At 51.4% G+C, this 57,671-nt stretch carries 51 protein-coding genes, 1 pseudogene and 2 riboswitches (1 of these 54 running past the window's edge); of the genes and pseudogenes, 45 read left to right on the forward strand and 7 right to left on the reverse strand.

Going from position 1 to position 57,671, the window contains the following annotated elements; genetic code table 11:
• A partial coding sequence (locus GOM71_RS13770; protein WP_173275575.1) for a transposase occupies nt 1–268 on the reverse strand: 268 nt, incomplete at its 3' end.
• A gap of 305 nt (nt 269–573) precedes the next feature.
• On the reverse strand, nt 574–1,218 hold the full coding sequence (locus GOM71_RS24105; RefSeq protein WP_216651752.1) for a hypothetical protein: 645 nt from the start codon (nt 1,216–1,218) through the stop codon (nt 574–576).
• A 207-nt stretch (nt 1,219–1,425) separates the two neighbouring features.
• Between GOM71_RS24105 and GOM71_RS13780 the strand changes: the two genes are divergently transcribed.
• The 6 genes from GOM71_RS13780 to GOM71_RS13805 all read left to right on the forward strand — a co-directional run bounded on the left by GOM71_RS13780 (nt 1,426) and on the right by GOM71_RS13805 (nt 7,526).
• Nucleotides 1,426–2,136, forward strand: coding sequence for a response regulator transcription factor (locus GOM71_RS13780; RefSeq protein ID WP_367649604.1), 711 nt, complete (start codon nt 1,426–1,428; stop codon nt 2,134–2,136).
• Nucleotides 2,133–3,119, forward strand: coding sequence for a sensor histidine kinase (locus GOM71_RS13785; protein WP_156282025.1), 987 nt, complete (start codon nt 2,133–2,135; stop codon nt 3,117–3,119). The genes GOM71_RS13780 and GOM71_RS13785 overlap by 4 nt, the downstream gene beginning before the upstream one ends.
• 123 nt (nt 3,120–3,242) lie before the next feature.
• Nucleotides 3,243–4,016, forward strand: coding sequence for an ABC transporter ATP-binding protein (locus GOM71_RS13790; RefSeq protein WP_156282027.1), 774 nt, complete (start codon nt 3,243–3,245; stop codon nt 4,014–4,016).
• On the forward strand, nt 3,991–5,952 hold the full coding sequence (locus GOM71_RS13795) for an FtsX-like permease family protein (RefSeq protein ID WP_367649605.1): 1,962 nt from the start codon (nt 3,991–3,993) through the stop codon (nt 5,950–5,952). Before GOM71_RS13790 ends, GOM71_RS13795 begins: the two co-directional genes overlap by 26 nt.
• 53 nt (nt 5,953–6,005) lie before the next feature.
• On the forward strand, nt 6,006–6,617 hold the full coding sequence (locus tag GOM71_RS13800; RefSeq protein ID WP_156282029.1) for a DedA family protein: 612 nt from the start codon (nt 6,006–6,008) through the stop codon (nt 6,615–6,617).
• Between the two features lie 36 nt (nt 6,618–6,653).
• A complete protein-coding gene (locus GOM71_RS13805; protein WP_156282031.1) occupies nt 6,654–7,526 on the forward strand; it encodes an undecaprenyl-diphosphate phosphatase in 873 nt (290 codons plus the stop codon).
• On the opposite strand, the gene GOM71_RS13810 is transcribed toward GOM71_RS13805, so the two are convergent.
• The gene (locus tag GOM71_RS13810) at nt 7,501–8,739 is read right to left on the reverse strand and encodes a voltage-gated chloride channel family protein (RefSeq protein ID WP_156282033.1); all 1,239 of its coding nucleotides are present in this window, start codon (nt 8,737–8,739) and stop codon (nt 7,501–7,503) included. The two genes, GOM71_RS13805 and GOM71_RS13810, sit on opposite strands and share 26 nt — an antisense overlap.
• A 137-nt stretch (nt 8,740–8,876) precedes the next feature.
• On the opposite strand from GOM71_RS13810, the gene GOM71_RS13815 reads away from it, so the two are divergent.
• The 5 genes from GOM71_RS13815 (at nt 8,877) to GOM71_RS13835 (ending at nt 12,726) form a co-directional block, all read left to right on the forward strand.
• Complete coding sequence (locus GOM71_RS13815; protein WP_156282035.1) at nt 8,877–9,932, forward strand: M42 family metallopeptidase; 1,056 nt, start codon at nt 8,877–8,879, stop codon at nt 9,930–9,932.
• A gap of 39 nt (nt 9,933–9,971) precedes the next feature.
• A complete protein-coding gene (locus tag GOM71_RS24980) occupies nt 9,972–11,312 on the forward strand; it encodes a sensor histidine kinase (RefSeq protein ID WP_156282037.1) in 1,341 nt (446 codons plus the stop codon).
• Complete coding sequence (locus GOM71_RS13825; protein WP_156282039.1) at nt 11,309–11,929, forward strand: response regulator transcription factor; 621 nt, start codon at nt 11,309–11,311, stop codon at nt 11,927–11,929. Before GOM71_RS24980 ends, GOM71_RS13825 begins: the two co-directional genes overlap by 4 nt.
• A gap of 164 nt (nt 11,930–12,093) precedes the next feature.
• The gene (locus GOM71_RS13830) at nt 12,094–12,546 is read left to right on the forward strand and encodes a thiol-disulfide oxidoreductase DCC family protein (RefSeq protein WP_156282041.1); all 453 of its coding nucleotides are present in this window, start codon (nt 12,094–12,096) and stop codon (nt 12,544–12,546) included.
• A gap of 39 nt (nt 12,547–12,585) precedes the next feature.
• Complete coding sequence (locus GOM71_RS13835; protein WP_173275604.1) at nt 12,586–12,726, forward strand: hypothetical protein; 141 nt, start codon at nt 12,586–12,588, stop codon at nt 12,724–12,726.
• Nucleotides 12,727–12,750: 24 nt separating this feature from the next.
• Here GOM71_RS13835 and GOM71_RS13840 read toward each other — a convergent pair whose 3' ends face one another.
• A complete protein-coding gene (locus GOM71_RS13840) occupies nt 12,751–13,029 on the reverse strand; it encodes a hypothetical protein (RefSeq protein WP_173275607.1) in 279 nt (92 codons plus the stop codon).
• A gap of 214 nt (nt 13,030–13,243) precedes the next feature.
• Here GOM71_RS13840 and GOM71_RS13845 point away from each other — a divergent pair, with 214 nt between their 5' ends.
• The 6 genes from GOM71_RS13845 to GOM71_RS13870 all read left to right on the forward strand — a co-directional run bounded on the left by GOM71_RS13845 (nt 13,244) and on the right by GOM71_RS13870 (nt 19,581).
• Nucleotides 13,244–14,140, forward strand: a complete 897-nt coding sequence (locus tag GOM71_RS13845; protein WP_156282047.1) for a glycerophosphodiester phosphodiesterase — start codon at nt 13,244–13,246, stop codon at nt 14,138–14,140.
• Between the two features lie 74 nt (nt 14,141–14,214).
• Complete coding sequence (locus GOM71_RS13850) at nt 14,215–15,438, forward strand: MFS transporter (protein WP_156282049.1); 1,224 nt, start codon at nt 14,215–14,217, stop codon at nt 15,436–15,438.
• A 119-nt stretch (nt 15,439–15,557) separates the two neighbouring features.
• Nucleotides 15,558–17,015: a spore germination protein gene (locus GOM71_RS13855; protein ID WP_156282051.1), complete on the forward strand. Its 1,458-nt coding sequence runs from the start codon at nt 15,558–15,560 to the stop codon at nt 17,013–17,015.
• Nucleotides 17,012–18,235 carry a Ger(x)C family spore germination protein gene (locus GOM71_RS13860; protein WP_367649606.1) on the forward strand — a complete coding sequence of 408 codons (1,224 nt, stop codon included), beginning with the start codon at nt 17,012–17,014 and terminating at the stop codon, nt 18,233–18,235. Before GOM71_RS13855 ends, GOM71_RS13860 begins: the two co-directional genes overlap by 4 nt.
• On the forward strand, nt 18,232–18,462 hold the full coding sequence (locus tag GOM71_RS13865) for a hypothetical protein (RefSeq protein ID WP_156282053.1): 231 nt from the start codon (nt 18,232–18,234) through the stop codon (nt 18,460–18,462). Before GOM71_RS13860 ends, GOM71_RS13865 begins: the two co-directional genes overlap by 4 nt.
• Before the next feature lie 30 nt (nt 18,463–18,492).
• Nucleotides 18,493–19,581: a GerAB/ArcD/ProY family transporter gene (locus GOM71_RS13870; protein WP_367649612.1), complete on the forward strand. Its 1,089-nt coding sequence runs from the start codon at nt 18,493–18,495 to the stop codon at nt 19,579–19,581.
• Between the two features lie 30 nt (nt 19,582–19,611).
• Here the strand turns inward: GOM71_RS13870 and GOM71_RS13875 are convergent, their stop codons facing one another.
• A complete protein-coding gene (locus GOM71_RS13875) occupies nt 19,612–20,661 on the reverse strand; it encodes a ParB/RepB/Spo0J family partition protein (protein WP_156282057.1) in 1,050 nt (349 codons plus the stop codon).
• A gap of 201 nt (nt 20,662–20,862) precedes the next feature.
• On the opposite strand from GOM71_RS13875, the gene GOM71_RS13880 reads away from it, so the two are divergent.
• The 3 genes from GOM71_RS13880 (at nt 20,863) to GOM71_RS13890 (ending at nt 25,746) form a co-directional block, all read left to right on the forward strand.
• On the forward strand, nt 20,863–22,629 hold the full coding sequence (locus tag GOM71_RS13880; protein ID WP_156282059.1) for a sensor histidine kinase: 1,767 nt from the start codon (nt 20,863–20,865) through the stop codon (nt 22,627–22,629).
• On the forward strand, nt 22,622–24,286 hold the full coding sequence (locus GOM71_RS13885; protein WP_156282061.1) for an extracellular solute-binding protein: 1,665 nt from the start codon (nt 22,622–22,624) through the stop codon (nt 24,284–24,286). Before GOM71_RS13880 ends, GOM71_RS13885 begins: the two co-directional genes overlap by 8 nt.
• A gap of 356 nt (nt 24,287–24,642) precedes the next feature.
• Entirely contained in the window at nt 24,643–25,746 is a 1,104-nt protein-coding gene (locus GOM71_RS13890; RefSeq protein ID WP_156282063.1) for a glucosaminidase domain-containing protein, read from the forward strand.
• Here the strand turns inward: GOM71_RS13890 and GOM71_RS13895 are convergent.
• Nucleotides 25,741–26,643, reverse strand: a pseudogene (locus tag GOM71_RS13895) (bifunctional 3-deoxy-7-phosphoheptulonate synthase/chorismate mutase); the annotation flags it as partial. The gene GOM71_RS13890 and the pseudogene GOM71_RS13895 overlap by 6 nt on opposite strands.
• Nucleotides 26,644–27,287: 644 nt before the next feature.
• Here GOM71_RS13895 and GOM71_RS13900 point away from each other — a divergent pair.
• The 19 genes from GOM71_RS13900 to mobB all read left to right on the forward strand — a co-directional run bounded on the left by GOM71_RS13900 (nt 27,288) and on the right by mobB (nt 48,420).
• Nucleotides 27,288–28,223, forward strand: coding sequence for an EamA family transporter (locus GOM71_RS13900; protein WP_156282065.1), 936 nt, complete (start codon nt 27,288–27,290; stop codon nt 28,221–28,223).
• A gap of 53 nt (nt 28,224–28,276) precedes the next feature.
• A complete protein-coding gene (locus tag GOM71_RS13905; protein WP_173275613.1) occupies nt 28,277–29,128 on the forward strand; it encodes a (2Fe-2S)-binding protein in 852 nt (283 codons plus the stop codon).
• 92 nt (nt 29,129–29,220) lie between these two features.
• Nucleotides 29,221–29,523: a DivIVA domain-containing protein gene (locus GOM71_RS13910; protein WP_156282069.1), complete on the forward strand. Its 303-nt coding sequence runs from the start codon at nt 29,221–29,223 to the stop codon at nt 29,521–29,523.
• 192 nt (nt 29,524–29,715) lie between these two features.
• The gene (locus tag GOM71_RS13915; protein ID WP_156282071.1) at nt 29,716–32,040 is read left to right on the forward strand and encodes a heavy metal translocating P-type ATPase; all 2,325 of its coding nucleotides are present in this window, start codon (nt 29,716–29,718) and stop codon (nt 32,038–32,040) included.
• A gap of 1 nt (nt 32,041) precedes the next feature.
• Nucleotides 32,042–32,278, forward strand: a riboswitch (cobalamin riboswitch).
• Nucleotides 32,279–32,429: 151 nt separating this feature from the next.
• Nucleotides 32,430–33,437 carry an ABC transporter substrate-binding protein gene (locus tag GOM71_RS13920; RefSeq protein ID WP_156282073.1) on the forward strand — a complete coding sequence of 336 codons (1,008 nt, stop codon included), beginning with the start codon at nt 32,430–32,432 and terminating at the stop codon, nt 33,435–33,437.
• Nucleotides 33,438–33,440: 3 nt separating this feature from the next.
• Nucleotides 33,441–34,478, forward strand: a complete 1,038-nt coding sequence (locus GOM71_RS13925) for a FecCD family ABC transporter permease (protein ID WP_156282075.1) — start codon at nt 33,441–33,443, stop codon at nt 34,476–34,478.
• Nucleotides 34,475–35,260: an ABC transporter ATP-binding protein gene (locus tag GOM71_RS13930; protein ID WP_156282077.1), complete on the forward strand. Its 786-nt coding sequence runs from the start codon at nt 34,475–34,477 to the stop codon at nt 35,258–35,260. The genes GOM71_RS13925 and GOM71_RS13930 overlap by 4 nt, the downstream gene beginning before the upstream one ends.
• 27 nt (nt 35,261–35,287) lie before the next feature.
• The gene (gene cobT / locus GOM71_RS13935) at nt 35,288–36,352 is read left to right on the forward strand and encodes a nicotinate-nucleotide--dimethylbenzimidazole phosphoribosyltransferase (protein ID WP_253944841.1); all 1,065 of its coding nucleotides are present in this window, start codon (nt 35,288–35,290) and stop codon (nt 36,350–36,352) included.
• A gap of 9 nt (nt 36,353–36,361) precedes the next feature.
• Entirely contained in the window at nt 36,362–36,970 is a 609-nt protein-coding gene (gene cobU / locus GOM71_RS13940) for a bifunctional adenosylcobinamide kinase/adenosylcobinamide-phosphate guanylyltransferase (protein ID WP_156282079.1), read from the forward strand.
• Nucleotides 36,967–37,953 (forward strand): adenosylcobinamide-phosphate synthase CbiB, encoded by a 987-nt coding sequence (gene cbiB, locus GOM71_RS13945; protein WP_156282081.1) that lies wholly within the window; start codon nt 36,967–36,969, stop codon nt 37,951–37,953. Before cobU ends, cbiB begins: the two co-directional genes overlap by 4 nt.
• Nucleotides 37,935–38,747 carry an adenosylcobinamide-GDP ribazoletransferase gene (gene cobS / locus GOM71_RS13950; protein ID WP_156282083.1) on the forward strand — a complete coding sequence of 271 codons (813 nt, stop codon included), beginning with the start codon at nt 37,935–37,937 and terminating at the stop codon, nt 38,745–38,747. Before cbiB ends, cobS begins: the two co-directional genes overlap by 19 nt.
• 20 nt (nt 38,748–38,767) lie before the next feature.
• Nucleotides 38,768–39,853, forward strand: a complete 1,086-nt coding sequence (gene cobD / locus GOM71_RS13955; RefSeq protein ID WP_156282085.1) for a threonine-phosphate decarboxylase CobD — start codon at nt 38,768–38,770, stop codon at nt 39,851–39,853.
• A gap of 46 nt (nt 39,854–39,899) precedes the next feature.
• Entirely contained in the window at nt 39,900–40,613 is a 714-nt protein-coding gene (locus tag GOM71_RS13960; protein WP_367649608.1) for an adenosylcobinamide amidohydrolase, read from the forward strand.
• Between the two features lie 53 nt (nt 40,614–40,666).
• A riboswitch (ZMP/ZTP riboswitch) is annotated at nt 40,667–40,744 on the forward strand.
• A gap of 52 nt (nt 40,745–40,796) precedes the next feature.
• The gene (locus GOM71_RS13965; protein WP_156282087.1) at nt 40,797–41,384 is read left to right on the forward strand and encodes a DJ-1/PfpI family protein; all 588 of its coding nucleotides are present in this window, start codon (nt 40,797–40,799) and stop codon (nt 41,382–41,384) included.
• A gap of 353 nt (nt 41,385–41,737) precedes the next feature.
• Nucleotides 41,738–43,009, forward strand: coding sequence for a molybdopterin molybdotransferase MoeA (locus tag GOM71_RS13970; protein WP_173275616.1), 1,272 nt, complete (start codon nt 41,738–41,740; stop codon nt 43,007–43,009).
• 39 nt (nt 43,010–43,048) lie between these two features.
• Nucleotides 43,049–45,154 (forward strand): nitrite reductase large subunit NirB, encoded by a 2,106-nt coding sequence (gene nirB, locus GOM71_RS13975; RefSeq protein ID WP_156282091.1) that lies wholly within the window; start codon nt 43,049–43,051, stop codon nt 45,152–45,154.
• Nucleotides 45,154–47,283 (forward strand): assimilatory nitrate reductase catalytic subunit NasC, encoded by a 2,130-nt coding sequence (nasC, locus tag GOM71_RS13980; protein ID WP_253944842.1) that lies wholly within the window; start codon nt 45,154–45,156, stop codon nt 47,281–47,283. Before nirB ends, nasC begins: the two co-directional genes overlap by 1 nt.
• Complete coding sequence (locus GOM71_RS13985) at nt 47,270–47,896, forward strand: molybdenum cofactor guanylyltransferase (protein ID WP_173275618.1); 627 nt, start codon at nt 47,270–47,272, stop codon at nt 47,894–47,896. Before nasC ends, GOM71_RS13985 begins: the two co-directional genes overlap by 14 nt.
• Entirely contained in the window at nt 47,893–48,420 is a 528-nt protein-coding gene (mobB, locus tag GOM71_RS13990; RefSeq protein ID WP_156282095.1) for a molybdopterin-guanine dinucleotide biosynthesis protein B, read from the forward strand. Before GOM71_RS13985 ends, mobB begins: the two co-directional genes overlap by 4 nt.
• A gap of 261 nt (nt 48,421–48,681) precedes the next feature.
• Here the strand turns inward: mobB and gluQRS are convergent, their stop codons facing one another.
• Nucleotides 48,682–49,683 carry a tRNA glutamyl-Q(34) synthetase GluQRS gene (gene gluQRS / locus GOM71_RS13995; RefSeq protein ID WP_156282097.1) on the reverse strand — a complete coding sequence of 334 codons (1,002 nt, stop codon included), beginning with the start codon at nt 49,681–49,683 and terminating at the stop codon, nt 48,682–48,684.
• Nucleotides 49,684–49,827: 144 nt separating this feature from the next.
• Between gluQRS and GOM71_RS14000 the strand changes: the two genes are divergently transcribed.
• The 6 genes from GOM71_RS14000 to GOM71_RS14025 form a co-directional block, all read left to right on the forward strand.
• Complete coding sequence (locus GOM71_RS14000; RefSeq protein ID WP_156282099.1) at nt 49,828–50,781, forward strand: hypothetical protein; 954 nt, start codon at nt 49,828–49,830, stop codon at nt 50,779–50,781.
• A 47-nt stretch (nt 50,782–50,828) separates the two neighbouring features.
• On the forward strand, nt 50,829–51,779 hold the full coding sequence (gene corA / locus GOM71_RS14005) for a magnesium/cobalt transporter CorA (protein WP_156282101.1): 951 nt from the start codon (nt 50,829–50,831) through the stop codon (nt 51,777–51,779).
• Nucleotides 51,780–51,821: 42 nt separating this feature from the next.
• Nucleotides 51,822–52,655 (forward strand): hypothetical protein, encoded by an 834-nt coding sequence (locus GOM71_RS14010; protein WP_156282103.1) that lies wholly within the window; start codon nt 51,822–51,824, stop codon nt 52,653–52,655.
• A gap of 77 nt (nt 52,656–52,732) precedes the next feature.
• On the forward strand, nt 52,733–55,243 hold the full coding sequence (hrpB, locus tag GOM71_RS14015; RefSeq protein ID WP_156282105.1) for an ATP-dependent helicase HrpB: 2,511 nt from the start codon (nt 52,733–52,735) through the stop codon (nt 55,241–55,243).
• Nucleotides 55,244–55,265: 22 nt separating this feature from the next.
• Nucleotides 55,266–55,535: a DUF1294 domain-containing protein gene (locus GOM71_RS14020; protein ID WP_156282107.1), complete on the forward strand. Its 270-nt coding sequence runs from the start codon at nt 55,266–55,268 to the stop codon at nt 55,533–55,535.
• Between the two features lie 147 nt (nt 55,536–55,682).
• Nucleotides 55,683–57,671, forward strand: partial view of a HelD family protein gene (locus GOM71_RS14025; protein WP_156282109.1) — the 5' portion only. It continues 111 nt past the right edge of the window; the window shows 1,989 of its 2,100 coding nt (coding positions 1–1,989); its start codon is at nt 55,683–55,685; its stop codon lies off the right edge, out of view.

Consider the following 57,671-nt stretch of genomic DNA (forward strand, 5'->3'; position numbering starts at 1 on the left):
CAAGCCACATGAACATGATGTTTTCACGAACCGCTTTCGCGATTTGGCGAGAAGAGTAAATGCGCTGTGTGTAGGCATAGATGATGACTTTCATGAGCATCTTGGGGTGATAGCTATCCCGGCCACCCCCGGGATAAGCTTTCGTGAAGAGATTCATATCTAAACGATTGACTGCGTCGTTGATGACGCGAACGAGATGATTTTCGGGGATATCTTCCTGCAAGTCCATTGGCAAGGACAGCTGATCCATGGTATATTCTTTATACATAAGAAGCCTCTCTTTACTTAGAATGGGTGGGTGGTACCTCCATTTTAACAAGGGTTGGCTTCTTTTTGTTTGAGCAATTTATGAACAGGTTAAGGGTAAACGGAGCATTTAAATGATTCTGGAGAAGCGTCAGCGTTCGTTTTTGTGAAGGGATCCCAACCTTACCTCGTTGATTCAAAGGAATCCCTGAGCAATGGCGATCGGAAGAACATTTAAATGTGCAGTTTGCTGTTTTACCCAAATAAAACAGGGGGGGTATCCCATCGTCATTTTAATGACTTATGGGACACCCCCTTTTGGATTTTCTAGCAAAGCGCAAAAATAATTTGGAAATCCGGTATGATGATCGGCGACAAGAACGGGTAGCTGTAGCCGATGACGAAGCCGAACAGATTTGTTACCGGGAAGAAGAGAAAGACGTTGTTGAAAGTGAATGCGAGCGTCCAGCGGTTGTAGCAGAACCCGGGGAGAATGCGGGCATCGGAGTAGCGCAGAGGGCCGGCGCCGCCGAATTGGGCAAATTGAACCGCTTGCTGTAGCGATTGCGGGCGCTGCGTGATGACCATCTGCAGCATGTTTGGATTAGTCCGCAACATGTTGAACAGCGTAATCATTTCGGCAGGAGGCGAACCGACTGGACGCGGATGCTGCGTCAAAATATTCGTTAAATTCGTTCCCGTTAATTGCGGCGGCAATCCGCCAGGACCCCCAGGCATGCCTGGGCCACCAGGGCCGCCGGGAATACCTGGTCCAGGAAAACCAGGAATGCCGGGGCCGCCGGGGAAACCGGGACCAGGAAAGCCTGGTATGCCGGGGCCGCCCGGACCGCCAATAATTGGCGGCAGCACTTGAACGCCGCCGGGACCTCCAAGACCGGGAATTTGGAAGGAGCGATCAGACTGCTGTTCTGGATGAGCGAAACTATAATTCGAATCGTCGTAAACGACCATCTAGCGTGAACACCCTTTCATTGTTTATCGAAAAGCTGTTTATGATTGCTTTATCGAATAGCGAATTCACAATATCATCAATCCGTTCGATTTCTGCTCCATCATATGACGGTATTCGCCTAATCGTGCCGCGTTCACGTCAATTATTTGCGAAGGCCGGTCGATTCGTGAATAATAAATAGAAGAAGGAACGAAAGGAGAGAGCCGGTGTTTAAAGTGCTGATTGTAGAGGATGACCCTATGCTCGTCGCATTGCTGGAGGAGCATTTGAATAAATTCGGATATGAAGTGCGGGCCGTCGGCGATTTCGAGACGGTATTGCGGCAATTTGAGCAATTTTCGCCGCATTTGGTGCTGATGGACGTCAACTTGCCACGCTTTGACGGCTATTATTGGTGCAGGCAGATCCGCAGCGTCTCGACTTGCCCGATTCTTTTTATTTCTGCTAGAGACGGGAAAATGGATCAAGTGATGGCGCTTGATAACGGCGCAGACGACTATATAACAAAGCCATTCGATTACGAGATCGTCACAGCCAAAATCAACAGTCTGCTGCGGCGCGCTTACGGAAGTTATGCAGCTGCGGTAGATGCGGCAGACAACCGTTTGCTTGAAGTCAACGGTCTGATGCTTGACTCCGACAGGCTGCAGCTGTCTTTCCGCGGCGTCGTGACCGAGCTTAGCTTTACTGAAATGAAGATCGCCAATGAGCTGATGAAGCGGGCGGGCAAAGTTGTCAGTCGCGATCGCTTGCTGGAAGCGATCTGGGACGATCAAGCTTTTGTCGACGACAATACGCTGAACGTTTACGTTACCCGTGTGCGCAAAAAGCTGGCGTCGCTTTCGATCGAGCAATCGCTGCAAACGATTCGCGGACAAGGATACAGGCTGCAGCCGGAATGGGGGCAGCCGGATTGAAGCTGTTTTGGCGAGAACAGGCGTTATTGATTTTCATCTACCTCGTTCAAATCGCGATTATTACTCTCGTCTATTGGCTGGACGGCTTTCGAACCGCCAATACGGCTATCTATGCGGCGTTGTTAAGCGGCAGCATTCTGGCGCTATATTTGGCATACCGCTACATCACGAACCGGAGCTTTTACCGCAGGCTGTCTCAGCCGTCAGCATCGCTTGAGCCGTTAAAGTCCGGCGCATCCGAATACGCCATCCAGCATACGCCGCTTGCCGAAGCGCTTCAGGAGCTGGAACGGCATCAATACCGCGCCTATCAAACAGAACTGCTCCGTCACCAGCATAAAAACGAGGAGCATACCCAATTTATGAACCAGTGGGTTCATCAGATGAAAACGCCGATCGCCGTAATGCATTTGCTCATTCAAGACGAGGATGACAGCCGATCGAGCGCGATCGGCGACGAGCTCGACCGGCTGCGTAAAGGGCTGGAGACGGTGCTGTATACATCAAGACTTGAACGGTTCGAGCATGATCTTCATGTGGAAAGCCTCTCGCTCGAGGAGCTCGTCCGCCGCACTGTCTCAAGCCAGAAGAGGCTTTTTATACGAAACAGCGTTTTTCCGGAAATCGCAATCGATGCATCGATCCGAGTCGTTTCGGATGACAAATGGTTAAGCTTCGTGCTCGTTCAGCTCATTACGAATGCGGTGCGCTATTCGGCGGGCAAGGGGCGAAAAATATCGTTTGAAGGATATGAGCTGGAAGGAAAAGCGGTTCTCTCCATACGAGATGAAGGAATCGGCATTCCAAGCAGCGATCTCCCGAAAGTTTTCGACGCCTATTTCACCGGTGAAAACGGTCGAAAGTATGATGAATCGACAGGGATGGGCTTGTATCTCGTGCGTCAAATTTGCGAGAAATTAAACCATCATGCAGAACTGCAATCCGCAGTCGGCGAAGGAACGACGGTGACATTAACGTTTTAGCTTTCGCAGCGATGGCGATGGCGAACCTTACAACGATGTAAGATAACTGTAAGTTTATAAGCTAGTTCGGCGATTGCCGGTTTCGCTATACTGAAATAGCTACGATCGCAAGGAGTGATACAGTTGGCAGCAAGGCTGGAAGTCAATCAGTTGACGAAGATTTATGAAGGCAGGGTAGCCCGCAAAGCGCTTGACCATTTGCACTTCACGGTGGAGGAAGGCGAATTTGTCGGTGTTATGGGACCATCCGGCAGCGGAAAAACGACGCTTCTGAATGTCATCGCCACAATTGACGAGCCTACAGCCGGCATCATTCGTCTCAATGGCAAAGATCCGCATTCTTTAAATAAAGAAGAGATGGCGCTGTTTCGGCGCCGTGAGCTCGGCTTCGTGTTCCAGCAGTTTAATCTGCTCGATACGTTGACGGTTGAGGAAAATGTCGCGCTGCCGCTGCTGTTGGACAGCGTTAATGCCAAGGAGACGAATAGAAGGGTTCAGGCCGTATTGCAAAAGCTTGGCATCGCGGATTGCAGCCAGCAATTTCCGTATGAATTGTCTGGCGGACAGATGCAGCGCACCGCGATTGCAAGGGCGATTATCCATCGTCCGTCGCTGCTGCTAGCCGACGAGCCTACCGGCAACCTGGATTCCAAATCGGCCGGCGATGTGATGGCGCTGCTGAGGGACATGAATGAGCAGGACCGTTCGACGCTGTTAATGGTGACACATGACGCGGTTGCCGCAAGCTACTGCAGCAGAGTTATTTTTGTGCGTGACGGCAAGTTTTACAACGAGATTTACAGGGGAGACAGCCGGCAGCGTTTTTTCCAAAGCATTATCGACATGATGTCACTGCTGGGAGGAGACGCTCGTGACTTATCTGGCGTTCGCCTTTAGAAACGTTCTTCGCAACAAGCGAATCTACGCCGCCTATTTCGCGAGCAGCGCATTTTCGGTCATGATTTTTTTCGTATGCGCGCTGTTTACGAGCCATCCGAGCATTCAAGGCGGTTCAATGGCAGAGTCTGCTGTTAAAGCGATGGTGGCGGCTGAATGGATTATGTTTGTATTCGCTTTTCTATTCGTGCTTTATTCGGTTCAGTCGATATTGAACAGCCGCAGCAAGGAGTTTGGTCTGTACCGGTTAAGCGGAATGACGACCAATCAGCTTGGGAAGATCGTTTTTTGGGAAAATATGCTTATCGGAGCAGCGGCGATCGTGCTTGGCATCGCTTCGGGGCTCGTGTCGGGCAAGCTTTTTCTTATGATTTGCTCCGTCTTTCTCGGCATCTCCGAGCTCGTTTTTGAAGTGCCTTGGAAATCGCTCGTCTGGACAGTAGGCGCGTTTGCCGCACTGTTTGCGGCGATCTCATGGATCACTGCGGCGCTTCTACGCAGGAGCAAGCTTGTCGATCTGTTCCATGCCGGTCTTCGGCCTAAAGAGAACAGGAGGGCTAATGTTTGGCTGGCAGGGGCGGCAGCCATATTGCTCGCGCTAAGTTATGTGCTGGCCGCGACTTCTGAGGTTACTACGATCTACAATCGCATGCTGCCTGTTGCCGCAATGACTGTCGCCGGCACGTATTTGCTCTATACGCAGTTAATCGGCTTTATCGTGCAATCGTTAAGGCGCTGGAAAGCTTTCTATTGGCAAAAAACGAACGTCGTTACGATTGCGAGCCTCGCGCATCGCTTTCGCGGCAATGCGAGAATGTTTTTCATGGTGACGATACTGTCGACCGTTTCCTTTTGCTCCGTTGGCGTGTTTGCTTCCGTTAATACGCTGATGCGATCGTTCCAGGAGGATTATCCGGCAGCGATCGCTTATGTTGCGAAACAGGGAAGCTTGGTCGAACAACAGCATCTGCACGTAATCGAGCAGCAATTGGCGGAACGACGCATCGTCTACAAAAGCTCAACAATGCTGATCAAAAAGGCGCAAGCGCGAGTATTGACTTCACGTGGCCAACTTAGCAAGATGATGCCGATTGTCTCGTATTCAGATTATAGAAACGCAATCGAATTGGCAGGCAGATCGTTCACGGAAGCACCGCTTAGCGGCGGAGACGCGCTCGTCATCCTTACCTCTCAACGGGAAAGAAGCTATATTGCTGTTCGTAAAAAAGCTACTTATTCCTTTATCGGTCAAGAAGGCGAGCCAGTCACGGTTCGCGAAATCGGCTATACCGAGCATGTGCCCATACCGGACTACTTGTCTGCGATTGTTGATATCGAGCAAAATGACGATTTCGGCGGCGTTGTCGTCAGCGACTCGCTGTTTGCTCAAATAGCCGATCCGATTTCAGTTGACCGGTATACCGGTTTTTACACCGCCAATTTTATGGATACGGCAGGGTTGGCAAAAGAGCTTGCGAAAAATGGACTGGTTCGCTACGACGAAAGTTCTTCTTATGCCATGACAGTCAGCGGCACGTTGTATGAGGTGCAAAAGAGCTTGTACAATATGATGCTGCTCGTATCGCTGCTTATCGGCGCCGTATTTTTTATAGCAGCAGGAAGCTTTCTTTATTTTCGGCTTTACTCCGATCTGGAATACGACCGGAGACAGTATGCCGCAATTGCGCACATCGGTTTGACGGATAAGGAGTTAAAGGCGATCGTTACGAGGCAATTAGCCATCTGGTTTTTCGTGCCGATCGGCGTGGCTGTTATTCATGCGATATTCGCTTTCTCCGCTTTGCAAACGATGTTCTATTTATCCGTTGCCGCAGAGCTCGGAATCGTTCTGGCAAGCTTTGTCGCCGCGCAAATCGCCTATTTCTATTTCATCCGCCAACGGTACTTGCGCAATTTGAAAAAACGGATGCGTTAATTCATCCGTATATGCTTAGGCTTTGAAGATAGGGAGGAAGGGAGCACCACATAATGGAGAACGTAATTACGGAGTTTATGGAGAAGTTCGGCTATTGGGGCATCTTTCTGCTCATCGCAATTGAAAATATTTTTCCGCCGATACCTTCGGAAGTGATATTGACGTTCGGCGGTTTTATGACGACCTATTCGGAGTTGACGATCCCAGGCGTTATTGCAGTTGCGACTGCAGGATCGATTGCCGGAGCTATCATTTTATACTATATCGGAACGTTGCTTGACGTGCCTCGATTGGAAAAAATCGTTGAACGGTACGGCAAATGGCTTCGTTTGAAAAAAGAGGATATCCACAAAGCAAATGCCTGGTTTGATAAATACGGCTATTGGACGGTGTTCTTCTGCAGGATGATCCCGCTCATTCGCAGCTTGATCTCCATTCCTGCCGGCATGAACCGGATGAAATTTCCGTTGTTTTTGCTGTTCACGAATATCGGTACGTTGATCTGGAACGTTGCTCTTGTCAGCATAGGAGCGGCTGTCGGCGATTCGTGGGAAAGAATTGTTTCGTTCATGGACGTCTACTCGGATATTGCTTATGCGATAATGGGAGCGGCCGTCATTGCTTTTGTGGTATTATTTATTAGAAAACGGCGCGTGCGCAACTAAATGAGCAGATAACGGGAAAAAGGAGAGCTTGCAGCAATGGAATTTATCGATTTATTAAAAGCGCTTATACTCGGCATGGTCGAGGGCTTAACGGAGTTTGCGCCGGTATCATCTACGGGACATATGATAATTGTCGACGATATGTGGCTGAAATCCGAGGAGTTTCTAACGAAATATGTGTCCAATACGTTTAAAGTCGTCATTCAGCTAGGCTCCATATTGGCGGTGCTTATCGCCTTCCGTCAGCGCTTCATCGACATGCTCGGTTTGAATAAGCTGTTTGGCGGGGCGAAAGGCGCGTCGCAAACGTCCGCGCAAGCGAACGGCAACGGACAAAACCAAAGCCGCTTGAAGCTGTCGCAGGTTATCGTCGGATTGATCCCGGCAGGGGTGCTGGGGGTTTTGTTCGAGGATTATATTGACGAATATTTATTCTCGACGGAAACGGTGCTGATCGGTCTTGTTATTGGCGCATTGTTCATGATCGCCGCCGACTACTACGGATCGAAGAAACCGAAGGTCGATTCCGTTGACCAAATTACGTACAAGCAGGCGTTTGCCATCGGTTTGATTCAATGTTTCTCGTTATGGCCGGGCTTTTCACGTTCAGGATCGACGATATCCGGCGGGGTGCTGCTTGGCCTTAGCCACCGTGCCGCTGCCGATTTTACATTTATTATGGCAGTGCCGATCATGTTCGGCGCAAGCTTGCTGTCGCTCGTGAAAAACTTGGAGTACTTCACAGCAGATGCGCTTCCGTTCTTTATCGTCGGCTTTATCGCCGCATTTGTCGTTGCACTTATTTCGATCCGCTTTTTCTTGAAATTAATTAACCGCATTAAATTAGTGCCGTTCGCCATTTATCGGATCGTGCTGGCCGCTGTTATTTATTTCGTCTTTTTCGTATAATCGCCGACCATGCGGGACGCAGCTGTTGCGAGCTGTAAATGCCTGACCGTCCAGAGCAGCAATAAGCGACAGCGCATCCGATCAGTATACAGAGCGGACCGTAGCCGTGAATGCCGAACAGCTCTAAGCCCAGGACGACGCTTGCAAGCGGCGTGTTAGCCGCAGCGCCGAAAACGGCGATCATGCCAAGACCGGCAAGAAGCGGCACGGAAACTGCGAGCAGATCGCCAAGCGTGCTGCCGAGCGTTGCGCCAATGACGAAGAGCGGCGTAACTTCACCGCCTTGAAAGGCTGCTCCGAGCGTAACAGATGTGAATAGCAATTTGCCTAGAAAGTCGTACGGCGCAGAAGGCTGCTCGAATGCCGCATCCATTAGCGGCAGCCCTAATCCTAAATAACTTCGAGTTCCAAGAAGATAGACGAGCGCAATAAGGATTGCGCCGCCAACGAAGCTTTTAAGAGGAACATTTGGAATCAACCTAGTCAATATAGCCTTCATCTTGTGTGTTAATGCGCTGAACAGCCAAGCTGTCAGCCCGAACAGGATGGAGGCTATCGTAATTTTCAACAGCAAAGTCAGGCTAAAAGCGGGCAGCTGCCCCCAGTTATACGAAGCATGATGCACGCCCCAGGCGAGTACGGTATAATGGCCGACTAGAGCAGCAGCGAGGCAAGGGATGAGGGCTCTCCGGATACGGATGCTTCCGAAAAAGGCGACTTCCAGCGCGAAGACTGTCCCGGCCAGCGGCGTGCCGAATACAGAGCCGAAGCCGCCGCTAATGCCGCATAAAATCAGCAGCTGCCGATCTGCGCTTGTGAGCTTAAATCGCCGGCTGACTGCGTCCGCCAAGCTGCCGCCCATTTGAACTGCGGTTCCTTCTCGGCCTGCCGAGCCGCCGAATAAATGGGTGATGGCCGTGCCAAGCAGAACGAGCGGCGCCATTCGCAGCGGAACTGGCCCTCCATCGCTATCGTAGATTCTCTCTAGCAGCAAATTGTTGCCTTTAGCGGCATCTTTGCCATATCGCGCATAGACCCAGGAAACAAGCGCGCCGCCAACCGGCAGCAGCCACAGCAGCCAGTGATGCGCTGCGCTCTTTGCGGTTGACCAATCTAGCAATAATAGAAAGAATGCTGAGGCTGAGCCGGCGAGAAGTCCGACGATTGCTGCCAGAGCAAGCCGTTTGGTTAGCGATGCTATATTGATATTCATGTAATTTCCTCCAGAGGCGTAAATCGCATTTGAAACAACAATGTATTTTACTCTATATTTTTGCTGCTGCATAGGTTGTGATAAAATGGAAATACAGATGTTTCCCTAAATTCCAGATGTAAAGCGGAGTGAATTCGATGAGCGATCTTATTAATAATCAATTAAACAGGGACTATATACTAGATCTGCTTGCAAGATTGTTAGCAACGCCAAGTCCGAGCGGCTATTGCATGGCAATTATGAAATTGTTGGAGGCCGAAGCGGAGAAGCTCGGCTGGACAATGGAGCGAACCCCTAAAGGCAACGGCATCATTACAATTCCCGGAACGGATATCGACCCCGGCACAATCGGGTTGACCGCGCATGTCGATACGCTTGGCGCAATGGTGCGCTCGATCAAGCCAAACGGTATGCTGCGCTTCACGCCGATCGGCGGCTATGCGATGCACACGGTTGAAGGGGAATATTGCCTTGTGCATACGAGAGACGGAAGGCGATACGAGGGGACGGTTCTGTCGTCTAAAACGTCCGTGCATGTGTTCCCGGATGCAAGGGATTGGAAGCGCGAGGAAGCGAATATGGAAATTCGTCTGGATGAGTCGGTAGATTCGAAGGCGGACACCGAGAAGCTTGGCATCGGACCCGGCGATATCATTTCTTGGGACCCGCGAACGCGGATGCTGCCGAACGGCTGGATTAAATCCCGGCATTTGGATGACAAAGCAAGCGTGGCTGCTTTGTTCGGGCTGCTGGAATGGCTGACTCGCAGAGGCGTCAAGCCTTCGCGTACGTTGAAGCTCATTTTCTCGACGTATGAAGAAGTTGGCCACGGGAACGCTTATATGCCGCCGGACGTGACCGAAGTCATCGCCGTCGACATGGGCGCAATCGGCGACGATCTGACAACGACGGAGCGAGATGTCTCGATCTGCGCGAAAGATTCATCCGGACCTTATGACTACGAGATGACATCCGTGCTCATTGCTTTGGCAAAGAAAGAACATATACGCTATGCGGTTGACATCTATCCGCAATACGGCTCTGACGCGTCCGCTGCGCTGCGCGGCGGGAGCAACGTGAAGGCTGCGCTAATCGGACCCGGTGTGCATGCGTCGCATGGAATGGAACGCACGCATGCCGACGCCATCGTCAACACGTCCGCGCTGCTGATCGCGTACTTGCTAGATCGGTGATTTATGAAAGTATGAGCTTAGCATCAGGACGATTGAGAGGTGGCAACTGCCAGCATGCTCGTATACTTTTTTGCTCTGTTAGCAGCGGCATTCGTGCTGTTGTTCAATAATCCGCGAAGCGAAACGAACCGATGGGCAGTATTGTTTTTGGCAGCGGCATCCATTGGAGGGCTCGCTGACACATTAAGCGTTGCCGGTTTTAATGGAGCTTCAAACACGGTACAGCTGCTTAATCATATTGTAACGCCTTACGCTATCCTTATTTTTGCAATCCTGTATTCGGAAACGGCAGTAAGCAAGCGAGCGAAAATAGCTTTGAAGCTGCTGCTATTGCTTCCGGTGCTGACAACGGCAATAATCGTCTTGCTGTCTTCGTCTGCATTCGCAGTACCATACAAGTTTCTGCTCGCTTGGGCAGCGCCTTACTATTTGGCAACATGTGGATTGCTAATCCGTTCCTTATGGAAAGAAACGGATCGCCGTAATCGGAAGTCCCGCCTTATCGTGACGGTGATCATTGTGCCGACCGTGCTTGCCGTTCTTGTGTTTATTAATATCGCCAACGCATTTATTCCAAACTTTGATTTCTTTCGCTACATATCATTTTTTATTATTTACTCGCTTACGATAGCGTTGCTTGGCAGTTTTGCTTATGGCGTTCTAGGCGTCAAGCTGCGATTTGAGCACGACCCGTTGGAAAGCGCGATGAAGACGGCAAGCTCTGGCACGTCGCTGCTTAATCATTCGATTAAAAATGAAATTGGCAAAATCGCGATCAGCTCAGAAAATTTGAAACAGACGCTTGGGGATCGCGAAGATTCCATGACTCATCTTCAAATTATTGCGAAAGCAAGCGATCATCTGCTCCACATGACGGAACGAATGCACAGTCAGTTAAAAACGCTGACGCTTGTGGAAGAGCCATGCCGTCTCGACCAGCTCATCGAACAATGCTTGCTTCAGCATAAGCCGCTTCTAGAGCAGTCCAACATCTCGGTGTCCGTTCAGTTTTCAGTTAGACCTACGCTGCTGTGCGATCCCGTTCATTTGCAAGAAGCGATCGGCAATGTATTGATGAATGCCAAGGAAGCAATGCCTGACGGCGGGATGCTCGATGTACGGCTGGAACATACGAAGCGAGAAATTCGTTTGACGATTCAGGATACGGGAGAAGGAATTGCCGAAGGCTCGCTTGCTCATGTGTTTGAGCCGTTTTTTAGCACGAAAAATCGTGATGGCAACTTTGGACTTGGACTGTCTTACGTATACAATGTAATGCGTAAAAGCGGCGGCGCGATAGAGCTGGTCAGCGTGCCGCGTGCGGGGACGATCGCAACTTTCCGCTTTCCGGCTAAAAAGGCAGAGGAGGGGTTGTCATGACTGCGATCAAAGTGCTTCTTGTCGAGGACGATCTCGATTGGATCAAAGCAATGACCGTATTTTTAAACAAGGAAGCAGACATTGAAGTTGTTGGCGCCGCAAGCTCCTCCGAGGAAGCGCTTCGAATTGCGGCAGCGCTTGAATTCGATGTCGCATTGCTTGATATTCAGCTAAAAGGCAGCAGACTTAACGGCATACAGCTGGCGGTCGAAATGAACGATGCAAATCGTAAAGCAAAGATTATAATGTTAACGTCATTAAATAATGATTCGGTGATGACGGATGCCTTTACAGCCGGAGCGTTCAACTATATCGAGAAAACGAAGTTTAAGGAGCTTCCGCACGCCATCCGCAGCGCTTGCCATAACCCGGAACCGATGGAAGCGCTCCTTAAAGAGCTTTCGCGATTAAAGCGAGAGGAACAATTAAAAGAGCTTACTGCGGCGGAACGGGAAGTTTTCGAGCTGATCGAGGATGGATATACTCAGCCGCAGATTGAGAAAAAGCTCTACAAGGCGGAAAGCACGCTTAAAAACCAAGTGAACAAAATGTTGAAGAAGCTAGGCGTGAAAAGCAGCAAAGAAGCGATTGAGAAAGTGAAGCGGAAAGGGCTATAGTTTCGGTGTGTGAGTTTTTGGCCGAAACCGAACTTAAACCATTGAGACCGAGGCGCGGGTTTGCGACGGACATGCCGCCAAGCAAGGTACTATGAAAAATGGTACTGCCCTTGCGCAAGCGCGAGTTTTATACTTGAGCTATCAAAGAGAGGAAGCGAAAGCAGATGAGCGCAACAACGAGCGTAATCGATACCAAACAAACAACTGAAACAAACCTTGTGCTAGTAGACGGAGATTGCGCACTCTGCCACGGTTTAACGCGGTTCGTTACAAAAAGAGATCCGAATGCTCATTTTCGCTTCGCGGCGCTTCAATCTGCGGCGGGGCAACGATTGCTTGAAGCCGGCGGATTGTCAACATACGATCTCAAGACGCTGGTTTTGATCGCAAACGGCCGCTATTATACGAAGTCGGGAGCAGCGCTTCGTATTTTTCGAAAGCTGGGCGGAGGCTGGTCATGGTTTTACGGCGCGATTGTCGTACCGCGCATTCTGCGGGATTGGGTATACGATCGCATCGCCGCAAACCGCTACAAGCTGTTCGGAAAAGTAGAGCCGGCTTGTCCGCTGCCTACGGCGGAAATGCGCGAGCGTACGATAAGCGACGAATACGAATAGGGAAGGTTGAGTCGGATGAACACCAGGAAGCCGATTTATGTGGAAACATGGATAGCGGCTAATATGGAAGCGCTTTGGCAGCATACGCAGCACCCGGAGCTGCATCAGCAATGGGATTTGCGCTTCTCGGAGATCACTTATTTGGCTGGAGGAGCATCGGATTTCCGTACAGGTAACTAACCCGATCGTTGGCTTCCTGTTTCGCTATGAAGGCAGTTTCGAGGCGGAGTGGCGAAGCTGTAACCATGTTCCTATCGATGTGATGCCTTTACGAGAAGAAGCCAGAGAATAATGCGTACGCTTCAAGAAGCGAAAGCCGTCGCTAAAACCGAAATTCAACTTTAGCGTCTGGCGAATCAGCATCGGCCCCGCAAAGCTGCCAACCATCGCAGCAACGATAGAATGCGAGGGGATTTTCAATGCATAGTAAATAACGGTGCTGGCAATAAAATCGATCAGCACGAATTTTTTAATTTCGGACATTGGAATGATGATGCAAACATAAGCGGAATCGCTTTTACTCCAGACATTCGAATGTATTGAAAGCGGAATTCTCATAATCGCCTCCCTGACGGTTCATCCTATTCATGTTATTGTATTTGTATATGGTTTTGTCTCATGCTACCGTATTTCTGAAAAACTGCGGTTTTCCCAGCATAGCGAAAGTCAGTACAAACGAATAGGAGGAACTCTTTTTTTGCGCAAAAAACAAATACCGGCCATATACTTTTACGGCATCCATGTTCTGCTTGCGTTAGCTGTCGCGGCAGCCGGTTACTCCATGCTGGACAAACCGATATCCATACAAAGTTTGTTTTCTGCAGAGCTTCAAGTTGCGACAATCGCTCATCGCGGCGCATCCGGCTATGCTCCCGAGCATACGCTTGCAGCTTATGAGCTGGGCATTCGCTCCGGCGCCGATTATATTGAGATTGATCTGCAAATGACGAAGGACGGCGAGTTGATTGCGCTCCATGACGAGACGGTGAGCCGAACGACCAACGGCACCGGCAATGCGGCTGCGATGACGCTCGAGCAAATTAAAGCATTGGATGCCGGTTCCTGGTTCAACGAGCTTCATCCGATGTATGCCCGAGATGAATTCATTGATGCGAAGGTGCCTACGCTTCGCGAAATTTTCGAAACTTTCGGCGACGAAACCAACTATATGCTGGAGACGAAAGCGCCGGAAGCTAATCCTGGACTAGAGGAGAAAATGATTGCGTTGATCGAGGAATATCGGTTGACGGATCATGTCGCGGTGCAGTCGTTTAGCAAAAGCAGCTTGAAAAAGATCCATAAGCTGAATGATGATATCGATCTGTTTCAATTGCTGTGGTACAATACGCCGGCGTTTATTAGCAAAGCGTCGCTCAAAGATATTAGCGCATACGCAGCGGGCATCAGCTTGAATTTTCAACAAATCAATCCCTCGTATATTCAGAAAGTGAAAGCTGCAGGCTTGCTTGTTTATGCGTATACAGTCAATTATCAAGTCAATATGGATAAAGCGGTAAACTGGGGCGTTGACGGCGTCCATACCGATTATCCGGATCGCTTCCATGAAGTGATAGAAGAAATGTCGCAACGGTAGCTTATCGCATATTCACACATAATGAATACTCAGCTCGGGCAAATTATAGCCAAATAAGAGCTGGAGGATTATGTATGAGCAACGGGTCGGCGCTTTCGCTGTTTCGAGATTCAAAACTTCGCAAGCTGCTGCTGAGCACCGGATTGAGCTGGCTGTTCGACGCGATGGACGTAGGGCTCGTATCATTTATAGCCGCTGCGTTAAGCGTGGAATGGGGGCTTGGCGCCCATCAAATCGGGCTTATGGCAGCTGTGAATTCGATTGGAATGGCGGTTGGGGCTGCCGTCGCAGGCTCGCTTGCCGACCGCTATGGCCGCAAGTCGATACTGCTATGGACATTATTGATTTTTTCTGCGGCAAGCGGGTTGTCAGCCTTGGCGACCAGTTTTGCCGTTCTTTGCGTACTGCGGTTTATCGCAGGTTTCGGACTCGGCGGCGAGCTGCCGGTCGCTTCCACGCTCGTTTCCGAATCGGTGCCGAATGAGCAGCGCGGTCGCGCAATCGTCCTGTTGGAAAGCTTTTGGGCCGGAGGATGGATTGCCGCTGCGATTATCGCTTACTTCATTATTCCGCAATACGGATGGCGAATTGCGCTGGTCATTGGAGCCGTGCCGGCTGTTTATGCGCTTTATTTGAGAAAAGCGATCCAAGATTCGCCTCGCTTTATCCAGCATGCCGAACAAAAACTTCCCTTCCGAAATCGGGCGGCCGCCGTATGGTCAAAGCCTTACCGCAAATCAACGATTATGTTGTGGATTCTTTGGTTTGCAGTCGTTTTTTCTTATTACGGCATGTTTCTTTGGCTGCCGACGGTTATGGTGCTGAAAGGCTTTGGATTGCTGAAAAGCTTTCAGTACGTGCTCATCATCACGCTTGCACAGCTGCCGGGATACTTTACAGCCGCCTATTTTATCGAGAAATGGGGCCGCAAGTTCGTGCTAGTCGCTTATTTGTCTCTAACGGCGTTTAGCGCGATCTGGTTTGGGCTGGCGGATTCAGAATCAATGCTCGTAACGGCGGGTATATCGCTTTCGTTTTTTAATCTTGGGGCATGGGGAGCGATGTATGCATATACGCCAGAGCTGTATCCGACGGCTATCCGTTCAACCGGTGTCGGATTAGCGGCAGCATTTGGACGGATTGGAGGCGTAATCGGTCCTTATCTGGTCGGTATACTGGTCGCCGCCGGCACGGCGATTTCCGTTGTATTTATTATTTTTTTCGCAGCAATCGTATTCGGCGTATTGACCGTACTGATCCTTGGTGTCGAAACGAAAGGCACAGATCCGGATTATTGATTCAACAGCCCGTTCGCGCGCAAACAGGGCTTTTAGACGATGCACATCATGCATCGTCTTTTTTTGCACATTTTTTCAAGCCAATTGGGGATGCTAAATCTGGAAATGGAGGGGAAATGATGAACGATCGCAAAGAAACCGAAATTTCACCGATTCTGTCCATGAATATCGAACGGTTGCGAACGCTAATGGGCGGCAGCTCGGATTTCATCATACGCGAGCTTGCATTTTCCAATAAGGCGAGGAGGGGCGCGCTTTTTTTTCTGGACGGTATGGTTGACATGCAAGTGCTGCAGGAAAATGTGATCGCTCCATTGCTCGAACGGACGCCGGAGCATGAGTTCAAAATGAGCTACTTACGCTCGAGCGTGCTGGAAAACGGCGAAATTCAACCTGCGCATCAAATGCAAGAAGCGATAGAGCAAATCTTGTCAGGCAGCGCGTTATTGCTCGTTGACGGCGCGTCGGAAGGCTTGACGATTTCGTTGTCCGGCTGGGAAGATCGCTCCGTTACCGAATCCAAGACACAATCCGTCGTTCGCGGGCCGCAAGACTCGTTTACCGAAACGTTGCGGACGAATACGACGCTAGTGCGGCGGAGAGTAAAAGATACAAGGGTGAGAGTTCTCTCCGTTAAAGTCGGCACATTAACGAAGACCGATGTCGCTATCATGTACCTCGATCAAGTAGCCGATTCCGCACTCGTTCAAACCATCGTGCAACAATTGCAATCCGCTAAACAGGATCGAGTGCTTGAAGGCCAATATTTGGAACAGATTTTGCTGAAAGACAAGCAAAAGACGATATTTCCAACGTTGTACAACAGCGATCGTCCCGATTCGATTGCCGCCGGCATTATGGAAGGCAAAGTGGCCATCATTGTAGACGGCACGCCTTTTGTCCTGCTTGCGCCGTCTTTGTTCGTCGATTTTATTCAATCGGCGGAGGATTACTATCAGGCGGTCTACTACAGCAATTTTATTCGCATGCTTCGATATATCGCATTATGCATATGCATGCTTGCCCCTTCGGTCTATATCGCGCTGACGACTTTCCATCAAGACATGCTTCCAACGCAGTTGCTGCTCAGTCTAGCCGCGCAACGCGAAGGAGTTCCATTTCCTGCGTTTGTTGAAGCCGTGCTGATGGAGTTTACGTTTGAAATATTGCGTGAAGCCGGCATTCGAATGCCGCGTACGATCGGTCAAGCCGTATCGATCGTTGGGACAATCGTAATCGGCCAAGCGGCCGTGGAAGCAAGCATCGTCTCTGCGGCGATGGTCATCATCGTATCGATAACAGCCATATCGAGCTTCGTCATTCCATCCTATTCGATGTCGATCCCGATTCGGTTGATTCGTTTTGTTTTTATGGCGATGGCTGCATCGTTTGGCTTCTATGGCCTGATGATTGGCATTTTTATACTTATAGCCCATTTATGCCAGCTGCAATCGTTCGGCATTCCCTATATGAATCCGACAGCGCCCTATCGGAAAAAAATGCAAAATGATGCAATTCTGCGATTGCCTGGCGTTAATAATCAATCCAATTCATCAGAACGGGGATCACGGTCGTGAACAAAGCTATCCGTTGCATTGCTTCCATAATGACGGCTCTTATGATTGTTTCCGTGTTGTCAGGCTGTTGGAGCCGCAGAGAGCTTAATGCGCTGTCCGTCGTCCTTGCAATGGGTATTGATCGCGTAGGGGATCAATATGAAGTTTCCGTTCAGGTAGCCGATCCTTCGCAAATGTCGCGTTCTCGTACAACGGAGCGTTCGCCGTCTATTTTATTTTCGGAAAAGGCGTCGACCCTTTTTGAAGCGCTTCGAAAATTAACGACAAAAGCGTCCCGCCGCATGTATATTTCGCATCTTCGCATATTGATTATGGACGAGCAGACAGCTCGCGAGGGTATCCGCGATCCGCTCGATTTCTTATTCCGCGATCATGAGATTCGTCCGGATTTTTATATGACTATTGCCCGAGATTGCACGGCAAAAGAGCTGCTCTCCTTAGTTACGCCAATGGAAGTGCTGCCGGCGTTGGATTTCTACAAATCATTAAAAGTTTCGGAGAAAGCGTGGGCGCCAACGTCAGCCGTAAACGTGGTGGAAATTATCCAGAAGTTTTCGAAGGACGGCGTTGATCCGGTACTGACTGGATTGACAATAATCGGCGATAAGGAAAAGGGGATGAAAGCGGATAATGTGAAACAGCCGAAGTCACTGACGGAATATAAATATATAGGTATCGGCGTTTTAAATGACGACAGGCTCATTGGATGGCTTAATGATTCGGAAAGCAGAGGATTCAGCTATATCGCTAACCGTATCACCAATACGGTCAGGAAGGTGAAATGTCCGCAATCGGACGAACTGTTCGTTGTCGAGGTATACCAATCGAAAGCGAATTTTAAACCGTCCATAAAGGATGGCAAGCCAAAGATGGATGTGAAAATAGCAGTTGAAGCCAACATTGGCGAAATGCATTGCCAAGTGGATTTGACCAAAGCCGATCAATTTGAGCAATTGCAAAAAGCGGCGAAGGACAGCTTGAAGCAAAATGTCGTTCGTACCATCGAGAACGTGCAGGAGAAGCAATCGGATGTATTCGGCTTTGGCGAAGAGTTTCACCGAAAATATCCAAAGCTATGGCATCAGTGGAAACAGGATTGGGATCGACGGTTCAAAGAAGACCTCCAAGTGAATGTTCAAATCGATTACCATTTGCGTAAAATCGGCAAAATCATTAGTCCTATTTATAAAAAGCAGGAAGAGAAGGGGCGAAACGAATGATTACAATCGTTGTAGTAGCCGTTTCGCTTATTGTTGCCGGTTATGAATTTCGTTTGCTCATCCAATCAAAAAGTATGCGAGATATAATAGTCGGCTTTAGCTTTCTTGCAGTCGCATTGGCATTGGTTGTATTAAACCTGTTAAACGTAGACATTCCGAGTCCGCTTTCCGCCGTTACCAATTTATTCAAGCCTGTCCATCAAATTTTTGTTCAGCTGCTTTCGTAGGAGGCGTTTCATATTTCCATTCGCGAGAAAATAACGGTCAGGCAAGCGACGATGTGGTTTGTCATGTATCAGCTGGGCAGCGCATTTCTCGTGCTTCCGTCTACACTGGCTACTGTAGCCAAGCAGGATGCATGGTTATCCATCGTTATCGTCATAGGATTGCAGATGTTGATGATCGGTTTATATGCTGCAATCGCGACAAAACTTAACAATCAAAGTCTGCAAGCCTATATGGCCTCGTTGCTGGGAAAATGGTTAGGCAATGCCGTCTTATTTCTTTTTATTGCCTGTTATCCCTTTTTCATCTTTATGTTAGTGCTGCGCGATTTGTCCGATTTTTTGACGACCTCCGTTTTTCCGGAAACGCCCTCAGAAGCGGTTTATGCGCTCATGCTAATCGCAGTCGTCTATATCGTTCGCTGCGGAGTATCGACGATCGGGCGTGCGGCAGAGCTTTTTTTCTTCTTTGTTCTTACTTTATTTGTTCTCGGTTATTTTTCGCTCCTGCCAAGCGCGAATCTTGATAATCTAAAGCCTGTTTTCGAGTTCGGTTGGAAACCGATCGTCCAGGCCTCTTTAACGCTTATTGGTTTTCCTTATGTCGAGAGCGTCATTTTTTTGTTTTTTGGCAATCAGCTCGATAAACCGGGGAAATGGAAAATTGCAGTAAGGAGAGCCTCGCTGATCAGCGGTTCGATGTTTTTAATTATGACTGTAATCGTTATTGCGGTGCTTAACGAAGGAGTGATCAGCAATTTGACCTATCCAAGCTATTTTACGGTTCGAACGATCAACATCGCCGATTTTTACGAACGGTTTGAAGTCATCGTTGCGCTGCTTTGGTACATTACGATTTTTTTCCGGCTTTCTCTGCTGTTGTACGTAAGTTCAACTGGGATTGCTACTATTTTTCGGCTGAAAAATCATTATTCGTTGTTAATCCCGCTTGCCTTGATTGGCTATTCAATGGGCAACGCAATGTGGCCCAATAAAGCAGTCGTTATTTCCGCGTTTCCAATCTGGGCCTATTATTCGATGATTTTCGGGATATTGTTTCCGCTGTTCATTTGGCTCGCGGATAAAGTCAAAGGAGGTTTTGCTTCAAAAACGAATCAATAAGGCTGCCCCTATAAGGAGCAGCCTTATTGATTAGAACGCAGTCATTTCCTTAATTTTATTCCACTCCGCAAGATGGCTGTTTAAGCTGTCAAGCAAACTGTCGATTCGATTAAGCACGGCAGCCCGCTCATCGGCATGAAGCTGTTGAAATTGCAGAATCGATTCGGGCGGCAGCGAGGAATGGGGAGGAAGCGCTGCGAGCAGCTGTTCCAGCACGTTCCCGATCGGCTCGAATGCCGAATCGGATTGGGCCTGCGGTTCGGAAGTAATAATTGCTGGAGCTGTTGGCGATTCAGTTTTTTTCGGTTTAGCCAGCGTTTCCTGTTTTTGTTGCGTTTCTTTGGAAGCGGCAGCCGCTTTCGCTTTTTCCGCCTTATTATGCTGGAGCGTGAACCACGTTTCCAAGAGACCGGGTCCGGTTTTGTAGAGCAGCTTATCTTTCGTGGAAGCGGAAAGATCCGGATCCTTGAACAGCTTAGCGATCTTTTTTACGTCATTTACAGGCATTTCGTCCCGGGCAACGATAAGCGCAAGAGGATCGCGATGCTCCATCGGCAAATCTTTTAATGGCAGCAGCTGGTCTTCGGTAAGCTTGTCCTTGCGGATTTCCGTGCCGCTTACGATGAGCTTCTTGACTGCATTGCTGAATTTGAGCAGCTCGCATTTGTTTTTTATGTATGCCTCGGTTTTGCCGAGCTTGCTTGACAGAAATTTAATCGAGCTGTTGAATTTCGATTCATGGAGCAATTTATGGAACGCTTCTGCTTCCTCAATTGGAGAGAAGCCTTCCCGCGTTAAATTTTCGGCTATTTGCTCCAAATAAATGTCCAGCTCATCGGTCACATGCGAAACGATGCAAGGCAACGTCGTTTTGCCCAGATTTTTGCTTGCTTTATAACGTCTGTTTCCGTAAATGATTTTGTAGCGCCCGCCGTCGATCGCTCTAACTTTGATCGGAGAAAGCAAGCCAATCTCATCAATGCTGTTCATCAACTCCTGGAGCGCTTCTTCGTCAAATTGGTATCTCGGCTGGTCCGTATCTTCATCGATCAGCGTGATTGGGATTTGTACAATATCCATCATAGTCCTCCTGACATCTGAGTAGCCGATTCTGCATGAACCGGCAAATGCGGCTTATCTATTATAGCATGAAAGCGGAATAAGAGAGCATGAGCGGCGGCAAATGATTAACGGCGGCAATTTTTGCAGGGGCTATTCACAGGGGCTGGAGATCACTGTAATATATAAGGTTGAAAGCGATTGCGCTAGAGGAGGATTACATTGTTTAAACTGCGATTTTTCCGCCATATGCCGCATCCGTTCAAGACGGGGACATTGAGGCGAACGCTCGTAATCTATTTATTGATCGCCTGCTTGTTTCCGACGATCTTAATTTCCGCATTTACGTACTCGTCGCTTCATTCGATTTTGTCGAACAAAATTAGGGCAGGCATAACCGCAAGCTTGAAGCAGGAAGCGACCGGTCTGGAAAATTTGCTTAACAACCTGGACTTCGTTTCGAAGCAATTTGCGCTCGACGGTCAAACAGCCGAAAAAATTAACGCGTACTTAAAGACCGAGAAAGTAACCGAGAAAGCGGATATGATGAAAGAAATCGAGGACAGCTTGAACGTCATCAATTTTACAAATCCGAACCTCGGTCTTACTGTCTACTACAACCCAATGGCCATCAATCCGATTTTGTTTACCAATCTGTCGGTCAATCCGAAATTTGATATTGCGGATTTGCCTCCGTTCGTGCATTACAGCGGCGCAGAATATTTCGGACCGCATCGCACGCAATACAAGAACAGTTCCAACATCGTATTTTCATCCCTGCGCGAAGTGAAAACAGACGGCACAAATGCGCATGTCTATATTTATTTGGAATCCAACTACAATTTGTTTCGCAAAATTATGAACAGCGAATGGTATGGGATGAAGGTGTCTCATTATTTGATAAATGAGCAAGGCGATACGCTCTATGCAGACGCCGGCACTCCGCCATTCGACCCGCGCATGCTGCAATGGGATATGGCCGTTTCGGGCAGCAAGCTTTACAGCGATCATTATCTGTTCGGCTATGAAAGCCTGCAGGGATGGAAGCTCGTTACTGCAGTAGACCGCAACGTCTTTAACCGGGAAATCAATGACTGGGTCAAGCGGATGATTATCCTCTTTATTTGTTCTATCGTATTCGCTATTATGGTCGCGACTTTTATTTGGCGTAAAGTATACGGCTCCTTGCGTAAAGTAAACCGGGAAATTGTCCGAATGACCGGGGAACGCGAAGCGCCGGTTACGCTGACGCAGGTCGAGGAGTTCGATCAGCTGCTGGGCAACTTCCAGGTGATGAAGACTACTGTCAATGAACTCATTCATGAGGTTGCGCGCAACGAAAGAATGAAAAGCCAGTTGGAGACGGAGAAGCTGCTTAGTCAAATCAATCCGCATTTTTTGCACAATACGCTCAATACGGTACAGTGGCTGGCACGCTTGCATGGCAAGGAGGATATCGACCGTATCGTTACTTTGCTCGTACAGGTGCTGCATTACAATATGGGCAAGCCTGGCTTGATCGTAAATGTAAGAGATGAAATCGGGGCGCTGCAAAAATATATCGAGCTTCAAAGCATCCGTTACGAAGGCGAGCTTGAATTCATCATTGAAGTCGATCCCGAAACGCAGCATTGGCCGCTCCCGCGCTTTATGCTGCAGCCTCTCGTTGAGAACGCTATTTATCACGGGAAGAACGAGGAGCATGGCGTAATCAAAGTATCGATTCAAAAGACGGCCGATGGCAAGCTTCGGCTGGAAGTAAGCGATAACGGACCCGGCATGGACGACGAGACGCTTGCCGCTTTGCTTAATACAGAACAGGATGCCAAACGTCCGCTCGGCATGGGAATCGGGTTGAAATATGTGCTCCGTTTGCTCGAGCGTTTCTATGGAAGCAAAGATTTGCTGGAGATAGACAGCAAGCCGGGGCAAGGAACGGTATTGTCAGTTGAGATTCCTGCAGTAATCGAGGAGGATCGATATGCTTAATCGTAATCGGAGAAAGCCGTTTATTGTAACGACGGTCTGCCTGCTGCTCGTTGGTCTGACCGCATGCAAAAGCGAACAAGCTGCGCCCGTCAAGACGCGAGATCCAGCAGATTTGCCGCTTGAAACACCAATAACGATACGGGTTCCTTACGCTTATCAGGATATAGAACTGCCGGAAGGCGATGTCGGCGACGATCAATTTTTGAACCGGTATATTAAGGAACAGACTGGCGTTACGATCAAGTACAGCTGGGAAGCGAGCGGAGAAGAGCAATATGTAAGCAGGCTTAACCTTGCCATTCAAAGCGACGATTTGCCCGACGCCTTTATCGTTAATCGCGAGCAATTTCGCCAGCTGGTAAAGATGGATAAGCTGGAAGATCTTACTGACTACTATACGAAGAATACGTCTCAGCTGGTTAAGAAATTCTATGATGCAACCGATGGCAACGCGCTCCGAGAAGCTTCCTTTGACGGACGTCTGTACGGCTTGCCGAATGTGGCGATTGAGGCAGATGCGCCGACTTATTTATGGGTCCGGCAGGATTGGCTCGACAAGTTGCATTTGAAACCGCCTAGCACGATTGACGATATTGAGCATATTGCCAAGCAATTTAATGAACAAGATCCCGACGGCAACGGAAAAGCCGATACTGTCGGCATCCCGGTCAACAAGGAGATGCTGTTCGGGGAAAAGACGGGAGTAGGCGGCTTAGACGGGGTGTTTAACTCCTACCATGCATTCCCGAAAAGCTGGATTTACGATGCGCAGGGACAGGTTGTGTACGGCTCCACCCAGCCGGAAGCAAAGATGGCGCTTGCAAAACTTGCCATGTGGTATAAGGAAGGCGTGATCGACGAGCAATTCGTGCTTCGCAAAGAATATTTCGAGCTGATTGACACCAATCGATCCGGCATTCTGTTTGGACCGTGGTGGACGCCATACTGGCCGTTAAGCAGCTCTGTCGCTAATGATACGAAAGCGGAATGGCGCGTTTACATGGCTCCGGTTGACAAGAGCGGCACCTTCGTTACGAAAACCGCGCCGATAACCGATCATTATCTTGTCATTCGGAAAGGTTACCCTCACCCGGAAGCGGCTATTAAAGTTCTCAATCTGCTTACGCGCTTGGAACGCAACCAGGAGCCGAATCAGTCGGAAGTGAAGCAATTGCGGACTACGGCCGACAGCATGAGCTTGCAGCTTCGCAATTATTACCCTTTTGATTTGTTGCTTGATTATCCTGATGCGATCGAGAAACGTTACGATCAGCTGCTGCTTGCGGTAAACGGATCGCTGAACGCGGAAAGCTTGGATACGGAAACCAAATCGCTTTACGATTCGATGATGCTTGAAATGGAGCAGCCGCGGAAAAGCATCGAGGCGTGGAGTTCCTCGCAAGCCTACTTATATGGCGGCGAAGTGAGCAAGGCGACTAAAGTACAAACGAAAAGCTTGTTCTACGACACGACCCAGTCTATGGAGAAGTATTGGGATGAGCTGCAGCAGCTGGAATATGACACCTATTTGCGGATCATTACCGGCGAGCTGCCGATTGAAGCTTTCGATGCGTTCGTGCAGGAGTGGGAAAGCAGAGGGGGCAGCATAATTGCGAAAGAAGTATCCGAGGCTGTCACCACGGGCAACAATTCGTAGTAACGAAGAAAAACGAGGCGGCTGTTCGAAAAGCCGCCTCGTTTTTTTCTGGAAATGAAAGATTTCTCATAATTTTAATGCAGCATGTCTGCAATTTTTGTTGAAAGAGTCGTTATTGCTAGAGTGGCAGGTGAGCACGGCGCCACGCCTGCGTTAAATCGGCAAATCTAGCATGAAATGCTAGTGTAAGCCGCCACGCTTTTTCACCTGTTTCAAATTAAGCCAGGAATAGCCACAATCCCGCCCGCAGCTCGACAAATAAAGCGTCGAAGCCGGCAGACCGTTTGACATGCTTTGCATTTTCGCGTGTGTACAATCTATCCTATATCGCAAGCCGATGAAGGGAGAGGTACGTTATGCGTAGAAAACGGAAAGCGCAATTATTCGTTTATGTGCTGTGTGTTGCCTTGCTCGCCACTTTAGGAATGCAAATGAACAATCCAGATAGCAGTTCAATCGGTGTTCAATCTCCGCAAGCTTCATATTTAACGATTTTTAACAATGAACTGTTATCGCCGCCTAACCCGCAAGATTTGCTCGATCTCCAAGCTTTTGCCGCCCCCGAGTCTGAAAAATCCCCGTCCGTGCATATAGCCTCCTATTCCGCCGCCGATTTACCCGAAAATACGGATCAATTCGATTCAGATGACAGCGCAGCCGCCGCAATATCAACCACGGGGCAGCCGGAAACGGAAGCAACGCCTGATGATCCGGCCATTCCTGTATATGAAGTAACCGCCCATTATTTAAACATCCGTTCTGACTCCAATGCAGATTCGGAAATTATAAATGTTGTAAAGCAGGGCACGCTGCTGGAAGTATCCGAAGCTATCGGCAACGGCTGGATAGCGCTTCGGAATGGAGGCTATGTGCATGGAAAATACATAAAGCTGGTCGACCAACAAGCTGCATCTGAAGAGTCGCCATCGTCTGCGCAACGGGCACAAGAAGAGCAAGTGACGCCTAACGATACGTTACCGGAGAACAACGTCGAACCGGTTCCGGCTGAAGATACAACGGATCCCGAAAAACCGACCTCTATCGTTGAAAAGGACTCCGGGCTGACAGAAGCGCATATCGCGACTATTCTTGACAATACGGCGCTGTCCGGACATGGGCTGGAGAAAGCAATTCTTGAGGTCGAGGACGAGTACGGCATCAACGCGTTCTTTACAATTGCCGTCATGAAACTGGAGAGCGGCAACGGAAAAAGCAAGCTTGCGAAAAATAAAAACAATCTGTTTGGCCTCAACGCTACCGGCAGCAATGCGCATAAGGCGGCGTTCAGCTTCAAGACCAAAGGGGACAGCGTGTTAAAGTTCGGTCAGCTTATTTCTAAAAACTATATCAACAAAGGCTATACGACTGTCGAGAAAATATCGAGCAAGTATTGCCCTGCAAATCCGAAGTGGGCGTCACTCGTTCTAAAAATTATGAAGAGCGACTATAAAAAGCTATAAACGCAGCGCTTCTTGGTTCGAATCTAGCGCAGGGGACAATAGACCCGAGCGCTTCACCTCGCCGTAGAAAGTTTCGAACTGCTCGAAATCCAGCTGCTGCGCGCTGTCGGAAAGAGCGGCAGCCGGGTTCGGATGCACTTCGACCATTACGCCGTCTGCGCCTGCGGCCAATGCCGCTTTGGCGCAAGGCGCCATAATTTCTTTCCTGCCCGTCGAATGAGTGACATCGACCAGAACGGGAAGATGCGTCTCCAGCTTAAGCAATGGCACGGCGGAAATATCAAGCGTATTGCGCGTTGCGCGCTCATAAGTGCGAATACCGCGTTCAATCAGCATGACCTGTGTATTGCCGCCGTATACTATATATTCTGCGGCATGCAGAAATTCATCGAGCGTGGCCGAGAGGCCGCGCTTTAGCAATATCGGGGTGCGAAGCCGTCCCGCAGCCTTCAACAGCTCAAAATTGTGCATGTTGCGCGCTCCGATTTGAATGACGTCGATGTAGTCGCCGGCCAGCTCCAGATGCGCTGGATCGACGATTTCGCTAATTGTAATCAACCCGAATTCGTCAGCAACTTCCTTGAGCAGCTTCAGTCCTTCGATTCCAAGTCCCTGGAAGTCGTACGGAGACGTTCTTGGCTTGAAGGCTCCGCCGCGCAATACGGATACACCGTTTTTCTTCAGCAGAGCGGCAACCGAACGAAGCTGCTCGTAGCTTTCTACAGAACAGGGACCGGCAATCATCGCCGGCTGTTTGCCGCCAATTACCGTATGTCCTAGTTTAATTTCTGTATTTTCTGAATGTTTCGCACGGCTGACAAGCAGATGATTGTAGCTCATGTTTTTCGCTCCTTTAGTTTGATTGTTTACATCGTTTTGAACGCAAAAAAGGCTTCTCTCCGCAAGGGACGAGAAGCCGTGGTACCACCCTAATTAGATCGGTTAGCCTTGAGCTCAAAGGCGGACGCGATCTCACTTGATTTCCTTTAACGCAGGAATTACGGGGAGCTCTACCTCTTGCTTCATGAAGCAAGAATTCAAGTTCCGGCTCGGGAGTGAACTTCGGCAAGGTTAATCCGCTAGGCGGCTCTCAATCGGTGGCGCGCCTTCCCTGTCAGCGTTTCCGCTCGCTTACTCTCTCTGTCATTGCCTGTCAATGCTATTCGAATAACAATCGATTAAAGAGCATTTTATACCCTTTTTCCAACAACTGCAAGTTGTTTGTTTAAAGCGATTTTGCTTTAATGGATTAAATCGGGCGAATGCGGAAGCAGCTGCTCAGCAAAATATGGGCATTGACAAGAGTTTACTTCGCATGTAACATTTGAACTGTTGATTTCATAATGACTATTGGTATTCATTCGTATAACCCCGCAACAAACGGCATTAAGGGCGGGGGTTCTACAGGGAGCCTTTACTTCCTAACTGCGAAGAAACAGAAATTTAGCCTGCTGATAGGCTGACATTCTGTTTCGAGGCGGTTAGGATTTTTTGCGTTTTGGCTCTTATGATTCGGAAGGGACAGGAGGATGCGGACAGAGATGAAATATTGGATATCCGTCCTGATAGGGGCGATGAGTTACGGCATTCTATCCACGATTGTCGTACATGCATACGATTACGGTTTTACATTAGGCGAGGTAGTAGGCAGCCAATTGTTAGTCGGATTTTTGCTCGCTTGGCTGCTGGTCGCTGGATTAAGCTTCTTCGGGAAGCGAAAAAGGAATAAATCGAGCGAAAGGAAACAAGAGGCGAGCTGGAAGCAGCGTTTGCTGCTGATGCTCGCAGGAACGCCGTCCGCCATTACCGGACTGCTGTATTACCATTCGCTTACCTATATTCCGGCGTCTCTTGCGATTATTATGTTATTTCAGTTCAGCTGGATCGGAGTCGCCATTCAAGCGGCAATCGAGAAACGGATGCCAGGCAAATCGATGCTGTTTGCGCTTGCCGTACTCTTGATTGGGACCGTACTTGCCGCAGGCATAAACCATTCAGGCGAGTCGAAATTCCATCCATACGGTATTGGGCTCGGTTTGCTGTCAGCCGTCAGCTATTCGCTGATGATACTGCTCAGCGGGAAGGCGGCGCCGCGCGTGCATCCCGCAAAACGCAGCGCATGGATGAGTACCGGCGCGCTGTTGCTCGTATTTGTACTGTTCCCGCCGTATTTTTTAATAAACGGCCAGCTGTGGGAAGGACTGCTGCTGTTTGGAGCAATGCTTGGCCTGTTCGGCGCATTCCTGCCGCCGCTGCTGTATGCGGCAGGCATTCCGCATATCGGAGAAGGGATGGCAAGCATAGTCGGGGCTGCGGAGCTGCCGGTCGCCGTGCTGCTGTCGACATTCGTGCTGCATGAAGAGGTGGCGGCTTTACAGTGGTGCGGCGTATTGCTGGTGCTGCTCGGCATTGCGCTGCCTGAGCTCGCCAAACGTTATCGTTCTTTAACGCGGCAGAAGCAGTCGTTCGATCTGTAAAATCGTATGGGCGCATCAATGAAAGGTTGATGCGCCCATTATTATCCATTACAATGAGAATTATTGTTGATAATTATTTTCATTTGGATCGAGGGAAAACGATGAGCCTTACGGCTATACATACGATTGCGGAAGATTATAATCTCGTTACAGAACGGCCTGAGAACGCTGTACACTCGGCTTCGGCGGATTCGCTGCTTGAACCGGAAGCGATGAGGATATTCATCGGTCATTATGAGACTGCGGCAAAAGCTGTCGATCTCGAAGGCGCAGCTGGCTTTTTTGCCTATACGGTCGTCAATTTTATGCTTGCCCAGCAGCAGCTGATCTCCGCGCACAATTCTGCTTTACAATTGCGGCCAGCTCAGCTGACCTTTCATCTCGTTCCAACCGAGAAAAGCGTAGCTGTCAAGTTCGGCTTGCACGGTTCGGTTTTGGAAGACGCCCCGGCGGATGAGGATACGCGGTCAGCTTGGCTGATGAACGTTTACAATCGATTTTACGGAGAACTGATTCGTCCGTTGTTCGAAAGCTTGGCGACGGCGACCGGCATATCAATCGTTCATCTTTGGCAGCACCTGGCTACCAAATTCAATTATGTCCCGCTGCGGGCTGACGGACTTGACGGCGCATTGAAGCAGCGAATGATTGACGACTATGAACAATTGAAATATAAAGTGGACCCTGCGATTTTCGGCCGGTCGAAAAACCCGATCGACGCCAAATTGCGTTACGTGGAATCGATGGCAGACTCGGATAAACAAGTGCTAATGAAAAACGGCTGCTGCTATTATTACAAGATGGAAGCCTCGGAAGGAAGCTATTGCTTTACTTGTCCTAGAATTTCCGATAAGGAGCGGGAACAGCGCAGAGAAAGCTGCCGTTCCGGTCAAACCAGCCAATAAATTTGGCAAAACACCCTCAAACATCGTATAGTTAATATAGTAAAGTTGTTTAGCTTATTTTTAGAAGGGTCTGAAAGGAGCATTACGCTACAATGAGCGATTTAGCTAACTATGGTTTGACTTTAACCGCGAATGCTGTTCACGGCAAACAATTCGAGAAAAAGATGCGCGGCTACAACCCGGACGAGGTGGATGATTTTCTCGACGAAGTGATTAAGGACTATGCGAGAATGCAGGATTTGATCAACAAATTTGAAGCCGATTTGGCTGCCATCCATATAGAGTTGCTGAAAAATCCGGAATCATACGATCAATTTATGATCAAACGCAGAATCGAAGATTTGGAAATGAAAGTGTTTGGAGAGAAAAGAGAGCTGCTGCGTCCGCGCGTATAGGTTTGGAAAAATTACGAGGTGTCCTTCCGTCATTAGAGATGATGATCGGAGGACACCTCTGTTTTTTTGTTAGCTGATGTTCCCGGAGTTCTGCTGTTCGTCCGCGTATCGTGATCTTCGGCATGAAGCTCGCCTGTCCAACATATAGATAACGGCAGGACATGTTTGTATGGAATAAAGGGGGGAGAGCGGTTGACGCTGTTGAACCAAACCCGCAAAGATTCGGATGTATGGCCGGTCGATCCGGGACCGTTGAGCGATAAAATGATCGATTTTTCGATCCAAGGGATGAGCTGCACCGCATGCGCGGCGAGAATCGAGAAGGCAGTCGGCAAAATGCCCGGCGTAAAGCAAGTAGCCGTCAGCTTTCCAGCAAGAACGGCATGGATCCAATATGTGCCCGAGCTCGTTCAGCCATCGCAGATCGCCGATAAAATCAAGCACGTCGGTTTCGTTCCTTCCGTTCCCGAGCAGGCGCAGGAAGGGCTGGACAAGGAACGGCGAACGCTGCTGCTGCGGTTGATCGTCTCGGCTTCGCTTACGCTCCCGCTGCTGGCCGCCATGATTCAGCATCTGTCGTGGCTTTCCGCCATTTCGATACCGCCAATTTTGTTAAATGGCTGGCTGCAGCTTGGATTGGCTTCGATCATTCAATTTGGTATCGGCATGCCGTTCTACTTCGGCGCTTACCAAGCGATTCGTTCCCGCTCAGCCAATATGGACGTGCTTGTAGCGGTCGGCACGTCAGCCGCTTATTTATACAGCCATTATATCGTGATGACAGCCGGTCGATCGGGGCTTTCAGCGCATGAGCTGCCGCTCTATTTCGAAACGTCAGCGGTCGTCATTACGGCTGTTCTGCTAGGAAAATACATCGAGGCGAGCGCTACAGCGAGGGCGCAGAGCAGCTCGACCGGCTTCGGCAAGCTGCAAAATTCGACTGTAACAGTTGAACGAGCAGGCGAGAACTTGCAGATCAAAACGGAATTTGTACGGCCGGGAGATTATGCGCTCGTAGGTCCCGGCGAGACGATACCCGTCGATGGCGTCATCGCAGACGGCGAAACCGAAATCGACGAGTCGCTGCTGACCGGCGAAACGTTGCCAATGTCTAAAAAAATAGGCGATCGCGTATTTGCTGGCACGGCGAACGGCAACGGTCATCTCCGCATCCGAACGGAGGCAGCAGGCCATGCCACGATGCTGAGCCGCATCAGCGAGCTGGTACGGCAGGCGCAGCGATCCAAGTCAGACATTCAACGGCTGGTGGACAAAGTGTCCGGGTGGTTTGTGCCCGCGATGCTTTTGATTGCTGCCGCGACGTTTATGGCCTGGTTTGTTCTTATCCAACCCGGTGATGGGGAGCAGGCCTTTCGCAACGGTGTCGCCGTTGTGCTTGTTGCATGCCCGTGCGCCCTTGGGCTTGCCACTCCGATCTCGCTTGTTATAGCCTCCGGACGGCTGTCCAAGCGGGGAATTGTCGTGAAGGAAGCGAGCGCGCTGGAGCGGCTGGCGCAAATCGATACGATTATGCTCGACAAAACAGGGACGTTGACGGAAGGCAAGCCGAGGATCAGCAAGCTGCTTGCGGCGGGCGGCAATCGGAATGCGATGCTGCGAATTGCAGCTGCTGTAGAAGCACAGTCTTCGCACCCGCTTGCCAAAGCGATCGTAGCCGAGGCGGAGCGCCTCGGAATCGTATGGCCCCAAGCGGAGCATATGGTCTATACGAGCGGCAAAGGCGTTGATGCGATAGTTGAAGAACGGCCCGCAGGCGTCGGCAACGCCGCATGGATAAGACAACAGCTGCGCCAGCCGTTGCCGGCTTTTGCGGCGGCGTTCGCCGAAGAGCGCGAGCGAGCAGGCGAAACCGTTCTTTATGTGCTGAACGATGGCAATGTGGCCGGCGCGCTTTCTTTTACAGATGCGATCAAGCCTTACTCGAAGCAGGCAATTGCCCGCTTGAACGAGGAACATATCGCGGTGCTGCTCGCGACTGGCGACCATCAGTCTCCTGCGCTTGACGCGGCAAAGCAAGCAGGAATCGGCCAAGTGTACGCTTCATTGCTGCCCGAAGACAAGCTGGAGCTGGTGAAGAAGCTGAAAGCGAAGGGGCGGAGGGTTGCAATGGCGGGAGACGGCTGGAATGACGCGCCTGCTCTAGCGGCTGCCGATGTCGGCATCGCAATGGGCGACGGAACGGAAGCGGCTTTAAACGCCGGCCACCTGACGCTGCTTCAGCCGCGAATGACGGCAATACCGGAGGCAGTGATGATCAGCAGATTGACGGTGCGCAACGTTCGCCAGAACTTGACGTTCGCTTTCATCTACAACGCGTTGATTATTCCGGCAGCGGCTTGCGGCTTGCTTGAACCGTGGATGGCGGGTACGGCTATGGCGATGAGCTCTGTTTCGGTTGTCGGAAATGCGATCAGGCTAAACGGCATTCTTAGAAAAACAGCGTTTGAACCGTATAGACAAACAGGAAAGACCGATGGTATAGTAACTAGGATGTAAATTTCATAAAAATGTAACAGGGTGCTTGAACCTTATGTTTAGCGGCATTTGAGTCAAGCTTAATAGGGAAGTCCGGTGAAATTCCGGCACGGACCCGCCACTGTAAGAAGCGCCTGCCGGCTCGGTTAAGCCTGGTTAGGAGCGCCTCGGCATTATGTCACTGGGATAAGTATACGCCTGGGAAGACGCCGAACGCGCAGCTTCAAGTCAGGAGACCTGCCCGTTATAGTTAACGCTGTCGCCTACGTGGAATTAGGGTGGTGTTGGGAAAGCATGCCTGTCTATTGCGCATAGACGACGGGACATTACAGCATTTCCGGCACATTGGCCGGAGATGCTTTTTTTATGGAATCAGAATCAACAAATGGATTGGGGAGCGTGCACTAGAAATGAGAATGGCAATGAATTGGAAAATGAAAATGATCGCAGCCGCAGTGCTGACGGCTATGCTGCTGATGATAGCGGCATGCGGCGGCAACGGCGCAGGCAATGAGCCGAGCGCAGCGCCAAGCAATGCGGCAAGCAGTCCGGAAGCGAGCGCAACGGTTGCGCCGGAGATTGATGATGCCGCAACGGCTGCGACGGTTTATCCTTTGACGATCAAAGACGATATGGGAACGGAATTGACGTTCGAGAAAGCGCCGGCGAAAGTGGTTACGCTCGTGCCAAGCGAGACGGAAGTTATTTATGCGATCGGCGGAGCCGATTTGGTTGCCGGCGTCGATACGTTCAGCAACTACCCGGCAGAAGCCGCGGCGAAGCCAAAGGTTGGCGATATGACTACAAACATTGAGGCTGTTGCCGCATTGAGCCCGGATTTGGTTCTGGCATCTTCGACGATGAATACCGATGCGATTACGAAGCTGCGAGAGCTCAACATTGCCGTGTTTGCTTCAGACCCGTTGACATACGACGCAACGATTGCAAAAATTGAAAACATCGGACGCATCATCGACCATAACAAAGAAGCTTCCGAAGTAGCGGCTCATATGCGCGAAGTGAAGCAGCAGGTTGCAGATGCGGTGAAGGACGCGCCGAAAAAATCAGTTTATCTGGAGTTCTCGCCAGGCTGGACGGTAGGCTCCGGCACATTCCTGGATGAGCTGTTGACCATTGCGGGCGGCACGAATGTCGCTTCGGCGCAGCCAGGCTGGTATGAGGTAAGCGCGGAAGAAATCGTCAAGCAAAATCCGCAAGTCATTATTTATCCCGATATGGGCGAAAGCAACCCTATCACTGCAGCAATTGCGGATAGACCGGGCTGGAATGCGATTGATGCCGTAAAAAACAAACAGCAATTCGCTGTAACGAATGATCCGCTTGTACGCGTTGGTCCAAGACTGGCGGACGGTCTGCTTGAGTTGGCAAAAGCGATTCATCCGGATCTGTTTAAATAAGCGATGAAGCGCAAAATGACTATTTATGGAGGAGCAGCTATGCTCCTTCTTGCTGTTTCTATCCTATTTAGTCTCTCAATCGGCTCGGCGGGTATATCCGTTCGCGATGTATGGGGAATTATGCTCCATCAGCTTCCGTGGAATGATGGGGGGACGGCGCAATGGAGCGAGGGGGACATCGCCATCGTTACCCAAGTAAGGCTTTCGCGCGTTCTGCTTGCCGTTCTGACAGGAGCATGTCTGGCGTTGGCGGGCGCCGGCTTCCAAGGCGTGTTGCGCAACCCGCTGGCTGATCCCTACACGCTTGGCGTCGCTTCCGGAAGCTCGGTTGGCGCAGCATTTTTAATTTTATTCGGCTTTCAAGCGGTTATCGGCATGTGGACGATTCCAATTGTCGCTTTCGCAACCGGCTCGGTCACGCTGCTTGGCGTGCTGTGGCTCGCGCGCGGCCGCATGGGCATGCAGCTCGAGACGCTAATTTTATCGGGCGTCATTGTCCAATCTTTCTTCGGAGCGTTCGTCTCCTTTATGGTGTCGATGTCGGACAGCGTCGTCAATCAGATCCTGTTTTGGCTGATGGGCTCGCTCGCCATGAAGTCGTGGATTCATGTTTATGTGCTCATTCCGTTTTTGCTTATCGGTCTGCCGATTCTCATTTTGCATGCGAATCCGCTTAACCTGTTCTCGCTCGGCGAGCGTCACGCGTCACACTTGGGCATCCGCGTCGAGCGCACTAAGCTGATCGTTCTAATCGGCTCTACGCTGCTGACGGCCGCAGCCGTTTCAGTAGCGGGAGTAGTCGGCTTTGTCGGTCTCGTCATCCCGCATTTGCTTCGCTTGATGATCGGGCCGGATTATCGGCTGCTTATTCCATTATCGGCGTTCGGCGGCGGCATTTTTCTGTTGTGGGCGGATACGCTTGCGCGTATGGCGCTCTCGCCAAAGGAAATACCGCTTGGCGTCGTAACCGCGTTGATCGGCGCGCCTTTTTTTGCCTTTTTGCTGCATAGGCGGAAGAATGGAGGGGAGGAAAACGGATGATCGAAGCGAAAGCTCTATCGAAGAAGCTTCCTAACGGCAAGCCTGTCATCAAACATTTATCATTTGCATTTCAGGAAGGACGCTTCTATGGTATTATCGGGCCTAACGGCGCAGGCAAATCGACTTTGCTTCAGCTGCTTTCAGGAGCTGCGCATCCGTCGGAGGGCATCGTTCTGTTCGAAGGCCAGAACATCGCGAAATACCCGGCCAAGCAATTGGCCCGCAGGCTGGCTATGCTGCAGCAAGGAGGGCTTCCTCCGGTAGCTTTTACCGTGCGCGAAACGGTCGGAATGGGACGCTTTCCTTACCAGAATTGGTTTGGCGATGAAACTCGCGATCCATCCGAATTGATTGATAGCGCGCTTGCCGCAATGGGGCTCGCAGAGCTTGCGAATCGCCCGCTGGATCGTCTGAGCGGCGGCGAGCGGCAGCGCGCTGCGCTTGCAAAGGTGATGGTGCAGGAGGCGGATATGCTTTTGCTGGACGAACCGACGACCTTTTTGGATATCGGTTATCAGGTGCAGCTGCTGGACACGGTAAGGTCCTGGCAACGGCAGCAAGGCATGACGGTTATTGCGGTGCTTCACGATTTGAATTTGGCGGCGCTGTATTGCGACGAGCTGCTGGTGCTTCACGATGGCGTTATTGCGGATGCAGGCGCGCCGGAGAAGGTGCTGAACGAGCAGCTAATTCGTCGGGTGTATGGAGCGAATACGTCGATTGTTTATCATCCGGTTACGGGCATGCCGCAATTTTTGCTGCAGCCAAGCGTAAATGTGTAATTTTTGGAGAAGGAGCTGTAAGGACAAATGAAAACGGATATACACGCTATGATCGAGAATAAAATCAAGCAAATTCGCAAGTTCGATGAAACAGCCAGCGCCCGCGCGCAGCGGCATTCCGACAATTTGACAAAGCCTCCGGGAAGCTTAGGCAAGCTGGAGTCGATTGCTGCGCAGCTGGCGGGAATCCATGGCGATTTGTGGCCGCAACTGGACAAAAGGGCGGTAGTCGTCATGGCGGCTGACCATGGCGTTTGCGACGAGGGAGTGAGCGCGTTCCCTCAGGAAGTGACGGCGCAAATGGTACTTAATTTTTTGAGCGGCGGCGCTGCCGTTAACGTGCTGGCTGCACAAGCCGGCGCGGATGTGTTCTGCGTAGATATCGGCGTGAAAACGGATGTCGACCATCCGGACGTATGCTCGCGCAAAGTGGTGTACGGTACGGCCAATATGGTCAAAGGCGCTGCGATGAGCCTCGACCAAACGAAGCAGGCAATAGCGGCCGGCATTGCTGTTGCCGAGGAGCTTGTTGGCAAAGGATATCGGCTGTTCGCGACTGGCGAAATGGGAATCGGCAATACGACGGCGAGCGCTGCTATTGCTTCCGTTCTATTGGGACTGCCGCCAGAGCAAACGGTCGGGCGCGGCACAGGCATCGATGACAGCGGTTGGCTTCGTAAGGTGGAAATTGTGAAGCGAGCGATTGAGGTCAACGCACCGGCGGCGGATCAGCCTGTCGAGACGTTGGCCAAGGTGGGCGGCGCGGAAATCGCCGGCCTCGCAGGCGTTATTATCGGCGCTGCCGCTAATGGCTGTCCTGTTGTCGTCGACGGATACATATCTTCAGTGGCCGCTCTCGTAGCGGCGAAAATTTCAGATCGGGTTAAGCCCTATCTGTTTGGTTCCCATCTTTCTCAAGAACAGGGACATAAGCGAGTGCTTGAAGCATTAGAGCTTGAGCCGATGGTGCAGCTCGATATGCGGCTTGGAGAAGGAACCGGCGCCGTGCTTTGCTTCCATTTTCTCGATGCCGCGCTCAAATTGATGCAGGAAATGGCGACGTTCGAAAGCGCAGGCATATCGAAGGAGTAGGTGAACGGTTTGGCTCTATTGGTAACAGGGGGCGCGCGCAGCGGGAAGAGCAGCTTTGCCGAGCAGCTCGCTTCCCGGCTTGGCGAGCGAGGAATCTACATCGCCACAAGCCAAATATGGGATGATGAAATGCGGCAACGAATCGCGAGGCATAAGCAAGATCGCGATTCGGTGGCATTCGAGTGGCGAACGATCGAGGAGCCGCTGCGGCTTGCGGAGCAGTTGAACGAGCTTTCCAGGCAGTTGGCAGACGAGGGTCGAGACGTCAGGCCGCCGGTCGTGCTCGTTGATTGTTTAACGCTATGGCTAACCAATTGGCTGATGCATTCGGAACTTGCAGATGAGGAAGATGCGCAGCTGCCGCTTGAGCAGCAACGGCTCGCTGAGGAAGCAGAGAAGCTTGCCGATGCCATATCGGGCTATCCGCATCCGCTTGTTCTCGTCACGAATGAAGTCGGTGACGGCATCGTTCCGGAATATCCGCTCGGAAGAGTTTTCCGGGACGAGCAAGGAAGATTGAATCAGCGCATCGCAGCCGTTTGCGAGCGCGTTTTTTTAGTGACGGCGGGAATTCCGATTGAGCTTAAATCACGGGCATTCCAGTGGGACGAGCTATGATTTTTTATTCATTAGACGAGATATTGCTTATCGTTGCGGCGGCGATCGCCCTGGATTGGATTATCGGCGATCCGAAGTGGCCGACGCATCCTGTCATCTGGATAGGCCGGCTGATACGCTTTCTGGAGCGAAAGCTGAGAGGCGAGGATGAGCCGGGAAATGCCGGCGCTTCACGCGTCCGAGCGGCTGGAATCGTATTGACTGTTGTGACGCTGACCATTTCGTTTGCATCCATGTATCTCCTTGTTGCGCTCGCTCAATTTGTTCACCCGTGGGCCGGCTACGCAGTCAGCGCGTGGTACATATCGACGACAATTGCGGTCAAGGGGCTGAAAGAAGCGGCGATGCTTGTTTATCAACCGCTCGCTCTGGGACGGCTGGCTGAGGCGCGGAAATATGTCGGTTATATTGTCGGACGAGATACCGACAAGCTAAACGAGCCGGAAGCGGTCCGCGCGACTGTTGAGACAGTTGCGGAAAATACGGTAGACGCGTTCGTGTCGCCGATTGTGATGGCGCTTATTGGCGGAGCGCCGCTTGCTATGATGTATCGGGCGGCGAATACGCTCGATTCGATGGTCGGTTATCGCAATGAGCGCTATATCCATTTCGGCTGGTGCTCGGCGCGGACCGATGATGTGTTGAATTATGCGCCCGCGAGATTAACCGGCGTGCTGCTGACGGTGTCGTCGCTGTTTCAGCGCGGCTTGTCCGCGGCACGAGCCTTACGTGCGGTCCGTCGTTTTGCGAAGCTGCATCCAAGCCCCAACAGCGGCATCCCGGAATCGGCTGTAGCGGGAGCGCTCGGCATTGAGCTGGGCGGGCTAAATTACTATTTCGGCCGTCCAAGCGAACGCGCGCGTATGGGATGGCCGGTCCGGGCGCTGGAACCGGCTGATATATTGCGTACGATTCGATTGCTGTATACGGCAAGCATCCTGATGATGGTTGGAGTGTTAAGCGTATGGTTTTTCGTTCATTGAAGCTGCATGGGCAAGCGCTCGTTGCAGCCTTGCAATTTCTGACTCGCTTGCCGATCCCGTTGCAGGTGCCGTTCGAGCCTGCAGCTCTTGCGCGAAGCGTAATCTATTTCCCTGCGGCTGGGACCGTTGTGGGCGTTGCGGTTGCTTCGGCATGCGGATTGCTCGATTTATTTATGCCGTCGTTGCCGGCAGCCGTTATTATTGTCGCAATTTGGGCGGCGATGAGCGGAGGACTGCATCTGGACGGCTGGATGGATACGGCAGACGGCGTGCTAAGCCATCGCTCGCGTGAGCGGATGCTGGAAATTATGAAAGACAGCCGTGTTGGGGCAATGGGGGTAATTGCGGCCGTATTGCTGCTATTGTTCAAATTTGCCGTGATAGCCGAGCTGTTTCAGCATAGGGACGGCATGTCGGCAACTGCACTGTCTGCGCTCGCTGCGATACCGTTATGGAGCCGCTGGTGGATGTCCGTCGCGATTGTCGGCTGGCCGAGCGCGAGACAGGGAGAAGGCGTTGGCGCTCTCTTTCAGAAGGCCGGCATAAGGCAGGCGATTGCCGGTTTTGCGCTGACCATCGCGCTAACTTGCATTTCTTTATGGACATTTGGCATGCCGATAGGTCATTCCGCTCTTTGGAGCGCCGGAGCGGCAAGTTTGACGGCGTTAATCGGATCGGTTATGGCGGCGTGGCTTTGCCGCAAGCTGGGCGGTTTAACAGGAGATACTTACGGCGCGCTTAATGAAATGATCGAAGCGTCGCTGCTGCTCGCGCTGCTGCTTGCTTTGAATTAACAATTTGAGGTGATCGATCGATGCTGGAACGTTACGGACATGGAGGCGATTTACGCACGGCAGAGGAAAGCTTCGGCTTGCCTGCTGAGCAATTTGTCGACTTTAGCTCCAATATGAATCCTTTTGGTCCGCCGGATTCGGTTAAAGCTGTGCTGTATCGGTATGCGGACGAAATAGGACGATATCCGGACCCTGCCGTCAGAGAGCTCCGGGCAAAGCTCGCAAACGCGCACGGCATTGACGAGCAGTCTATATTGATCGGCAACGGAGCCGCCGAACTGATCGACCTTGTCGTGAGGGGGCTGAAGCCGGAGATTGCCGGCTTGGCATTTCCTTGCTTCTCGGAATATAGCGACGCTATCCGCAAGACAGGCGCGGGAATAGCGGAAATCATGCTTCCCGAGAGCGAAGGCTTCGTGTTGAATCTGGAGACGATCGCATCGTCGGAATCCGCGTCTGCGGCCGATTTTTTTATTTTTGGCTCTCCGAACAATCCGACGGGAAAACTGGTCGAGCCTGAGGTTATACGTTCGCTGCTCGAACGCGGCGCGACGGTCGTTGTCGATGAAGCGTTTATGGATTTTGTCCCGGACGAGGAACGCTATTCGTTCATTCGCGAAGCGTCTTGCAATAAACGGCTGTTTGTCATTCGGTCGATGACAAAGTTTTATGCGGTTCCAGGCATTCGTCTCGGATATATGGCAGGCGACCCTGAACAAATTGCCAAGCTGCGACGGCTGCAAGTGCCATGGAGCGTAAATTCATTGGCCCAGCAAATCGGTGAAGCGGTACTGGAAGAAAGAGAATTTGCATTGAAGACGTTACAGTGGCTAGCAGAGGAAAGACCTTGGCTGGCCGACCGGCTGAAACGTTTAGGCTTTAAGGTATACGACAGCGATGCAAACTATTTGCTTGCGCGACTGCCGGATGGGCTGGACTTGACGTCGTCCTCATTGCAGCAGAACATGGGCAAGCGCGGCATCCTCATTCGCGACGGCGCGCATTTTAACGGTCTGGATGAGAAATATTGCCGATTTGCGGTCAAAACCCGCAGTCTGAATGAGCGGTTATTACGGGCGCTTGAACAAGAGCTTCATTCGCGCTGACAACGCTGTCAGCGATAGATAGTACGGTGATGGAGGAGGATTTCGGGTGGTTCAGCCCTTTCGAAGTCGAACGGCGTATCATTCCGAGCTATGGAAGGGCGTCAAAATTGAGCTTGCAGACGGCGAACGAATCGTCGTCAGTTGTCCGGCGCCGCTTCGTACATTGAGCAGCGCGGTCCATCTCGGGGGATTTGCCGCAGCGAACCATATCGTAAACTGGAAAGTTCCGCTTTCCTACAAGGGTGCAGACCCGGGAGCTGACGCGGAAGTGCAATTGGCGAAGTGGGGCCTGAACGCCGTTGAAACCGTCTGCCTGTTAACGGCAGCAAAGCTGACACATGCGTCTGTTGCTGAAGAAGACGGAGATTGCTTCAAGCTGGTTTGCTGCACGACATCCGGAACGAGCAACGGCGCTCGCGCAGGCATGTCTCGCAAGTCATTTTCCGCTTATGCGCCTGGAACGATAAATACAGTATTGTTAATCGACGGGCATATGTCCGATTCAGCAATGGTAAACGCCGTCATTCAAGCTTCGGAAGCGAAGGCGGCTGCTTTGCAAGACCTAGGCATCGCCGATGCGGAAAACGGCAGTATTGCAACAGGGACGACGACGGATGCGATTGTTGTCGGCGTTAGCGGTCGCGGCTATAACGGCGCTGTGCACGCCTACGCGGGAGCCGCAACGACAATCGGCAACGCAATCGGGCGGCTTGTCTATGAAACGGTATATGAAGCTAGTCGAACGCAATTGGAGCAATAAAAATTCGAGAGTTGAAATATTCTGACATTTTTGCTATAAATAATTATAGCTTATTCGGTATTTGTGACTGGCGAACGTGGATAACCACGAGGGAGCAAATATTTCATATGCCGTACGCCTGGGCGAAGCATTTGGTTATTATGAACCAAATGCTTTTTATTTTGGGATAGGGAGATGAGGAGTATGAGTCAAGCTAGAAATGTGGCGATTCTCGTATTTAATGGTATCGATTCTATGGATTTTTGCGGTCCGTTAGAAGTGCTTTCGATTGGCGGACATTTGGGCAAAGATTTAAATGTCTACACGGTAGGCGAGAATGATCAAAGTATTTTGACAGCCAACAATCTCAGCCTCAATCCGACCTATCATTTTGATAACTGCCCGAAGACCGATCTATTGGTCGTGCCCGGCGGCATCGGATCGAGAACCGAAATGAATAATGAAGTATTGGTAGATTGGGTAAGGCGTACGGCGGCGGAATCTGAGCTTGTGCTTTCCGTATGCACAGGCGCGCTTATCGCGGCAAAAGCGGGATTATTGGAGGGGAAAAAGGCGACAACCCATCATTCTGCGATAGAACTGTTAAAACAAATCTGTCCTGCAAACGCCATCGTGCAAGAAAATGTCCGTTATGTCGATAATGAGAAAATCGTAATGTCAGCAGGCATTACTGCAGGCATTGACGCGTCGCTGCACGTAGTCTCGAGGTTGTTAGGCGAGGAGAGGGCCTTGGAAACCGCAGGTCGGATGGAATACGAGTGGAAACGATAAAAAAGCCGCAATCATCCTAGCGGATGCAGCAACCTAACATGGTTTATATCAATCGGGTGCACAACCTTGTGCTTCCGGTGCCGTAAACAGTCACATCATTGTGAGCTTGAAATGAATTATAGTAAAATGCTAAATATATGTCAACATATCTGACATAAAGTTCATAAAATCACACAGATTTCTGCCTACATTGTGTTATTAATATTGACATATGCGATTGATTTCGATATGCTCGAATCAAATCCATAAATGCGACACAATGATGTGGCGTCAAAATTCGGCAATGAAGCCCGATCCCAGCGCATGGGACGGGTTTTTTCTGTTTAATGACGTGCAATAGAGGAGGGATTCTGTTGCCAACCGTTCAAATAAGCGCAAATGAAGCTTTGATTTTAAGCGTTACTGTCGCTGAAGGAGTAGCTCAATTATGCAGTAATATAGCTACTCCTGCCGAAACGGAATCGGTCGATCTCGAAGAAGCGAACGGCCGATATTTAGCGGAAGCTTTCTTAACACCATTCCCAATGCCCCCCTTCCGGAGATCGATGATGGATGGTTATGCGATACGATCTGAATGGACAGAGGCTGCTACGCCTAACAATCCTTTACTTATAAAAACTGCCGGAGAAAGCCGGGCTGGAATGATCGTGATGGACGATGCGGATGCGGAACCCAGAGCGTTGAGAGTGTTCACTGGCGCTCCTGTGCCGGATTTTTACGATACGGTCATTGTACAAGAAATGGTTGCGATAAGAAGCGCGAGCAAGAGCGGCAAACGAATTGCGATTGACCGCCGCGTGCCTGCCGGCAATCATATTGCTGAAGCAGGGGAAGATGTTCCGCAGCATACGTCGCTGCTTCATCCGGGAACGAAGCTTGGGGCGCGTGAAATGGCGATTCTGGCATCGTACGGAAAACCGTCGGTCGTTGTGTATAAGAAGCCGATAGCGGTTGTACTGCCGATTGGCGACGAACTTCAACCGCAAGGAACGTCGCTGCTGCCCAATCATATTTATGATTCGAACGGTGTTACAGCAGCTATGTTCGCAACTCAGCTCGGAGTGAAAGCGATTCGCCGCAAGCCTGTACAGGACGAACTCGAGGCGATTGCGTTGGAGCTTGACGCAGCTTTCGAGCAAGCGGACATCGTAATTACAACCGGCGGCGTTTCGGTCGGCGATTATGATTATGCCGAACGAGCGGCCGTGAAGAGCGGCTGGGAGCCCGTTTTTACGAAAGTGCTCATGCGTCCGGGAACGCCGACCTCGGCTTTCCGACGCGGTTCCAAGCTGTTGCTTTGCTTATCCGGTAATCCGTCGGCTTGTTATGCGGCGCTCGAGCTGCTTGCAAAACCGGTTCTGCGGAAGCTAACGGGAAGCGCGAGCTATGAGAGTGTTTGGATGGCAGGCGTTCTTGACGGATCGATCAGAAAGCCTTGTCCTTATCCGAGATATCTTCGCGCTGTTGCGCAGTTTACAGACGGACAATGGAAAATCAGTCCGTTGCCGAATGATCGTTCAGGCAACATTGCCGCTTTTTCCGTGGCTAACGCGTTAGCGGTTATTCCTGCCGGCGGCAAAGGCGCTTCAGCCGGTGAAATAGCCTCTTTTACATTATTAACCTAAATCTATCGAGCAAATCGCAAGCGGAAAGGAAGACTGCAGATGAAAAAGGAAAGGCTTGTTGTAATAGGTAACGGGATGGCCGGTGTAAAATGCGTAGAGCAAATTTACGATTTGAACCCGGACGCATTCGACATTACGATCATCGGCAGCGAGCCTCATCCGAACTACAATCGGATTCAGCTGTCAAAGGTGCTGCAGGGCGATACGAAAATCGATGAAATTATTATAAATGATTGGAAATGGTACGAGGAACGCGGCATACGGCTGTTTACTGGAGAGAAGGTAACGAAAGCCGATACCGTTAATCGACGGGTAATGGCAGAGTCGGGCTTAAAGGTGGATTACGACAAGCTTATTTTCGCAACCGGTTCTTCAGCGTTTAAGCCTAACCTGTCAGGCGTCGATAAAGAGGGTGTTACCGCGTTCCGGACGATGGCCGATTGCGAAACGATGATCCAGGCGTCGACCAAATATAAGCGTGCTGCCGTTATCGGCGGCGGCTTGCTCGGTCTGGAAGCAGCCCGCGGCTTGTTGAATCTCGGGATGGAAGTTTCAGTCATCCATAACGCAACTTATTTGATGAACAGACAGTTGGACGTTCCTGCCGCAGATTTGCTCAAGAGAGAGCTGACCGAACAGGGCATGCAATTTTTACTCGATAAAAGAACTGAAAAAATTATCGGCCGCAAACGGGCCGAAGGCTTGCTATTTACAGACGGCTCAAAGCTCGCCGCTGATCTGATCGTGCTTGCAGTCGGGATCAGTCCGAATACTGCTGCGGCTGCAGCTAGCGGCATCAAAGTAAATCGTGCTATTGTTATAAACGACTATATGGAAACGAGCGCGCCGAATGTTTTCGCCGTCGGCGAATGCGCGGAACACCGCGATATCGTATACGGCCTGGTCGCTCCTTTATATGAACAAGGCAAAGTGCTGGCGCAGCGTCTGGTCGGCGCAGCTGCCGAGCCTTATAAAGGTTCAGTGCCATACGCGCAATTAAAAGTTTCGGGCGTCGATGTGTTCTCGGTTGGCATGATCCGCGATGACGAAGCGCAAACGGCCATCCAAACGTTTAATGGCATTAATAAAACATATAAAAAAGTAACGATGAGATCGGGCAAAGTGGCCGGGGCCGTTCTTTACGGCGACAGCTCGGAAGCGATGAAGCTGCTTGAGCTCGTGAAGAAGAGCGCTTCCGTCTCGGCGCTCCAAACGGCGGCGCAGGACAACGCTTCAAGCAGCGGCTTTGATCGATGCGCCGCAATGCCGGATGACGAAACGGTGTGCGCTTGCAACGCCGTCAACAAAGCGACAATCGTAAATGCGGTTTGCGCAGGCGGATTGAAGACAGTGGACGAAGTGCGCGACAAAACGAAAGCTTCCGGCTCGTGCGGGGGCTGTAAGCCTGTCGTTGCCATGCTGATCGATTACGCGCAAAAGAGCGGCGGTTCGTCGCCGGCAGCCGAACCGCCTATATGCGGTTGTACGGAGCTGGGCCATGCAGCCGTGAAGGAAGCGATCGGGCAAATGGGAATCGCGACTGCGAAAGAAGCGATGATCAAGCTGAATTGGAGCAAACCTGAAGGCTGCGGTTTATGCCGCAGAGCGCTTCGTTATTATACGAAAGAACATGAGCCGGCTCCGCGTACTGCGGCTGTTACCGTCGGACCAAACGGCGCGGTCCGCAATCGCGGCTGGTATATGGACAATACAGTAATCGGCAATGAATTGATCGAGCAATTGGATCGGTTGGCGATGCCGCATACGGTCCGCATTTCCGTCTCGGCCGGTCCTGCTTATCCGATTGGAACGCTTGTGCATGATTTTGGCATTGCCGCTGCGCCAGCCGGTTGGGAGGTTTATGCGGGAGGCTATGCGGAGAACCCGGTGAAGCAGGGCAAGCTGATCAGCATTGAACCAACCGAGGAAGCGGCTATAGGCGTCGTCTTGAGCTGTTTGCAACGATATCGCGAAAACGCAAATTACGGAGAGCGGGTCTGGAAATGGTTGGAGCGGCACGGCTTGCAGCGCCTCCGCGAAACGGTTCTGGATTTAAATGAGAGAGACGGCTTGCTCGATCGCCTCCTTGCGGAAAGGCAAACGGAGCGGTTGAATCCGGTTCTTGTGGAAGGGATGGGGAGCTAATGACGCAGACATTGACAAAAATGATTACACAATGCCCGTTTTGCAGTGTACAGTGCAAGATGGAAGTCGAAGAAAAACGCGACGAGCTGACTGGCAAAACCGTCTATTCAGTTGAGGGCATTCCGAATGCCGCTTCTGAAGGAAGACTTTGCGTCAAAGGGAAAAACTCCTATCAGCATGCGTTAAGCCGAGAGCGGCTGACTCATCCGATGATGCGGAAAAACGGCGTGTTGACCCGCGTAAGCTGGGAGGAAGCGCTTGACTCCATCGCAACGCGCTTTCGCAGTATTCAAGCTGCGCATGGCGCGGATGCGGTTTGCCTATACGGAGGCGGCTCGCTGACGAATGAAACGGCGTATTTGCTAGGTAAATTTGCCCGTATCGGGTTAGGTACGCGTTACATTGATTATAACGGCCGGTTTTGCATGTCCGCAGCTGCATCGGCCGGCGTTAAGGCGTTCGGCATCGATCGCGGCTTGACCAATCAGCTGGCTGATATCGCATTAGCGGAAGTTATCATTTTGGCCGGCACCAATATTTCCGAGTGCCAGCCGACGATGATGCCTTATTTTACAAGAGCGAAGGAAAACGGCGCATTCATTATCGTCATTGATCCGCGCGTGACGGGGACGGCCGAGATGGCCGATCTGCATTTGCAAGTGAAACCGGGAACGGATGCCGCACTCGTAAACGGACTTATAAAAGCTGTATTTGATGAAGGACTGGTTGACCGGCGGTTCGTGGAAAACCGGACGAAAGGCTTCGAAGAGCTGAAGAGCCATATTGATAAGCTTGACCTGGATGCGATTGCCGAATTGACGGGCGTAGATAAAGAGCTTATCGTTAAGGCGGCTATGGCTTACGGCCGTGCCAAGACAGGCATGGTATTTACGGCACGCGGCGTTGAGCAGCATGCCGATGGACATATGACGGTGCGCAATTTCATAAACCTCGTTCTTGCGACCGGGAAAATCGGCAAGCCGGGCTGCGGATACGGCGCTGTCACAGGTCAAGGCAACGGGCAAGGCGGAAGGGAGCACGGCCAGAAAGCCGATCAGCTTCCGGGCTATCGTTTAATTGAAAATGAACAGGATCGCGCATATATTGCCAGCGTGTGGGGCGTAAAGCCGGAAGAGTTGCCGGGCAAAGGCGTTTCCGCATATGAAATGATGGAGGTTATCCATCGCAAGGAAATCAAATCGATGTTTGTGATGGGTTCCAACCCCATTATGTCGAACCCGAATGCCGGACTCGTCGAAGAGGGCATTAAGGGGCTTGATTACTTGGTCGTAGCCGACATGTTTATGTCTGAAACAGCGGTACTGGCAGACGTCGTGCTGCCGGTAACAGCTTATATTGAGAATACAGGCACGCTAACCAATCTGGAAGGGCGCGTTCTGCTGCGTGAAGCGGCAAGGCCAGCTCCGGGAGAGGCGCGGGATGATTGGCACATTTTGTGCGAGCTTGCAAATAGGTTGGGCCGCGGAACGTACTTCAAGTTCGAAGATTCCGAGCAAATTTTCAACGAGCTTCGCGTGGCAAGCCGCGGAGGCGTCGCTGACTATTACGGCATCACATACGATCGTCTACGCAAAGAGGAAGGCGTTTACTGGCCATGTCCTTCGACAGATCATCCGGGAGCAAAGCGGTTGTTCGAGCAAAGCTTTCCGCAGCCGGAAGGCAGGGCGCTCTTTATACCCGTCGTATCAGAGCCTGTCGCAGAGGAAGTCAGCGCGCAATATCCGCTAGTGCTGACAAACGGCCGCGTGCTGGCGCATTATTTGACTGGCGTGCAAACGCGGCGCAGCCCGATGCTCGCTGCGAAAGACATTGAGAATTTTATGGAAATCCATCCGGAAACGGCTGCTAAATATCGGATTGAAGACGATTCGCTCGTAACGATTCGTTCGCCTCGCGGCACAACGATCGTCCGCAGCAAATTCTCGAAATCGATTCGTAAAGATACCTTATTTGTGCCGATGCACTGGGGCGACGTGCAAAATGTCAATAATGTCACCAGTCCTGCACTGGATCCGGTATGCAGAATGCCCGACTTCAAGGTTAGCGCCGTTCAGATTGAACCGTTCGGTGAGGACTTCGAGGAGGAAGGCGAGTATGCAATCCGCTAAGCTGGGAATGGACGGGATCATCCTTGCGGGCGGTCGAAGCTCAAGAATGAACGGTCAGACGAAGGCGCTTTTGCCGTTTGGCGAAAGCGCAATGCTGGATCGAATCATTTCGCGGATGTCTCTCGTCTGCGACAGTTTAGTGGTTGTTGTCGCTACGGAAGAACAATACGATGCAATGTCCGGGAGAGGCGTGCGTACGCTGATAGATCGGCTTCCGCAGCAAGGGCCGCTCGCCGCGCTTCATACCGCGTTAGAGCAGACTGAGCCAGGCAAGCTTCATTGGGCAACGGCATGCGATATGCCCTTTATCTCGGAGACCGCAGCTGTCTGGATGAAGCAGAAGCTGGAGCGGAGCGGCAAGATGGCTATCGTGCCGGAAATCGGAGGCAAGCTTCACCCGCTGCATGCGATATACCGGACGGAATGCGCTGTCGCCGCTGCCGAATTTCTCGCTGAAGGTCGCCTTGGCATGATGAGCTTGCTAGATCGGATCGATTTCGATATCGTAAAAGAAAAGCCTTTTGCGGAAGCGGGTATTGATGTTCGATTTGCCTTTAATATGAATACGCCCGAACAATACGAAAAGGCGCTCCGTATGGAGGCGAGATTATGAAGGAAAAGAAACCGCCGCTAGTTTTTCAGATTGTCGGATATAAAAATTCAGGCAAAACGACGTTAATGTGCCGTTTAATCGGACATTTCACCTCGCAAGGCCTGCGAGTGGCCGTCATTAAGCATGACGGCCATGAATTTGAGGCGGATGCGCCCGGCTGTGACACAAGGAAGATGCGTGAAGCCGGCGCTGAGTGGTCGGCAATCACCTCCGCCGGTCAAACCGCGATTGTGAAAGCTGCGCCGACACCGCTGCATGAATTAATCGACGCCGCTCCGCCAGTCGACGTCATATTGGTCGAGGGCTACAAGCGGGAAGCTTATCCAAAGCTTGTATTGCTAAGGAACAGTGACGATGCTGAAATGGCGATGTCATTATCCAACGTAACGGGCATCGCGCTCTGGCCGCATGATTATGATTCGTGGGGACGGAGCCGGGAGCTCTCAGGCGGCGTAACTGCCTTCGAACTGAACGATATACCCGCGATTGCCGATCATATTGGCAATTGTGCGCGGATTATCTAAAGAGAGGCTGTCACTATCGTCATCATGGAAAATGATGATAGTGACAGCCTTTCTTGCTTTGTACGCGGTGGAGTAATCATTTGCGGGCCATCCCGCTTAGATAAGACCCTGTGGGGTTCTTATCGGTAAGGTAATCGAGAGAAGTTGGTGGAAATGCGTACGTGCGCGGATGCATTATGAGCAGATAAATGAGACTCGATTCGCGTCAGCTTACAACAGCCAACGAGCAGAGGTGAACATAAAGCAACAACACGTAAAGCTTTATGAGCCAAATAGCCGGCGCATAGACGCTTCATCTATGACAATTGGCTCTTTCGGCACTCGATCAAGATTGAAGCCTGCTGCGAGCTCACGGGCGCTGAGAGGGTTAAAAGTCGGCTGCTGTCCTGCTATATGCGCCAGCCAGCCGATAATGCGTTCAGCCGATACGCCTGCAGCTCTTAAACCTGCAATAGAAGTGTCGCCATGACGTTTCGCGAGCCGCTTGCCATCTTCGCCCATTAATAGAGGGACATGAGCAAAGCGCGGCGCAGGCAGGCCGAGCGCCTCGTAGAGCATCAATTGGCGAGGAGTAGAATCGAGCAAATCGTAGCCGCGAAGCACGTCGGTGATCTTCATGGCAGCATCATCGACGACGACGGCAAGCTGATAGCTGATGATGCCGTCAGCACGGCGAATGACGAAATCTCCTCCAGCGCCCGGCGCAAAAGCCTTGAATCCTGCTGCTCCGTCAATAAAGGCAACGGCTTGATCGTCATTGATTTGAAAACGAAGGGATGGCTCTTTGTTCGCCCTTCGCTGTTCCTGCTCCTCGGCCGTCAAGCAACGGCAGGTTCCGTTATAGACCGGACCTTCTTCTGACAATCCGTGCGGGGCGCTGGCTACGGCGAGCAGCTCGGCACGGCTGCAGAAGCACGGATATAAACGGCCGCTCTGCTGTAGCTTCCTCAAAGCCTCTTCATACATAGCGCCGCGCTCGCTTTGCGTATACGGGCCGTAAGGTCCGCCGATATCCGGACCTTCATCCCAATTCAAGCCAAGCCAGCGAAGATCGTCCAGCGCCTGCTGCGCAAGCGCTGGACGACAGCGCGGCTTATCGATATCTTCCATGCGCAGCACGAACTGGCCGCCTGCGCTTCTCGTTTGAAGCCAGGCAAGCAGCGCCGCCCATATGTTGCCTACATGCATAAGTCCCGATGGCGTCGGGGCAAATCGTCCGCGAATCACTGCTTGTTCACCTTCCTTATGATCAAACGATAGCATGTCGGATTCCGAATTCGCAACCATTTCAATAAATGTGAAGTCTAATTGAATGGGATCTCGTACTATAGAGAACGAATCAAAACATGATAAATTCATTTGTATCGGAATCAACAGATCATATCCCAAAAGGAGCGTAGATCGATTATGAACGAGACGATCGCGAAGTGGAATGAACAATTGGAGCAATGCCGGGAGCGCGCCGCTTCCTTAATGCATGTAGAGCAACGCCGCGAAACGCTGCTGACAAGATTGAACGAAGAACGGAAACGGGCGATTGAGCTGGAGGTTCAACTGGATAAAGAGCAAGCAGATGTAGATAAGCTGTTAAAGCTGTCGTGGAGCAATATGTTCCATACGATCCTGCGAAGCAAGGATGAGCAGCTGGAGATTGAGCGGCAGCAGGCGCTCTCGGTTTCGTTAAAGCTGCAGCTAACGAAGCAGGAAATCGTGACGCTGGAGCAGGAATATTATGCTTCCGGTACGCAAGTTGCGGAGCTGGTCGGCGCCGATGAGCAATATGAACAGATTAAACGCCAGAAGGAGCAATGGATTCTGAGCGTCGATGCAGATACGACTCAGCAACTCGAAACGCTGGAGGCACAAGCGACGGACGCTAGGCTGGAGAGCAAAGAGTGGTATGAAGCGGCGGCGGCTTGCCGTCAGCTCGTCTGTTCGCTGGAGGATGCGGTGAATAAGTTGGATTCAGCTGCAAACTGGGGCACTTTTGACATGCTCGGAGGAGGGCTGATCAGCAACTCGATTAAGCATTCCCATATTGATGATGCCAAATCGGCAATCAGTACAGCCCAGTGCTTGGTCAATCGGTTGAAAAAAGAGTTAAAGGATGTACGTTTGAGCTCGGATTTGAAAGTCCAAATTGGCGGGTTAGCGACATTTGCCGACTTTTTTTTCGACGGATTGATTGCAGATTGGATTGTACAAGGTAAAATAAAAGAATCAATGTCGCAGGCCTTAAGCCAGCTGCATAATGCGAGGACGTTGCTCGAGGAGCTGGATCGCGAGAAGGCGAAGGCTGAAAGCAAATATGAATCGCTCAAGCAGGAGCGTGAACGGTTGATTGAGCAGTTCGCCGGATAATCGACCGCTTGTATCGCAGCTGTTAGGCGTTCAGGAGGAACCTATACTTGATTCACATCACCGGACTCACGAAAACAGGACAATGGAGAAATAATATTACGATTGAGGCGCTGGGGGAAGCGGAGCTGGAATGGTACTGGGCCGACTTCAGCGAGCCGACGGAAGAGGAGTCTGCTTTGCTGTCTTCCTATTTTCATTTTCATCCGCTGGCTATAGAGGATTGCTTCCATCTGCTGCAAAGGCCGAAGCTGGACCATTACGATCCGATTCATTTTCTCGTGCTGCATTCGATTGACCCGGCAACGCTTGCCGTTTACGAGGTCAACATGTTTATTGGCAAGTCGTTTCTGGTAACGTTTCATTACCAGCCTTGCACGGAAATTGATGAAGCGCGGGTCAAAATGACGAGATCGACAAAATCGCAGCAGGACTGGTCGCTCTTTGCCGCATACACGGTCATAGACAAGCTGGTGGATCAATATTTTCCAGCTGTTCAAGAGCTTGAAGAGCTGGTGCTGGACAAAGAAGTTGGCGGACTGAACGGAATTAGCCAGACTGCAATGGACGATATTTTCAACATTCGCTCGCGGCTGCTTCGTTTGCGCAAAACCATTTTGCCGATGCGAGAGCTGCTTTATCGTATTATCAATACCGAGAAAATTAACGGCTTGAATCATTACTTGGCGTTTTATCACGACATTTACGATCATTTGCTTAAGCTGGCTGAGATGACGGACGCTTGCCGCGAGATGACAGCCGATCTGCGGGACAGCTATATTTCGTACAATTCGAATCGGATGAACGCGATTATGAAAACGTTGACGGTCATTACGACGATATTTATGCCGTTGACGTTTTTGGCCGGTTTATACGGAATGAATTTCGTTAATATGCCTGAGCTGAAATGGCATTGGGGCTATTTCAGCCTGCTTGGCGTCATGGTGCTGATCGGTTTGGGCATGTATGCCTGGTTCCGGCGCAAAGGCTGGTTCGATTAAGATGGAGTGCGATTATATTTAGCTTGAAGGGAACTTTGAACAGTGAGCAATGAAACTGAATTTTCCAAGCAAGGCGGCAAAAGGATCGGAGCAGTCGTTCTCGTTCTGTTGATCGTCGTTGCGGCCGCAGTATTGTTATTTTATTTCATGTTATCTTCATTGAAGGCGAAAAGCGAAGGCAGTGAAGGCACCGCCGCCGGCAATCATCCGACAGCCTATGCCTATGAGAAAGCGACAGCAACAAACGGAATGGAGCTTCATGTGCTGGCGACAAAGCCTTCAAACGTTACGCTGGAGACGATTCAAAATAATGTAGCGCTTACGCCCGATTACGGCATAAACGGCGGTTTTTTCTATGAGAAGGCTTTGCTTAGCATCGCTGTCGTGAACAGTCTGCCTGTTAACGGGGCAATAGATGAATATGGCTCGGGCAGCAAAAATGTGAAATACAAACGAGGAACGTTAGTTTGGGACGGAGCGAACAACACCCTGTCGGTGCAGGTTGTTGGCGACGCATCCGAGCTTAAAGTGATGGATCATACGCGATTTTGGGCGCAGGGCGGCATAAGCATGAGCCTGGGCAAAGATGAAGCGTGGGAGCAGCAAATATTAGCGGAACAAGCGCCTTATCCGGATGAAGCTCGTCTTCGTTCAGCGGCGATATATGACCGTAACGGCATTCTTTATCTCGTCGTTAGCAGCACGAAAGGGACACTTGCGGAATTTCGTGATGCGATCGTGGAAGAGGTTGGCGACGGCCTGCTGGAGGACGGCATTTTTCTGGACGGTGACGGCTCCTCGCAGCTGCGCAGCGCTGAGGCGCAGTTGACGGGCGACAATCGACCAGTCGTACAGATGATGAAAATCGTAAAATAGCCGACAATTTATTTAATGATAGTAACAATGTCATTAATAGTTAACGGCATGAAATAAATGTAGGAGCTGTTAATTATATGGTTCAATCATTGCCAATCGATGAGGTGCTTCCGGAATTGCTAGATATTCTTGGCGAACGCGCCGCCGCTGTACTAATCGCAGAGCCGGGCGCGGGCAAGACGACACGCGTTCCGCTTGCGCTGCTTGATCAGCCTTGGCTGGAAGGGCGAAAAATCGTCATGCTCGAACCGAGGCGGCTGGCTGCCCGTTCTGCAGCTAAGTTTATGGCTTCCGCGCTCGGGGAGCAGGTCGGCGATTCGGTTGGCTACCGCGTTCGATTGGATACAAAGGTTAGCGCAAGAACGCGCATCGAGGTTGTAACAGAGGGCGTACTGACGCGAATGCTGCAGGAAGATCCAGCGTTAGAGCAAATAGGCGCCGTATTGTTCGATGAATTTCATGAGCGCCATTTGCACGGCGATCTCGGCTTGGCGCTTTGCTTGCAGACGCAATCGCTGCTTCGCGACGATTTGCGAATTGTCGTCATGTCGGCAACGCTCGCCGCAGAGCCGGTATCGGAATTGTTGGGAGGAGCGCCTGTTATCTCGAGCAAGGGACGGACGTATCCAGTAGATTCGATTTATCGCGACAGCCGGGTTACCGGCAGATTTGAAGAGGAGATGGCGAAGACGATTGCTTTCGCGCTTCGGAATAACGAAGGGGACGTGCTCGCATTCCTTCCCGGCGTCGGCGAAATCCGCCGAACCGCGTCTTTTTTGGCTCAAATGCAAATCGGCGGCGCAGGGAGCGGTATGGCCGTTCGCGTTGTCGAACTGCATGGCTCGATGCCGCTTGAAGCGCAGGATGCTGCGATCGCTCCGTGCAAGCAGGGGGAGCGAAAAGTGGTGCTCGCTACTTCAATTGCCGAGTCCAGCTTAACGGTCGAAGGCGTTCGAATCGTCGTAGACGGCGGATTAATGCGCGTTCCTTATTTCTCGCCGCGCACAGGGATGACGAGGCTGGAAACGGTCCCCGTCTCGCAGGCTTCCGCCGATCAGCGCCGGGGACGCGCAGGCCGGCTTGCGCCCGGCGTATGCTATCGGCTGTGGACCGAGCAGGAGCAGCATTATTTGCCGGTGCAGGCCGCGCCGGAAATCGCCGCTGCGGATTTGGCGCCGCTGGCGCTGGAGCTTGCGGTATGGGGAATTCCGCATCCTTCGGAGCTGTCATGGCTGGATGAACCGCCGCAGGCGGCATTCAGTCAGGCAACGGAGCTGCTGCGCATGCTTCATGCGCTTGACGGCGCAGGCAAGCCGACGGAATGGGGCAAGCGCATAGCGAAGCTTGGCCTTCACCCTCGGCTCGGCTATATGCTGCTGCGCGCGCAGCAGCTTGGCCTGACGCGAGAGGCTTGCACGCTGGCGGCGCTGCTCAGCGAGCGCGACCTGCTGCCGCAGGAGCGCAGCGTCGACATTAAGCTTCGCGTCGACGCGCTTCACGGCGCTGGCGCCGCTGTCGACCGCGGCGCTGCGCAGCGCATTGGAGCGCAAGCCGCGCAATGGCTGCGCTTGCTGGAAGCGGAGGCGGGCGCAGCCATGCCTCCGCAGCCCTATCAAGGCGAGCCATACGGCTTGCTGCTCGCCTTTGCCTATCCCGACCGGATCGCGCAGAGGCGCGGAGACGGCCGGTACTTGCTTGCGAACGGCAGAGGCGCAGCCCTGCCTGAGCTGCAGCCTCTTTCGCGGGCGGCCTATCTCGCCGCCGCGGAAATCGAAGACGCCGCCGGCAGTGAAAGCCGAATCCGGCTTGCGGCGCTGTTGGAGCCGGACGAGCTGATTCGTTCGGCCGGCGATCAAGCGGAGGAGGCGGATACCGTCGAATGGGACGCCGCCTCGCAATCGGTGAAAGCGCGCCACAGGCTGCGGCTTGGCGCGATTATTATAAAGGAAACGCCGCTGCAGCAGCCCGATCCCGAGCTCGTTGCGCGAGCTCTGATCCAGGGCATTCGCCAAAGCGGGGGCTTAAGCTTGCTGCCGCTGAGCAAGGCAGCGTCGCAGCTGCTCGCGCGAATGCGGCTCATGTCCGGCCGCGGCGGCGATTGGCCTGATGTCTCGGAGGCTTCGCAACTTGCAACATTAGAAGAATGGCTGCTGCCGCATATTATCGGCATGAAGAGCAAGGGCGATTTGCAGCGGCTGCAAATGATCGGCATCCTCGAATCGATGCTCAGCTGGCAGCAGCGGCAGCAGCTCGATCAGGAAGTGCCGACGCATATTGCCGTGCCAAGCGGTTCGCGAATTCCGGTCGATTACAGCGATCCGGAAGCGCCGTTTATCGCGGTTCGGCTGCAAGAGCTGTTTGGGCTTCGTGAAACGCCGCGCCTTGCCGGCGGCACGCTGCCGCTTACGATTCATTTGCTCTCGCCGTCGCAAAGGCCCGTCCAAGTGACCCGCGATTTAAGCAGCTTTTGGAGCAATGCGTATTTTGAAGTGAAAAAAGATTTAAAAGGCAGATATCCGAAGCATTACTGGCCGGATGACCCGTACGCGGCGCAGCCGACGAATCGAGCGAAGCCTAGAGGGCAGTAAAACTTGTAAAGCAGGTGGTACGATGCAATTACTAATCATCTATCTGATCGTCGTTAATATAGCCGCTTTTGGCCTGATGGGGTCGGACAAGCAGGCGGCCCGGAGAAATCGGAGAAGGGTTCCGGAAAAGAGGCTGTTCACAGCCGCCGCAATTGGCGGCGCAGTCGGGGCCTGGATCGGCATGCGTTATTTCCGCCACAAAACGAAGCATGCTTCATTTACGATCGGTATTCCGCTTCTTGTCGTCTGGAATGCCGTGGCGATTTATTTTCTAACGTCAACGATTGCTTGAAATCATTGTCATATGGTATATTGAATATCCGTTTTTTTGCACACAATAGCAGCATCGATTCCAAACGATAATCGCCGTCCGCAAGACGGCGATGTTTGCGTTTGCGAGAGAACGGATACATCAATCTTATCTTAGGAGGTAACTGACATGTCGGTTCAAAGTGCCTATCAAGAAGAAAAGGAACGACTGGCAAGCTCGTTGTCCGAAATCGTCTCACAATTACAAGCCATTGGTCCGAAGTACACGGGCGATGACTTTACGGAGCAAATGCTCGATCTTCAGCGCGAAGAGAGGAAGCAGAGGCTGGAAGTCGCCCATCGCGAGCCTTATTTCGGCAGAATTGATTTTCAGGAGCTGCCGAACGGAGAGGCAAAACCGCTTTATATCGGCAAAGCGGGCGTGGCTAAAGCGGGCGGCAATGAACTAATCGTTATCGACTGGCGCGCTCCGGTGGCCAGTTTGTTTTATTCCTTCACAGGCGGCAACGATTCAGCAACTTATGAATCGCCAGACGGCGAGATCGAAGGCCTCGTTCATTTAAAACGTAATTTGATGGTGCGCCAAGGCGAGCTTGTCCGTCTGGTCGACAGCTTTACGCGCGGACAAGAGGAAGAGGCTGTTACGGACGAATTTTTGCTCTATCGTCTAGGCGAGAACAAAGATAATAAGCTGCGCGATATCGTTTCGACGATTCAGCATGAGCAGGACCGCATTATTCGTTCAGAACGGTCGAAAGCGTTGTTCATTCAAGGGGTGGCGGGCAGCGGCAAAACGACAGTCGCGCTTCATCGGCTTGCGTTTCTTCTTTATCAATATGCGGACCGGATGCGTGCCGAGCGAATGGTTATTTTTGCTCCTAACCGGATGTTCCTTGATTATATTTCCGGCGTGCTGCCGGAGCTTGGCGTTGGCGATATTCAGCAGACAACCTTCACGGACTGGGCGTTAGCGCTTCTGAATCACGAGGTAGCGCTGACGAGCAGCGCGGACGCGTTAGCCTATTGGTTCGAGCAGCCGCGCACGGCCGAAGAGGCCGCAATTTCCTCCGGAAGGATCAAAGGCGCGCTTTCATTCAAAGCGATTGTCGATCAACGGATTTCCGAGATTGAATCGCGTATTGTACCTGTCATTCCATTCGAGCCGTTGCCGGGACTTCTATTAAAGCCGGAAAAGATGGAGGAATGGTACAACACCGATTATGGCGAAGAATCGTTAATGAAGAAGCGCGACCGCCTTGCAAGCCGGATTCGCCGCTGGCTCGAATCGACGTTGAAGGAAAAAGGCGTTCACGATAAGAAGCTGCGGGCGAAAGCCAACACGAAGCTGAACGCGTTCCAAAAAAAAATCCCCGCTTTCACGGCACCGCAGCTATACGCGACTCTATTCCATGGCAAGCAAGCGGACAGCAGCATTCCAAAGGCGATTGCAGCCGAAACAACGGCTCGTCTGAAGAACGGCCAGGCGGAAGCAGCGGATCTCGCTCCGCTTGTCTATATTCATCTAAAGCTGTATGGATTAAATATGTCTGCCTACGATCATATCGTCATTGACGAAGCGCAGGACTATTCGCCATTTCAGCTGGAGGCGCTCCGCTTATGCCAATCGACGCCTTCAATGACCGTGCTCGGCGATTTGCAGCAAGGCATACATGATTACGCAGGCATTCAAAGCTGGGACCAATTGACGGACTTGTTCGCCTCCGAACAAACCGGTTATTTCGAATTGAACCGAAGCTATCGTTCCACGATGGAAATTATTGAATTCGCCAATCGTATTCTTGGCGCGATGGGCGGCGGCGTCAAGCCGGCGGTGCCGGTGTTCCGCAGCGGCGATCCAGTCGATGTTGAAAGCTATGTGAACGATGATCAGAGGCTTCTCGGTATTAGGCAAACCGTGCGACAATGGCAGGCGAGCGGCCAATATGACACGATTGCCGTTATCGGACGAACAACCCAGCAATGCGAAGTTATTTATGAAGCATTGCTCGAAGAGGGACTGTCGCCTTCGATCGTTCGCAGCAAGCAGCCGGAATACGGCGGCGGCTTGTCGGTTGTGCCTGTATACTTGTCCAAAGGGCTGGAATTTGACGCTGTGCTCATTTGCGATGCGGAGGACGCGTCCTACGGCGCTCATGAC

The organism is Paenibacillus sp. NEAU-GSW1 (assembly GCF_009737085.1).
Classification (GTDB): Bacteria; Bacillota; Bacilli; order Paenibacillales; family Paenibacillaceae; genus Pristimantibacillus.

Excerpts from the sequence above, each read along its gene's own strand:
- GOM71_RS13815 (WP_156282035.1), top strand. The coding sequence starts at position 8,877 with ATGAGCGATCTTATTAATAATCAATTAAACAGGGACTATATACTAGAT.
- GOM71_RS13800 (WP_156282029.1), top strand. The coding sequence starts at position 6,006 with ATGGAGAACGTAATTACGGAGTTTATGGAGAAGTTCGGCTATTGGGGC.
- GOM71_RS13985 (WP_173275618.1), top strand. The coding sequence starts at position 47,270 with ATGCAATCCGCTAAGCTGGGAATGGACGGGATCATCCTTGCGGGCGGT.
- mobB (WP_156282095.1), top strand. The coding sequence starts at position 47,893 with ATGAAGGAAAAGAAACCGCCGCTAGTTTTTCAGATTGTCGGATATAAA.
- GOM71_RS13810 (WP_156282033.1), bottom strand. The coding sequence starts at position 8,739 with ATGAATATCAATATAGCATCGCTAACCAAACGGCTTGCTCTGGCAGCA.
- GOM71_RS13840 (WP_173275607.1), bottom strand. The coding sequence starts at position 13,029 with ATGTCCGAAATTAAAAAATTCGTGCTGATCGATTTTATTGCCAGCACC.
- nasC (WP_253944842.1), top strand. The coding sequence starts at position 45,154 with ATGACGCAGACATTGACAAAAATGATTACACAATGCCCGTTTTGCAGT.
- cobD (WP_156282085.1), top strand. The coding sequence starts at position 38,768 with ATGCTGGAACGTTACGGACATGGAGGCGATTTACGCACGGCAGAGGAA.
- GOM71_RS13825 (WP_156282039.1), top strand. The coding sequence starts at position 11,309 with ATGACTGCGATCAAAGTGCTTCTTGTCGAGGACGATCTCGATTGGATC.
- GOM71_RS13965 (WP_156282087.1), top strand. The coding sequence starts at position 40,797 with ATGAGTCAAGCTAGAAATGTGGCGATTCTCGTATTTAATGGTATCGAT.
- GOM71_RS13900 (WP_156282065.1), top strand. The coding sequence starts at position 27,288 with ATGAAATATTGGATATCCGTCCTGATAGGGGCGATGAGTTACGGCATT.
- GOM71_RS13905 (WP_173275613.1), top strand. The coding sequence starts at position 28,277 with ATGAGAATTATTGTTGATAATTATTTTCATTTGGATCGAGGGAAAACG.
- cobS (WP_156282083.1), top strand. The coding sequence starts at position 37,935 with ATGGTTTTTCGTTCATTGAAGCTGCATGGGCAAGCGCTCGTTGCAGCC.
- gluQRS (WP_156282097.1), bottom strand. The coding sequence starts at position 49,683 with ATGCTATCGTTTGATCATAAGGAAGGTGAACAAGCAGTGATTCGCGGA.
- GOM71_RS13865 (WP_156282053.1), top strand. The coding sequence starts at position 18,232 with ATGATTACAATCGTTGTAGTAGCCGTTTCGCTTATTGTTGCCGGTTAT.
- GOM71_RS13850 (WP_156282049.1), top strand. The coding sequence starts at position 14,215 with ATGAGCAACGGGTCGGCGCTTTCGCTGTTTCGAGATTCAAAACTTCGC.
- GOM71_RS13855 (WP_156282051.1), top strand. The coding sequence starts at position 15,558 with ATGAACGATCGCAAAGAAACCGAAATTTCACCGATTCTGTCCATGAAT.
- GOM71_RS13890 (WP_156282063.1), top strand. The coding sequence starts at position 24,643 with ATGCGTAGAAAACGGAAAGCGCAATTATTCGTTTATGTGCTGTGTGTT.
- GOM71_RS24105 (WP_216651752.1), bottom strand. The coding sequence starts at position 1,218 with ATGGTCGTTTACGACGATTCGAATTATAGTTTCGCTCATCCAGAACAG.
- GOM71_RS13875 (WP_156282057.1), bottom strand. The coding sequence starts at position 20,661 with ATGGATATTGTACAAATCCCAATCACGCTGATCGATGAAGATACGGAC.
- GOM71_RS13930 (WP_156282077.1), top strand. The coding sequence starts at position 34,475 with ATGATCGAAGCGAAAGCTCTATCGAAGAAGCTTCCTAACGGCAAGCCT.
- GOM71_RS14020 (WP_156282107.1), top strand. The coding sequence starts at position 55,266 with ATGCAATTACTAATCATCTATCTGATCGTCGTTAATATAGCCGCTTTT.
- nirB (WP_156282091.1), top strand. The coding sequence starts at position 43,049 with ATGAAAAAGGAAAGGCTTGTTGTAATAGGTAACGGGATGGCCGGTGTA.
- GOM71_RS14000 (WP_156282099.1), top strand. The coding sequence starts at position 49,828 with ATGAACGAGACGATCGCGAAGTGGAATGAACAATTGGAGCAATGCCGG.
- GOM71_RS13885 (WP_156282061.1), top strand. The coding sequence starts at position 22,622 with ATGCTTAATCGTAATCGGAGAAAGCCGTTTATTGTAACGACGGTCTGC.
- GOM71_RS13925 (WP_156282075.1), top strand. The coding sequence starts at position 33,441 with ATGAAGCGCAAAATGACTATTTATGGAGGAGCAGCTATGCTCCTTCTT.
- cobT (WP_253944841.1), top strand. The coding sequence starts at position 35,288 with ATGAAAACGGATATACACGCTATGATCGAGAATAAAATCAAGCAAATT.
- GOM71_RS13830 (WP_156282041.1), top strand. The coding sequence starts at position 12,094 with ATGAGCGCAACAACGAGCGTAATCGATACCAAACAAACAACTGAAACA.
- hrpB (WP_156282105.1), top strand. The coding sequence starts at position 52,733 with ATGGTTCAATCATTGCCAATCGATGAGGTGCTTCCGGAATTGCTAGAT.
- GOM71_RS13910 (WP_156282069.1), top strand. The coding sequence starts at position 29,221 with ATGAGCGATTTAGCTAACTATGGTTTGACTTTAACCGCGAATGCTGTT.
- cbiB (WP_156282081.1), top strand. The coding sequence starts at position 36,967 with ATGATTTTTTATTCATTAGACGAGATATTGCTTATCGTTGCGGCGGCG.
- GOM71_RS13920 (WP_156282073.1), top strand. The coding sequence starts at position 32,430 with ATGAGAATGGCAATGAATTGGAAAATGAAAATGATCGCAGCCGCAGTG.
- GOM71_RS13805 (WP_156282031.1), top strand. The coding sequence starts at position 6,654 with ATGGAATTTATCGATTTATTAAAAGCGCTTATACTCGGCATGGTCGAG.